Below are 45215 nucleotides of genomic sequence, written 5' to 3'. Positions count from 1 at the left end.
CGCGCCCGACACCGCCGCCATTACTGGCTTTAGCATCGAGCGTGTTCGATTGAATTTCTAACTTGTTACTTGAGGGTGATCGTTGCGCCAACTTCTTCAAGCTGAGCCTTGATCTTGTTTGCTTCGTCTTCGGTGATGTCTTCCTTGATAGCGGAAGGCGCAGCATCAACAAGACCCTTCGCATCCTTCAGGCCGAGACCAGTGATCTCACGAACGGCCTTGATGACCTTGACCTTTTCCTGGCCTGCTTCGGTCAGTTCAACGGTGTAGCTGTCTTTTTCAGCAGCGGCATCGCCGGCGCCAGCAGCTGCAGCTGCAACAGGGGCAGCAGCGGAGACACCAAATTCTTCTTCGATTGCTTTTACAAGATCATTCAGTTCAAGAATGGAAGCTTCTTTGAGCTGGCTGATGATTGCTTCATTATCTAAAGCCATGTTTGTTTCCTCCAATTAAAATGAAATTATGCCGCAATGCGGCGGGAATAGAAAACGTAACGCTTAGGCAGCAGGCTGTTCGTCCTTGCTTTCGGCAACCGCTTTGATCGCGTATGCGACATTGCGTACCGGAGCCTGCAGAACGGAGAGCAGCATGGAAAGCAGCCCATCGCGATCTGGCAAGCTGGCCAGTTCATTGATCTGGTCAAGCGTGGCAACCTTACCTTCGATGATGCCGCCTTTGATCTCCAATGCCTCGATTTTGTCCGCGAACTTCTTCATGATGCGGGCAGGAGCGACAACATCGTCGTTGGAAAAGGCAACGGCAGTCGGGCCAGTGAAAACCTCGTCGAGATCTTCGTAACCGTTGGCGTCAGCTGCACGACGCAGATAGGTATTCTTGATGACTTCCATCTTGACCCCTGCATCACGCAACTCCTTGCGCAGGTCGGTGACCTGAGCAACCGTCAAGCCGCGGTAGTTGACAACAACAACACTGGATGCGGCTTTGAACTGCTCGGAAACACCTTTGACGATCTCGGCTTTTTGTGCTTGAATCGCTTCACTCATTTGATTCACCTCCTGTTAGTTGATCGAAGTTCTTTTAAGTATAAAAAAACTCCATGTCTACCAAGACATAGAGGTATCTGTTGAACCGATACCACCTCGGCAGGATAATTAAGGCTTGCGCCACCTGAGTCTTAGGCAGAGTGAATTAACACAAAAACGAGTGTAACATTCCAAGTCAGACGCGTCAACCGGAGAAAATAAAAAAGCCGTCGCACGTGGCGACGACTTTTTTTGCAAACAACCTTAGAAGGCGTTGCTGTCGACTGTGACGCCAGGGCCAAAGGTCGAGGTCACGGTCAAGCTCTTGATGTACTGGCCCTTCGCAGAGGCAGGACGTGCACGGGTGATCACGTCGTTCATCGTCTTGAAGTTTTCCAGCAACTTTGCGGTGTCAAAGGAGACCTTGCCGATCGGGGCGTGAACGATACCAGCCTTGTCAGCACGGTATGCCACTTGGCCTGCCTTGACGTCGTTGACTGCCTTGGTGACATCCATGGTCACGGTGCCGGTCTTCGGGTTAGGCATCAAGCCTTTCGGGCCGAGAACACGGCCCAAACGACCAACCTTAGCCATCATTGGCGGGGTCGCAACGGCAACATCAAAGTCGAGCCAGCCGTCTTGGATCTTTTGAACCAAGTCGTCGCCGCCAACTTCATCAGCACCGGCATCCTTTGCCTGTTGTGCCTGCGGGCCTTCCGCAAACACGATGACCTTTTGAGTCTTACCGGTCCCGTTTGGCAGGACAACGGCGCCACGGATCTGCTGGTCCGCCTGCTTGACATCGATGTTCAGGTTGTAAGCAACTTCAACGGTTGCGTCGAACTTGGCAAAATCGATCTTCTTCACGAGATCAACTGCTTCTTCCGGCGTGTAAGTCTTAGTCGCGTCGACCTGTTTGGACGCTTCGAGATACTTCTTTGCTTTTTTAGCCATTCTGGATTTTCCTCCTTGCAAATGTGGTCAACGGGCCGGAGCCCTTCCACTTGATTCATTCAGCTTTCGCCGATGATCCGGACATTAGCCCTCGACTTCAAAGCCCATCGAGCGTGCAGTCCCTTCAACCATGCGCATCGCAGCTTCGACGTCTGCGGCGTTAAGGTCTTGCATCTTCGTTTCCGCGATCTGGCGAACCTGATCCTTGGTCACTTTGGCGACCTTCTTGGTGTTCGGTTCACCGGAGCCGTGTTCAACACCAGCGGCCTTCTTCAGCAGGGTTGCTGCAGGCGGTGTCTTGGTGATGAATTCGAAGGAACGATCTTCGTACACGGTGATCACAACAGGGATGATCATGCCGACCTGATCTGCGGTCCGCGCATTGAAGTCCTTGGTGAAGCCCATGATGTTGATCCCAGCCTGGCCCAGTGCTGGGCCAACTGGCGGGGCCGGAGTTGCCTTACCAGCAGGGATCTGGAGTTTAACGATGTTTGCTACTTTTTTAGCCACGAAACATAACCTCCTTAAGTCCGTGATGTGGTGATGATGGCCAAGTTGATTTTGACCTCCCACGCGTATGCAAAAACATACCTGAGTAGATTACCATGAAAGCCGCCAAACTTCAAGCGGATTCAAAGGCGGGGCACGCTCTGACGGAAAAATCGGTCAGCGCGTCTCTGCAGCAGGCTGCGCAGACCCCCAAAGAAAGGTGGTGATATCCTGATCCACCACCGGATTTTCATGCAATAAGCTGTGTGCCGCTCTGGGGCCGCGCACCACCGCCTCGCGGTAATCCGCCACCGTATTTTCAGCTAAAAAACGGACCGCAAAACTTGAATTCACGCCGACGACGCCATCATGGGCCAGGTTGCCAGTAAACAGGTCCCCTGCGATGTTCAGCCAGCGCAACTGCGCCGGCAGATCCGCGCGGTGGGCCTGGAAATAATCATACACCGGCGCCGTCTGCTCGGGGCCGGTACCAGTCAGATGCCAATCCAAGATCGGCGTGTTCTTTGCGACTTCCAGATCATTGTACGGCGCGGCGATCGACACCAGCGCCGCCACGGGCACGGCCGGCCGACTGATGGTGTAAAGCAGCGCCGTCACCCCGCCCATGGAATGCGCGACGAGATTGATCTCGGAAAAAGCTGCCTGCTTCTGCAAGGCGGCCACCACCCGCATCAAACCCTCGCGCTGCGCCCGGGGCCGGGTGCGCTTGTCGGCAAACAGCACCTGGACCCCGGCGTGCGGGCCGAGCTGAAGATGGCCGCGAAGCCGCACCCGCCCGCTGCGCGTCACGATCGCCACCACCTGTTTGTCGATCGGCAGGCGCCGCAGCATATGGCCAAACGACAAACGGTTGCCGAGATACCCTGGCACAAATATAGTTGGCGTGTGATCGCCGACCTCAGCGCCGCGCTGCTTTTGCGGCTGTCCAAGCATATAAAAATCGAGTGCCGCGCCGAACGCGAGACACCCGATCAGAATGAGCCAAGCCATTTTACAGTTTGTCCACTTGGTCGTAGTCGAGCTCGGCGGCGACTTCGCGATCAAACATATTGATGGTGACGCGCAGTTTTTGCTTGTCGGCGTCGTTGGCGGTGATTTTGCCGGTCATGCTGGAAAATGCGCCGGCGATGATTGTGACTGTTTCGCCCACTTCATAGGAAACATTGGTGCGGGCGGTGGCCATCCCCATGCTGTGCAGCACCGAGGAGACTTCTTCCGGCAACAGCGGGGCTGGCTTGGAGCCTGCCCCGTGAGAGCCAACAAACCCGGTGACGCCCGGCGTGTTTCGAACCACAAACCAGCTTTCGTCGGTCATGACCATTTCGACCAGCACATAGCCCGGGAACGTCTTTTCCATCTTGACGTTGTCCTTGCCATTTTTCATTTCGTGCTCTTCTTCTTCAGGCACGATCACACGGAAAATGTTGTTGTCCATGCCCATCGAAGTGGCGCGACTCTCGAGGTTCGTCTTGACCTTATTTTCGTAACCGGAATAGGTATGCAGCACATACCATTGTTTCTCTGCTGATTCAGCCATCGTTAAGCTCCTTTGTTTAGTTGCAAATAAAAAAACCGTTGCGCATGTGCAGCGGTTTTTTCGCTAAGGCAAGTATAGCAGACTCGCCCGATTTTTCAACTAAAAGACAAATGCGTTGAGCAAGGCCAAGATCGCCCAGTCGGCCAGCGCAAAATAGATTGCAAAAAGCAAGGACGTGATGACCACCGTCGTCGTATCGCGGCGGGTCTCACTTGCTGTCGGCCAGGTGACAGCTTTCATTTCAGCAACAACACTTTTAATAAACTTCATGATGACCCTCCGTTTACTTCGTTTCTTTATGTTCGGTCACTTTTCCGCAGTACTTGCAGAATTTATTCAAGGTTAGACGCTCGGTGCGTCGTTTGTTCTCCGGCACATAGTAATTACGCCGGCCGCAGACGCTGCACGCCATCGCTACTTTTTTTACAGACATGTTGAACCTCCATACTCGCACTTCAGCATATCAAAAAAAGGCGAGTGAAACAACTGTGAAGTCTTTGAAGGGTGCGAAGCGGGGCGCTTAGGTCTGAGCAGCTAGGCTAGCCTGGCGCTTGGGGCGTTCTTAGCCCCGAGTGACGGGCGAACCTAGCTGCCTCAGACCTGCCTCGCGTAGCCCAACTGCAGGGTGCGAAGCGGGGCGCTTAGGTCTGAGCAGCTAGGCTAGCCTGGCGCTTGGGGCGTTCTCAGCCCCGAGTGACGGGCGTACCTAGATGCCTCAGACCTGCCCCGCGTAGCCCAACTGCAGGGTGCGGAGGCCCGCGGGATGGTCGAGTAGCTAGTTTGGCTTGGATGCTTGAGGCGCACTTCGCCTCGAGCGTCCGAGCCAACTAGATACCTCGACCATGCGAGCCGAAGCCCAACTGAAGGGTGCGCAAGCCCGCGGGATAGCGGAGGCTCACAACCAAATGGCCACCACTATCAGCACCACTTCCCCGCTCGCCACCAACAATAGCGAGGAGATCGCGGTATTGAACGTTTCCTGCTTGCTCTGTTTTGCCAAGAAGCGCTGCGTATTGCGCCGCACCAGAGGCCACAGCAGCAATACGGCCAAAAGCGGCCACGGGAGAAGCCGAAGTAGCACAGCCAGCACCACACAGGCAAAAGCCAGGCGCGGCAACCATGGGTAAATGCGGAGTGCTTTTTCCTTGCTCAGGTAATAGGGCAAGGTGAAGCGCTGGTTGCGGATGTCCTGGTCGATGTCGCAGATATTGTCCGCAAACATCACCGTGCCATCCAGGATCACGATCGGCAGGGCGACCAGCAGCAGTTGCAGGATCACACTCAAGTCAGCGGACAAAGCGAAATGGCTCGCTGTGAAAGTCAGATCGACCGGTCGCGGCGTGATATTCACAAAGCACGCGATGAAGATCGTGCCAAAGCCTTCGCACAGCCCCGCCAGCAGCTCCCCGCAAGGAATCCGCGACAATGGCACTGGGCCAAAGGTGTAGAAGATCGCCACGAAGATCCCGGCGCCGCCGATCAAAAGCAGGCTCAAATTGGTTCGCCAGACGAGCGCCAAGCCCATCACCACCGCCAACGCGAGAAACGCCCCCATCAACGCGAGCATCCGCCGCGGGGACAGATGCTCGCGGCCAATGATATTCTGGGTCGCCCGGTACTGTAAGTCTTTTGCCTTGTAGTAATCCTGAACGTTGTTGAAGCCGGTGACAAACAGCGCGATGCTCATTTGCCCGACAAAATACAGAGAGGTGTTGACCCAATCCAGCTGGCCGAATGCGAGTTTTGCATATGCCACCCCGAGCAAAAATGGCAGCAGGCTCGCTGCTTTTGCAGGCAACCGAATCAACTCCAGAAAAAGTGGCCAGGTCAGTGGGCGATAGGTTTTTTCCGTGTCCATCAGCGCACCCCTCCCTTCACTAGCAGACTGAGCAAAAGACCGGCGATCAGCCCGCCATTTTCAAGGAGCAAGTTGTACAGCGAGGTCTTGAACGTCAGGCGCTTGTCCTGGCGATGGCGGAAGCGGTTGGTGTTGCGCATCGCCCAGGGCAGCGTCAGCAGTGCCACCAGCGTTGGCCACGGCAGCAGGCCAACTGCGACTGCCAGCACCACCGCCACATAGCCGCCATATGCCAGTAGCGTGTACAGCAGGCGACTGTGGGCCGGGCCCAGATACATCGGCAGGGTCATGCGCTTGTTGGCGGTGTCCTCTGCGAGATCGGACATGTTGTTGGCCAGCATCACATTGGCGATCGTGGCCATTGGCGTGACGCAGACGAAGGCTAAAGCGACCAGCGCCGGCCAATCCCCTGCCAGCGCCAGGTTTGGCCAGGCAAATGTCAACCGCAAAAATGGCGTTGTGCGCGCGGCCACATAGGCGGCTATACCGGGAATGCCAAGGCCCATCACCACCCCGGAAAACAGTTCGCCCAGCGGCATGCGAGACAACGGCAGCGGCCCAAATGTGTAGAAAATGCCGACCACAAAACACGCCCCGCCTGCCAGCAGCAACAGCCAGTCCGTGCGCCAGACCAACACCAGGCTCAGCGCGGTGGACACCGCCAACATCCCCCAGATGACGGCGCGCACCAAGGCAGTCGGCAACTGCCTGCGCCCGATCACGTTCACCGTTTGCCGATACTGGTCGTCTTTTGCCTTACGATAATCCATCCAGTTATTGATCGCGGTGGTGGTCATGTCAAACAACAGCATCGCCACGAAAAACAGGGTGCTGTTGACCCAATTGACCTGCCCTAACACCACGGCCGCAAACAAGGTCCCCACACAAAAAGGCAAGACACTTGCCAATTTCGTCGGTCCCTCGACTAACTCCCAAAATGCACGAATACTCATGTTGACCCCCAACTTGTTGTCGCGTTGCCTCCAGCATTTGCCGACCAAGCCGACAAATGATTTTCTTCTATATTATGTGCGTCAGAAAAATGACAGCCGATCAATTGCCCATCGTGTAGCCAAGGCCTGTGATCAGCTTGAACGTCTTTTTCAGGCCGCTACTGATATAAACTTTTTTGTCTTTGGTGATGAAAATTGCCTCGGTGTCCTTGCGTTTTTCAATGAAGGCCAAGCCATCCTTGAGCCCCTTGTCGAATGTGGCCGTCGAGAGCGCATCCCCGTCGACGGAGTGCTTGGTGATGATCGACACGCCCATCAAGTTGTTGTCGAACGGATAACCGGTCTTGGGGTTCATCAAATGCATGTAGATCTTGCCGTCGACCTTCAGATACCGTTCGTAGATGCCCGAAGTGACGATGGTCTTGTTGCTGGCCGGAATCGTGCCAAGCGAGCTGCCTCGAGTCTGCTTGGGATCTTGAATGCCGACCGTCCAATCTGCGTCTTTTGCTTTGGGACTGTGGCCGAGCACATAAATATTGCCGCCGAGGTCAACAATCGCGGTGGTCACCCCATTTTTCTTGAGGACCTTGACCACTTGATCGGTGATGTAGCCCTTGGCGATGCCGCCCAGGTCGATCGCCATCCCCTTTTTTTGCAGATAGACCGTGCGCTTTGCGGCGTTCAGGGTCACATCCTGGTAGTGCACCAGCGGCAGGCGGGCGTCGATCTCGCTTTGTGTCGGCTTCTTGGCATCGGCAAACCCAATGTGCCACAGGCTGGTGATTGGGCCGATTGCGAGGTCAAAGCTCCCGTTGGACTGTTCACTGTACGATTTGGCGTAAGTGATCAGGTCAAAAACGTCCTGATCGACTTTCACCGCGTGCTTGCCGGCTGCGGCGTTGACCGCATCGACCTGCGAGCCCTTTTGGTTGACGGTGATCGCATCGGCGAGTTCCTTGATGCGATCGAACGCTTTTTCAAGAACGGGCTGTTTGCCTTTGTCATAAATGCGTAAGGTCACCACGGTCCCCATCAGAAACTGGGTATCCTGATACGGGGTCTTCACCAACTCCGGTGCCTTGGTCGCCGGTTTTGCCTGGTTGCAGGCCGCCAGCGGTAAAATGACTAGCGCGATAAGCGCCAGTGCTGCTTGTTTGAGCCATCTTTTTTTCACTCGAGTGCGCCTCCCACGCGTGTTATCGATTTAAATATACCGGCGTTTGACCAAAAAGAAAAGGGTGCGAAGGTGCGCGTTTATGGTCGAGCGGCTAGGCTAGCCTGGCGCTTGGGGCGCTCTTAGCCCCGAGTGACGGGCGTACCTAGCTGTCTCGACCATGCGCACCGTAGCCCAACTGCAAAGGGTGCGAAGGTGCACGTTTATGGTCGATCAGGTAGGCTAGCCCGTCGCCCAACAGGCCCCGTTCGCCGCATCATTTTTTCCCTAGACATAGGAACAGGGACAAAACCGAGGTTTTGTCCCTGCTTCGTCAAACTATGAGTTGCGCGTTTCGACTGTTATTCGCCGTAAACGATGTTGTCGATCTCGATCGTGTTGGTGTTGCCAGCCTGAGCAGCGTTGATCAACTGCTGTGCATAAAGGATGAAGGAGTCAGAGGAGCTCGTCGCACCGGAAACAACTTCGACCTTGGCTGGTTCCTGGTTCTTGACCAAGGATTCGTTGAGGGCCTTGGTGTATTCCTTAGGACCGACGTTGTTGACCTTCTTCATTTGCTTTTCGTAAGCCGCATCATCGGTCTTGGACTTGCCATCCTTGTCGATGTTGTCGTACTTGCTTTCGGTGATCTTTCCGCCAGCAACCACAATCTCAAAGTGGACACGGTAGCCGTGAGAATAGTTCTTTTCCTCAAGCGTGTAGGTGCCGTCTTTCATCTTCGCGGTGTTGTCGATCTTGATCGTGTCCGTGCTCCCTGCTTGGGCAGCCTGGATCAGTTGCTGGACATAGTTCTTGAAGGTCAAGGATGAATCGGTCGCACCGGAAACAACGTCGATGGCGCCAACATTCGTGCCATTCTTGTCGAGGGATTCCTTGAGTTCAGGAATGTATTCCTTCGGGCCGACGTTGTTGACTTTCTTCATCTGCTTTTCGTAGTCGGCATCGTCTTGCTTGGACTTGCCATCTTTGTCGACATAGTCATAGGTCGAATCAGAGATCTTGCCGTCTGCGACAGTGATCGACATCTCCACTTTATAGCCGTGAGAGAAGTCAGCTTCTTCAAGCTTGTATGTTCCGTCCTTCAGCGCCCCGCCAGCAGTCTGCTTGGCTTCTGAGGATTCCTCGGTCTTGCTTGACGAGGACTTTTCAACTTTCGAGCTACTTGCTTTGGAGCTCGAGTCACTGGATGAGCTGCTCCCACATGCGGACAATGTCAAAACAGACACTGCGAGTACGGAGACAGTCGCGAATACTTTACTTAACTTCATGGTGTTTTCCCCTTTGCGCCTTTTTTGCAACACTTGTTGCCCCTTGTGTTACATTTCACACAAACCAAGTGTACTCACAGCATGTGCAAAAAGCAACAATGACCATTCGATTATGAGCGCTTTCTCATTTTTATGGCACCGTTTGCGGTTGCGATAAGCGCGCGCTTTTGACACGCTTACATCAATTTCACAGAAAACGGTATCAATCCTCGTGAAGGCGTGGACAATGAACGCAATTAGAGGGTATAATTTGTCATGCAATCAGCCATTATCTGGCATCATCTACACTAAGGAGTGTGTATCCATGGCGCAAAAAAATATCGTTGTTGTCGGCGCGGGGTTTGCCGGCGTTTACGCAACGAAGCGACTCGCAAAACATTTTAAGCGAGACCAAGATGTCACCATCACCTTGATCGACCGTCACTCGTATTTCACCTATATGACCGAGCTACATGAGATTGCAGCCGATCGAACACCTGAAGATGCGATTCAATACGATCTGCAGCGTCTCTTCTGCCGCCGTAAGAACGTCAACTTGGTCACCGACACGGTCACCAACATTGATCGCGAAAATAAGGTCGTCAAGACCAAACACGGTGCTTATCCCTACGACTATGTGATGCTCGGCATCGGCTCGGAGCCAAATGATTTTGGCACCCCTGGGGTCAAAGAGAACGGCTTCACATTGGGTTCCTGGGAACAGGCCATTCAGCTCAAGGCGCATATCGAAGATGTTGTTCGCCGCGGGGCGGTCGAACAAGATCCCGACAAGCGCAAGGCTCTGCTTTCCATCGTTGTCGTTGGCTCCGGGTTCACCGGGACCGAAACGATTGGCGAGCTTCGCGATTGGCGCGATGTGCTGGCCAAGGAAAATAAGATCGACCCCGAAGAGATCACCTTCTCTTTGATGGAAATGGCCCCAACGATCATGAACATGCTCGACCGCAGCGATGCTGATAAGGCCGAACGCTACATGATCAAGCGCGGCATCAAGGTCATGAAGAATACCGGCGTGATCGGCGTTCATGAAGACTATGTTGATCTCAAAGACGGCTCGACCTTCCCGACTTCGACTTTGATCTGGACCGCTGGCGTCAAGGCCACCGACCAAGCCAAGAATTTTGGCCTGACTCAGGGCCGCGCCGGCCGGATCGTGGTCAACTCTCACATGGAGAGCCAAGACGACCCGAACGTCTATGTTGTCGGTGACGTTTCCTTCTTCGCTGGCAATTCCGATCGCGGCGAACCTCAGATCGTTCAAGGCGCCGAAGCCAGTGCCCAGACCGCGTTGACCAACATCGAAAAGAAGATGGCTGGCCAAGCCGGTGACACGGATTACAAAGCATCCTACTCCGGCTTCATGGTCTCCCTCGGCTCCCGTTACGGCGTGGCCAACATCATGGGCTGGCTGCATCTGTCCGGGTTCTTCGCGATGTTGATGAAGCATCTTGTCAACATGCTTTACTTCATCCAGATCTTCTCTGGCTACTATCTGTTCCAATACTTCATGCACGAATTCTTCCGTACCCGCAACGATCGCAACCTGATGCGTGGCCACATTTCCCGTCAAGGCAATGTGCTGTGGGCAGTGCCCGCACGGATCTTCTTGGGTCTGATGTGGTTGGTGGATTGCTGGCCGAAGATCTTCAGCTCCAGCGAATCCTGGTTCGTTGATAAACTGCGCTTGCCATTTTCCTGGCTCCAGCCAGCGGCAACCAGTGGTGCGTCCGCAGCCGGTGCTGATGCCACAAGCGCGGCGTCTGGCGCAGCGGCGGATGCCACCAAGGAAGCGGCCAAGGCTGTCTTCTCCCTTTCCTATCAATATGGCAAGGATCCGATGATGGTTTTTGATCAAATGCCAAACTGGATGTACAGCATCACCAAGACACTGATTCCAAACCAACAAGTCGCCTTCTTCATGCAAAAGTCGATGACGGTCATCGAAGTGCTGATCGGCTTGGCACTTGTCGCCGGCCTCTTCACCTGGCTGAGCGGTGCCGTGTCCGTTGCCTTCACCGCGATCTTCTGCCTGAGTGGGATGTTCTACTGGGTCAACATTTGGATGATCCCAATGGCCATCGCCGTCATGAACGGTTCAGGCCGCAGCTTCGGGCTCGACAAATGGGTCGTGCCTTACCTGCAGAAGGTCTTTGGCAAGTGGCGGTATGGGAAACCTAAAGCACTTTATGGCAGCTCGGTCATGAAGTAAGTCAGCTGCCAGCAAGCAAGTGGCCTCGATGCCCCTTGCCCGCTAGAAAGGTCCTGAGGTAGACTGGCCTCAGGACTTTTTCATTGGCAAAAAAGGAGGGACGCAGGATGGACCGTGGCATTCGAAAATATTTGCACATGATCCGCCCCTTCGACGTGATCATTGTCGTCGCCCTCATGCTTGCCGCATTTATTCCCTATGTTGTGTTTGCCCGGCAGCAGGCGCAGGAAAAAGCGACCCGCACAGAACCCGCCGTTTACACCGCCGTGGTCACGCATGACGGCAAAGAAGTCTACCGGCTAAAGCTCACCGGCCACAAGGGCACGACGCGTTTTCGCTACAACGATGGCGACGAATGGAACGAGATCGTCGCGACCGGCTCGAAGATCGCGATCAAAGAGGCCAACTGCAAGGACCAGGTCTGCGTGCGCGAGGGGCAGATCAGTCGCCCGGGTCAAACCATCGTCTGCTTGCCGCATAAACTGCTGATCGAGATCAAGAGCACCACGGCCAGCAGCGGCAACAACACAGGCGGGATGGTGACAGAATGACACGTGAGTATCGGCCCGAACGCACCAGGCAGGTGATCTACATCGCCCTGCTGTGCGCGCAAGGCGTCATCATCGGCCTGCTCGAGCGCATGATTCCGTTTCCGTTTGCGTTTGCGCCTGGGGCAAAACTGGGCCTCGCCAATCTGATCACGATCGTCTCGCTGTTTACCATGTCGGTCCCGGACAGTTTTTTACTGATGGTGCTTCGCCTGGTCTTGACCACGCTACTTGGCGGCACGCTCTCGACCTTTTTATACAGCGGCGCTGGGGCCCTGCTGAGTTGGTGCGGAATGCTCCTGATCAAACAGCTCGGGCCAAAACGCGTCAGCATGATCGGCATCTCCACGGCCGGCGGGATCTTGCACAACGTCGGGCAGCTGACTGTGGCCAGTTGGATCGCTCAGAGCTGGACGGTCATGCTTTATCTGCCAGTGCTTTCCTTTATGGGCATCCTCGCTGGGCTGGCAGTCGGCGTTGCCGCAAACTTTTTATTCGAACATGTCGACACACTGCAGCGGCTGCGTTTTGATCGCGGCCGTCGCAAGAAGAAGGAGACTTAGTCATGCAGATTCACCCAATGTGGGCGGACTATCCAACCCTGGCACCGGAATTGGTCGCAACGCTCGACCTGATCGAGACCAAGATCGCCCCCGACAGCGTGCCGGTGAAAGAGGCATTGCTCCAAATGATCAATGCAGGCGGCAAGCTATTGCGGCCCGCCTACTGCCTGCTTTTTTCCCAGTTCAAGGAGACGGATCGCGAGAAAATGATCGCGCTGGCGGCTGCCGTTGAGACCTTACACACGGCAACGTTGGTGCATGACGATATCATCGACCGCGCCGCGACCCGCCGGAATCAAAAAACGGTCGCGGCCCAATTCGGCCCCGACGTCGCAGTTTACGCAGGTGATTATCTGTTTGTCGTGTGTTTCAAACTGCTGGCCCAATACGCCAGCTCGCTGCGCAGTGTCCAAAAGGATGGCACCAGCATGGAGCGCATCCTCAACGGTGAGCTCGCACAAATGGCCACACGCTATAACTACGACATCACGATCGATCAATACTTACATCAGGTCTCGGGCAAAACTGGGCAACTTTTTGCCTTGAGTTGCTTCATCGGGGCCTATGAAGGCGGCAATAGCCTAGCCTTCGCGAAACGCGCCGAGACGATCGGCCTAAACATCGGCATTGCCTTCCAGCTACGCGACGACATCCTCGATTACACCAGCGACGCCACCAGTTTTGGCAAACCGGTGCACGAGGACATCAAGCAGGGGGTCTACTCCGCCCCGCTGATTCTCGCCATGAACGACGACCGCGCCGCATTTCGACCGCTTCTTTCGAAAAAGCAGACGATGCAGCCTGAGGACATGCGTCAGATTGCCACATTAATGTCCGCCCATGACGGGGTGGCAAAGGCGCAGGCCATGGCGCAGACCTATACCGACAAGGCACTGGCCGGCCTCGCAAAATTGCCCGCCGGCGCCGCAAAAGACACCTTGGTGCAACTGACCCAGCAGCTGTTGAACCGCCAAAATTGATTATGTAAGGGGAGGCGACATGCTTCCCCTTTTTGTGTCCCACCGAATCAGTCACGGCGGCCCATCTTCTTGCAGATAGTTGCTCAGTTTCTCGCGCGTCCGGCGCAGTACACGATCTTTTTTCGCATCGCGCACGGAGATTGCGTCGAGTAATGCGCGCACCTCAGCTTCATTCAGTGTCAGCAAGAAGCCGTTCATTGTGACCCTGATCAGCATCCGGTCCTCGATCTGCCTTGGCGTCGGGCGCGCTGTGATCACATCAAGCGCCGGCGTGTCCCCGATCAGCACCGCATTGGCATCCGCCTTGCGCTTTTGGGCAAAATAATACCGGAGCTGCGAGCGAATGTCCGACACCAAGACGAGTTTGTAAAACGGGCCAAACTGCGAGCCCGCGCGCCCGTTAAAATGGCGAGCGGCTTTGAGCATCGCGATGCGTGCCTCCTGCAACCAGTCCTCTTGCGTCATCCCCTGCAAGCGATACCCCTTAAGCACTCCGAGCACCATCGGCTTGTATTGCTCGAACAATTCGCTGAATGCATCCGAGTCAGAAACGGCGCGTTGCACTAATTCGAGTTGCCTTTGATCCACTGCCTCACCCCCTTTCCTATTTGGTGCCCACAGTATAAACGAGGCAGGTGAAAATTGACTACCGAACATTTGTTTCGCCGGCTTGATGAGACGGCGTTCTCTGTGCAAATGTTGCGTAACAAATTTTACGGTTTGATGAAATCGGTTACATTTTCAAGACACTTTCACAAAAGGCGCGCCTCCTCATCCCCGTAGCGCGACCGTATTGAGATAGCCCAACCAGGTGCCGCCGCGTTTGGTGTACACCGAGTAATACTTGGCCACACCATTGTTGTACCGCGTGGCCACATAAACGGTGCGCCCATAATAACTCGCCGTAGACCCCAGCGCTTTGGTATAAAACAGATTCTGCCAGCGAGACGCGTTGCGGCTGACCACCACCATGGTCCGCGCGATCGTGGTCGGCGTGACCACCCGTATCGCGCCAGCGTTGACATAGCCGAGAAATTGCCCGGCGGCGGTATTAAGGCGATAATACGTCGCCCCATTTGGGTGAAGCGTCTGGCTGACCAGCCGAACGCGCAAACCGAGCGTTGTGACACGCACCTTCTTTGAAAATTTCAGGTCCTGCCAAATGGTCCAGCCAGCTTTGGTTGCGACGCCGGTCTTCCCCACGGCGGTACTTGCCAACGTGTTGCGCCAAGCCACCAGGGCCTTGTAAACGGCGGCCGTGATAACTACCCCTTGGTTATAGCCGACCCCGGCGGACGTGTGGACGATCACCACGCGATTTTGCGCCGTAAAAAGACCGCTCCCACTGGCACTAGGGCTGGTCGGCAACTGATATTGCGCCAGCGTCGGCGACCACATCGAGGCGATCGGCCCCGTGGCGACTCCCAGCTGACCTTTCAGATCCTGCGAATAGCCGGCCAAGGTGACGCGCTGACCCACGGACGCGCCGGTACCAAATGTCAGCGTCCCCGTCTGGTTCCCAATCTGCGTCGTCAATTTGACGAGGCCATAATCGCTGGCCCCATCATTTGGATTTGTCACATAAGCGGCCGGCACGAACAGCCGGCTACTTCGTGCAATGCCATAAGGGGCCTTGCCGCGGTCGTAGCCGGGAATCACCTCGACGCGCTGGGCCCAGCCGCCATAGCGGGCATCATACAGGACATGTCCGGCTGTCAGGACGGTCTCCGCGCCGATCAACGTACCCGTTCCTTGCACATACATCCCGCCACCTAATTTTGGAAAATACACTTTCAAAAACGCGATTGCCCGATACGGAAATTGCGTCGTATTGGCGACCACCGTGCGGGTATCCTTCCCGATCACACTTTCATTCACGATGGGCGCTGTGACAGCCGCTTGGGGCAACACCGCCCCACTGACAGGAGCGCCGGCCGCCGCGCTGACAGGCTGCATCCCCGCCAGCGGCCAGCTGCTCACAAGCAACCACGCCATAAACACTTGAAAAAGACGTCGATTCATCTCCGATTCCCCCAATCATCGATGACAAAACTACGAGACGATCACTTGCGCCCCGACCGGCCCAACCCGCTTTGGCTGGCCAGCTCCGCGCGGCGAGTGGCGCCGCCTGAGTCAGACGGCAAAAAAACAGACCCAACTTGCGTACTTAGCAAGTTAGGCCCTAAGTTAAGGATGCGCTCGGCGCTGATAAAATCATTGATAATGTGATTCGACGACACCTCTATATTCACTTTTACGCGTGGGCGGACGTTGCAGTTGATGTTGCGAGATAACTTCGCGTTGTTTGGTGGACCGGTTGCGCCACCCTATTTAGCCATCTAATGACGTTCTGCCGTTGCGCTTGGATCAATGAGCCTTGTTATTAGACTCACACCTCCAATTTGGTTAGATGAAACGGTTATGGCACTTGTTTCTTGGAACTCGGAGCTTTGAAACTAGAACTTTGTACTCAGAGCTACTGACGTGGATCTGTAACCCCAGATCTTGTAACTGATGCATGAGCAACATTCTTGGAACGAGGCGCTTACACTACGCCCGACCATCGCGGCTACTTCTCAGCAGGCGTTAAATGGTGCTTAGCTTTGAGGAGCCGCGGGCCAAGATCGTACCGTTGGCTACTGCGTGAGAACCATCCTCGGGTCATGTGGTACCGTGTTGAACGACTGTCGAGAATTCACGCGCTTGCTGTGGTTCTTACCGAGTATTGCTTCCTTAACTCTGACTTTAGTATAGCAGGCACCCACCGTTTTAGCAAGCGCTTACACGTTATTTTTTTGGTTGACCAGGTCAATCTTTTTCCAGCCCAACGCAATCCTCAAAGCCAACCGCCCACACAGGCTCCGCGTCGAACGCGCCCCCTCAATACCGGAAGCGCCGTGTTTTCGCGGCCGCCCCATAGCCAAAAATACTGAGCAGTCGCGCTTGATCATCGATGCTGACCACATACCCAGCGTACTCGCTTGGCGTGGCGATCACCCGGTTCTGGCGGCGGTTAAAGCGCGTCGTCAACGCGTGGTTACGGCCCATCAACGCCGACACATTTTGCAGACTGTAATGAATGCCGTTGACGGCAAAATCCTCTTCGGTGTGCCAGTGACCGGCAAGATACGCGATCACCTGGCCGCTAGTCTCGGCAAAATCAAACCGCACCTGCCCGCCAAAATCCGGATCACTCCCGCAGTTCAAACGGCCGCTCAATTTTTCGTTGTAGGCCCGCAGCAACTCATGCAGCTGCCGGGCGTTGAAGCGCAGCCCGACCTTGCCGCTACGGGTCATCGCCGGCGCATGCGCCATGATCAGCACATTGCGGCTCCCCGCCCCTGCCAGCGCATCGGCGAGCTCCTGCAACTGCCCGGCCGTGACGCCCAGCGTCTTCTTCAGGTCATAATTTTTCCGCCCGCCGACCCAGCGCACCGGAATATCGCTAGTGTTGAGGGTGATCACCCGCAGTGTGCCCTGATCGAACACGGATAGACCATGCAGGGACACGAACGGCCCGCCCACTTGCGCCTTCATCGGCAAAAAGACATTCTCGTTGAAGACCCACGGATGGAAGCTGCCGGAAAAACGGCGGTTCTTTTCCGCGTATTTATCATTATCATCATGGTTGCCCTTCGCGATCACAAACGGCAAACTATCCGCCTTGTAGTCATTCATGATATTCTTTAAGCGCCACAGGGTGAGAAAAGACGGCTCGGAGCCATCGACCAGATCACCGAGATGCACGCGCCAATCGATCGGCAGCTCGCCGGCAAGCCAGTGCTGCTCCTGCACATGCCAAAACCCGTTCGGCCCGTAAAACGTCCGGCTGAACTGGGTGCGGTCATGCGTGTCGGTGATCAGCGCCAGATTCAGCGTCGCGCCGGTGATCTGCGGGCGCACCCACTGTGCAAACGCGCCGAGGTCACGTTTGGCAAAGCGGCGAATCGTGATATTACGAGGATGAAGTGCCATCATTTTTCTCCTTAGATATTGACCCAAACGCCCAAGGCCATGGCGAGCACCTGTGCAAGCGTCGTAAGAAACAGATTTTTAACAGCCAGAATGAAGGTCTCTTTTTTGACCTGCTTTTGCCAAAAACGCGCGATATTGCGCCAGACCAGCGGCACGGTCAGCAGCGCCAACAGCGTCAGCCGTGGCAAGAGGCCCAGCACACTGGCCACCGTCAACATCGCAAAGCCGCCCACATACAGCAAGGTGAAAAAGCGCAGACTGTTTTGCTTGCCCAGATAAAAGACGATCGTGCGGCGCTGCAGCTCCCGGTCCTCGACCTCATCGCAAATGTTGTTTGCGAGCATCAAGGCCGCGATCGCCCCTTGCGCCAGTCCGCTGGCTAAAAAGACACGGCCGATCAGCGCCCAGTCGAAGGCCGCCACTGAAAACACGTTGACGTACACGGCGATCAAGAAGATGACAAACCCCATCGTGAAGCCGGAGAAAAATTCGCCCAGCGGGGTCGTCGAGATCGGTCGCGGCCCGCCGGCGTAGAAGTAGCCCACCGCAAAGCTGAACAGTCCCAGCCATAACAACGGCCACCCCGTCCGGCTAACCATCCACAGCCCCAGCGCCGCCGACACGGTCATCATGCCGATGATCAGCGCCAAGATGCGCCCGGGGTCCAGATGATTGGTCCCGATAATATTTGTCTTTTCCCGAAACTGATGGGCCTGCGTGCGCTGAGAACGCTTATAATCTTGATAGTTGTCGTTTGCATCGACCGCCATGTTGAAAAGAAGCATCGCAATGAAAAAAATCACCAACTCAGGCAGGTGTAACATGCGATAATGATACCATGCATAAAGGGTGCCCATCAAAAAAGGAAAGACCGAGGCGGTTTTTGCCTTGATCTCGACAAGCTCAAAAAAGAGTCTTGGTGTCACGTTGGTTCCTCCCTCACCTTGCCCGCGCCGTTACCCAATTCCTACGAAAGAGGTTCAGTCTGATGATTCATCGTCTTTGGTCCCGTTACCCAGACATTGCCCCGCATCTTGAAGCCGCCCAGCGCCTGCTTGCCGCGCGGGCGCATTTGCGTGTGCCGGCGGTCGAAACGATCGTTCAGACCCAGATCGCCGCTGGTGGAAAAATGTTGCGCAGCGGCCTTATGTTCATGCTAGCGCGTTTCCATGATGCTGACAATCCCGAGTTGGTCACGGCTGCGGCCGCGATCGAGGCGCTGCACCTGGCCACCTTGATTCACGATGATGTGCTGGACGGGGCCGCCACGCGCCGAGGCCAGGCCACCCTGCAGCCAACCGTGGGCGACCGCAACGCGATCTATGCCGGCGACCTGCTGTTTTCCGTTTACTTTGAACTCCTGGCCCAGGCCGCACCCGACGTTCGAACAGTGGGCGTGAATGCCCGTAGCATGCACCGCATTTTCCTTGGCGAGCTTGACCAAAATGCGCAACCGCCTGAACCGCTCAGGATGCCAACCGTCCACCGCTATTTGCGTCAGATCAGTGGCAAGACCGCGGCCCTGTTCGCCTTGGCCTGCTACGAAGGCGCCCTGCTTTCTGGGGCCACACGCGCCGAACAGCAAGCCGCAAAACGCTATGGCCGCCTGCTGGGCATGGCCTTTCAAATGACGGATGACCTGCTGGATCTGACTGGCGACGACCGCCTGCAAAAACCCAAGCGCGAGGACTTGCAAAATGGCGTGGCGACCTTGCCCGCGATTTATGCGCTGCAAGCCGACCCGAGCCTATTGCCCCTGTTGGTTCAGGCTCAGACAGATGCCCAGGCGCGAACCCAGGCCGCGGCACGCATCATTGAGACCGGCGTGCCGCAAGCCGCTGAGCTCGCCGCTCGGTATACGCAAAAAGCATTGGCCGCCCTCACCATTTTCCCAGACACAGCCGCCAAGCACGAGCTCCTGGTTTTGACCCAGGGCCTGCTCGCACGCCAGCAATAGGCCATTGCCCAATAAGCCAAAATAAGTCAGCCCCAAGCGTTGCACATCGCAAGCGACTCGGGGCTGGCTTTTGTTTGTGTTTGCTAGGCTTCCCCTGCATCCAGCGCATACAGCCGCCGGTAACGTGCATTGGTGGCCGCAAGCTCACGCGGCGCGCCGGTCATCGTCAGCGCGCCATCTTCAAGGAAGATCACCTGATCACAGCGCGAAACGCCCTGCAAATGATGTGTCACCCACAGCACTGTTTTATCCTGCAGCACCGTAAACATCGTCTCAAGCAGTGCCTGTTCAGTCAGCGGATCGAGGCCGACCGTGGGTTCGTCCAGCAGCACGATTGGCGCGTCCTGCAGCAGGATTCTGGCCAAGGCCATGCGCTGCCGCTCGCCGCCGGAAAAATCAAAGCCGCTTTCGGCCATCGGCGTGTTGACCCCTTGCGGCAGCCGGGCGATCAGGTCGGTCAGCTGAACGGCCTGCAATGCCGCCGCCACGTCTTCGTCGCTGGCCTGCTCATTGCCGAGCCGAATGTTGTTTAAGATCGAGGTATTAAATAGAAAAGGGCTTTGGTCGAGCACCGCAAACAACGAGCTGCGCTGATCCTGATAAGCCAGCACATTGACCCCGTCGAGCGCGACCTGGCCATGGGTGGGCGTGAGATCGCCGAGGACCAGTTGCAGCAAGGTCGTCTTACCCATCCCACTGGGACCCAGAATCGCCAATTTTTCCCCGCGGTGGATGGTCAACGAGAGATCCGTGATCAGGGGCTCACTGTCCTGGTCATAGCGAAAATTCAGATGCGCCAGCGTCAGCGTCCCCACCTCAGTCGGAGCCGGGAGCTGCTGTGGCAGCGGTCGGGTGACCGGCGTCAACGCGTTCAAGTGCGCCAGGGAATCGCGCGACGTCGGCCACTCACTGACGCCTTGCGCGACCCCGGAAAAAGCCTGGTTCAGCGGAAAGACCACGAGCACGAAACTGCCGACCCAATCGGCAATGAGCTTTCCGCCGGTCCAATACTTGCTGGTCCACACCAGAAACGACACCGCGATCAGGCCGAAAAATAGTTCGCCGATCAGGTCACGCACCCACTGGAATTGCTTTGAGCGCTGCATCGAGGCTGCCAGCTGTCGGGGTTTGGCAACCGCCCCGTCGACAAAAGCCGCCTGCCGATGCGTGATCACCCAGTCGCTCAGGCCCATCACGCTGTCCGTCAGTGCGACATAGGCTTCCTGATTGAGCCGTTTTTGAGCGGACTTGCGCCGTTTTTCCACCAGCAGGCTCCACCACGGCAACAAGAGAATCTGCACCAACAGAAGGAGCGCGATCCAGAGGGCAAACAGCCAGTCGAACCAGCCCAAGAGCAGCGTCGCAATCAGCGTCAGACCCCCGGCGACGACCGCGGGAAAAACGGTGCGCAGATACAGATTCTGGATGTGGCCAATATCATCCGCCAGCAGACTCAACAGGTCCCCGGTTTGATGATGCGCTTGCAAGAAGGCGGCATCCCCTTCCAGCACCTGGTACAATTTTCGCCGCATGTGGCTCGTCACCTTGAGCACCCAATTATGGCTGGTCAGGCGCTCCAGATATTGAAACACAGGCCGCCCGATGCCAAACGCCCGCGTCAGCACCACCGGCACATAGATCGCCGCAAACAACGGCATCCGCGCGGAAAAGTCGATCAGGTAGCCCGACGTGAACATCAACGCCCCGGCGGCCATGAACGTTAAAATGCCCAGCGCCAGGGACCAAAACAGGAGCCAGCGATAGCGCTTGAGATCTGGCTTGACCCAGTGATCATTTTTCAGCCAATGCATCGAAGTCACCTCGCATTTCATGGACCAATTGGTGATACGCGTCAGACGTTTGCGCCAAGTCGGCAGGCCGGCCTTGTGCGACCACCTGCCCCGCCTGCATCACGAGCACCCAGTCCATCTGATTCAGCCAGTGCAAGCGGTGCGTCGCGAAGATCACCAAGTGGCCGGCAAATAGCGGCACCATGGTATCTTTGAGCGCGGCCTCAGTCTCGATATCCAGATGCGCGGTCGGCTCATCGAACAGCCAGATCGAGCGGTCCGTATCAAGCAGCGTGCGGGCCAGGGCAATGCGCTGCGCCTGGCCGCCAGAGATTCCCCTGCCGCCTTCGCCGATACGCGTCGCAAAACCGGTCGGCAGCGTCTGGATCCACGTGAGGATCCCCGCCGCATCGGCCGCCTGCTGCACCGCTTCATCATCGGCATCCGGCCGATAAAAGCGGATGTTAGCCGCGATCGACGCCGCAAAAATATATGGATCTTGCGGGATATACGAAAGATGGGCCTGCCAGTTCTCCTGCGCCAAATGCGGCAAGGGTTGGCCGTTGATGGCAAACGGCATAGCGGTCGCGTCCTCGCCATTCACTTGGTCAGAGTCTGCGTTGCCAGGCTGCAAAAAACCGCCCAGCAGATTCAACAAAGTGGATTTGCCCGCCCCGCTTGCGCCGATGATGGCCACTTTCTCAAACCCTTGAAAACGGAAGGTCGCGCGCGTGACCCCTGCACGTTTGCCCGAATACTGAAACGACAGGTCCTGCGCGGAAATGGTGCTCGTGCTTGTCCATGCCGGCAGCGCTGTTAGGGCATCCGTTTGCGTCGGCAGCGGCGCCGCGAGCACCGCTAAGATCGCCGTCAATGCATTTTTCCCATTCAGGGTCGCGTGGTAGTCACTGCCGAATTCGCGAATCGGCATGAAGTATTCCGGCGCCAGGATCAACGCGACCATTGCTGGGTACAAGGCAAGCTTGCCGGCCAGCAAGTCGACCCCCATGAACACCGCGATCACCGCGATCGACAGCGTCGCAAAAAAGTCCATCGCAAAACTCGACAGCATCGCGATCTTCAAAACGCCCATGGTCTGCTTGCGATAACTTTCGGAGACCTGATAGACGTTATCGGCATATTGCCGGGAAATGCCCATCAGCTGCAGGGTCTTCAGCCCGCGCAGCGAATCGATGAAGTGGTTGCTCATCTGCTGAAAGCCGGCGTATTGAGTCTCGGACTTGTCGCGCGCGGCGTAACCGAGGATGATCATGAATAAAATAATCACAGGAAACATGAGCAGTAGCGCAATGCCCGCCACGGGATGTTGCACCCAGATGTACACTAAAAGCACGATTGGAATAATCATCATATTCAAGATCTTGATCAAGATCAGCTCTATATAATTTTGCGTTTCGGGAATGCCATCCAGCGCCATGGTGACCACATTGCCGGTGCCCGCATCCGCCACCGCCCGCGGGCCAAGCGCGAACAAATGCGCCATCAAGTCTTCCTGCAACTGGCCGGCCGTCTTCGCCGCAAAATGACCCGCCAGCCGATTTTTCAGCCAGGTCAGCCCCTGCCGCAGCGCATACGCCGCCGCAAACCAGCCGATCAAAGGCCACAGCCCAGCCAGTGTTTTCAACTGCCAAGAATGCACGATGCCAAGTGCCAAAAAGTGGCCTTGCCCTAAAATGACAAATGCTTGCACGAGCGTCAGCCCGGCAAGCATCATCATCACCGCGCGCATTCCCGGCAAACGCATCAAGCGTTTATCGATCATGCGACGCCTCCTATGAATTGAGCGGTGCGATGCGTTTATGGAACACGACATACGCCCAGATGAAGTAAGCCAGCGCGATCGGCAGCAGCACACAGGTCACCCCGGTCATGATCGACAGGGTGAGCGGACTGGCCGATGCGTTTTTGAGCAGGAGCGAATTCGCCGGATCCACGCCAATCAGTACCCGCGGGAACAGCCCATTGAAGATCAATCCGACCACCAGCGCCAAACTGAGCCCGCTGCCGATGAACGACAGGAGCTCCTTATTTTTCAAGGCCCCGACATGCATGACCACCGCAGCGCAGACGATCAGAATTACGATCAAGCTCGTGGACACCGGCCGTTTTTGGAAAAAGTCTGTGAAGACGAAGACCAACACCGCAAACACCGCCTCGCCGGCATACAGCACCCACGCGAGTTTCGCATTCAGCCGGCGCGCGCGGTCACGAAGCGGCCCAGTCGTTTTCAGCCGAATAAAATTCAGTCCGTGCATCAGGCACAGCAGGGTCACCGCCACGCCGCCGACCACCGTCAACAAGTTGACCTGGTCGCCAAACGTCGCATACACGTTGTAGGCCCCGTTGTCATTGGCGATCGGCAGCGGCTGCATGATCGCCGTGAAGATCATGCCCAGCACAAACGGCGGCACCACACTGCCGATAAACAGCGCCCAGCGCCAGATACTGCGGCCGCGCGGGGTTTCCGCATGCGCGGCAAATTCAAACGACACCCCGCGGACGATCAAGCCCAACAACACTAGGAAAAAGAGGATGTAAAAGCCGGAAAACAGGCTCGCGTACCACAGCGGATACGAGGCGAACATCGCCCCGCCAGCCGTGATCAGCCACACCTCGTTGCCATCCCAGTGCGGCCCGATCGTCGCCACCAGTTGCGTGCGCTCATTTTCATCGCGTGCAAGGACCCGCGTGGCCATACCGACGCCGAAGTCAAAGCCCTCCAGGAAGAAAAAGCCGATGAATAAAACAGCCAGCAGGATGAACCATAATAATTGTAATCCGCTCATTTGACGAACGCCTCCTTTGCAAAAGGATCCGCCGACACGCCGTAATTCGTGTCAAGATCGGCATCCGGCCCGTGGAACAGGACCCGCCGGCAGTAATAGATCATCACCCCGCCAAGCAGGCTGAAGATCAGGAAGTACGTGATGTCGGTGAACCACAGCTGGCCCGCCGTGGTCGTTGGCGAGATCGAATCGGCGATCGTGTACAGCCCATAGACCGTCCATGGATACCGGCCAAGCTCCGTGATCAGCCAGCCACATGTATTAATGATGAACGGCAGCCACAGCGTCAGCCCAAGCGTGACCAGGAGCCAGCGTTTGCGCGCCAGCGAATTATTTTTGGCTCGCGAGAAAAACAGGCCGAGCACGGCGACCAGCGCCAGCAGCATCCCGCCGCCTGCCATCACACGGAAGGACCAAAACAGCGTCTTGACCGGGACATAATAATTCTTATCCTTGCCGTATTTTGCCTCGAGCTCCTTATTCACCGTGTCCATCCCCTTCACCGAGCCATGAAGCTTGTGATAGGAGAGAATACTCAGCAAATACGGCACCTCGATGTCGGCCTTGGTGGTGTGATCTTCCGTATCGATCAACTCGACCAGACTCCACGCCGCCGGGTCACCGGTATCCTTGTAGATGCCTTCCGTCGCCGCAAACTTCATCGGCTGATCCTTGATGATGAAGCGCGTCTGCAGATCGCCCATCCCCATCGCCGCGACAACGGCGACCAGGCCGACCCACAGCCCAATGCGCAGCGACTTCGTGTAAAACACCGCGTCACGTTTTTTCCATAACTGCCAGGCGGCCATCCCCGCGACCGCAAATCCGGCCGTGGTGAACGCGCCAAAGATCACATGCGGGAACTCGACCCACAGCTGCGGATTGGTGATCACCGCCATAAAATCGACCAGCTTCACCCGGCCGGTCTCCGAATTGATGGCAAACCCAGTGGGATGCTGCATGAACGCGTTGGCCGCGAGAATCCAGATCGCCGACAGCGTTGTCCCGAGCCACACCAACCAGATCATCACCGCATGAAGCGCCGGCTTAAATCGATCCCAGGTGAACATCCACAACCCGATGAACGTCGATTCCAGGAAAAATGCCAGCAGCGCCTCAATCGCCAGAGGGGCCCCGAAGATATCGCCCATGAAGCGCGAATAATCAGACCAGTTCATTCCAAATTGAAATTCCTGGATGATCCCTGTGACGACGCCGACCGCAAAACTAAGTAGGAAGATCTTGCCCCAGAACTTGGCCATCTTCTTGTACATCTCGTCTTTTTTGAACACGAACAAGGTCTCCATGATCGCGGTGACCAAGGCCATGCCGATCGAGAACGGGACGAAAAAGAAGTGAAAGACAGTGGTCATGGCGAACTGGAAGCGTGCCAGATCAAGCACATCTATCGCAAATAGCATACCCTTTTCCTCCTTCTCCCAGGCTTTCTGCGAGCCGGGAAGTCATCTCACTTGCGCGAAAAGAATGAAAGCGGTTGACCAGACAAAAATGGCGCAAGCGTTCAACTTAATGATACACGCTTGCGCCATAAAAAGGGATTTGACCTCAGTAAAAATAAATAGCGGGAATTGAACTGAAGGGTGCGCAGGCCCGCGGGATGGTCGAGTAGCTAGTTTGGCTCGGGTGCTTGAGGCGGTCTTCGCCTCGAGTGCACGAGACAACTAGATACCTCGACCATGCGGGCCGGAGCCCAACTGCGGAAGGGTGCGGAGCGGGGCGCTTTGGTCTGAGCAGCTAGGCTAGCCTGGCGCTTGGGGCGGTCTTCGCCCCGAGTGACGGGCGACCTAGATGCCTCAGACCTGCCCCGCGGAGCCCAACTATGAAAAAGGGTGCGCAGGCCCGCGGGATGGTCGAGTAGCTAGTTTGCCTCGAGTGCACGAGACAACTAGATACCTCGATCATGCGGGCCGGAGCCGAGCGTTTAGGGGTGGGCAGGTAGTTCGGCCTGGGCGCTTGGTGGCGCACCTTGCCACCTAGTGACCAGGCCGACTACATGTCCCACCCCTGCTCGGCGGAGCCCAACTATGAAACAGGGGGCGCAGGCCCGCGGGATTGTGGAACAGCTCGGTCTGCTCAATCCGTTGACCTAAGCTTTCCAGCCTCGCCTTACGCTTCCGGCCGCACGACCTGCAGAATCAGTGGCGTCTTTTCCGGTGCGGCCTCGCCAATCACAAAGGCCTGACGCACCGCATCAAGCAGCGCTTCCTGAGGCTCGCTGTCGGCGTGGACCATTGCCAGCGTGTCACCTTCATGGACGGGCGTGCCGACTTTTTTGTGAAGCACCAGCCCCACAGCAAGATCCAGCACATCGTCCTGCTTGGCGCGACCGCCGCCCAGTTGCATCACCGCCGTGCCCAATGCCTCGGCGTCGATGCCGGTGATGTACCCACTGGTTGTTGCTTTGACTGGCACCTTCAGTTTTGCTTGCGGCAGTGTTTGCGGCTGATCCACGATCGAGGCATCGCCGCCTTGTGCGGTGATCAGCTGTTTGAACTTGCGCAGCGCGCGCCCATCACGCAACGCGTCCTCAGCGAGGTTTGTCGCAACTTCTAGACTGTCTGTTTTGCCTGCCAGAACCAGCATCTGAGCGGCCAGCGCGATCGTCAGCTGCCGCACATCGGCCGGCCCTTGGTTACGCATAATTGCCACGGATTCGGCGATCTCCAGACTGTTGCCGATCGTCACGCCCAGCGGCTGATCCATCGCAGTCAAAAGCGCGACGCTGGCCACCCCGGCTGCCTTGGCGATCGCCACCAGGGCCTTGGCCAATTTTTCCGCCTGGGCGCGGGTCTTCATGAAGGCCCCTTCCCCAACTTTGACATCAAAGACTAAGGCGTTGGTGCCACTGGCGATTTTTTTGCTCATGATCGAACTGGCAATCAGCGGAATCGACTCCACGGTGCCGGTCACATCGCGCAGGGCGTAAATGCGCCGGTCGGCCGGGGCAAGATCCCCGCTGGCCGAGACGATCGCCGCGCCCACGTCTTGAACCTGGTCGATGAACTGGTTCTCCGTCAAGTCGACCTTGAAGCCGTGAATACTCTCCAGTTTGTCCAGCGTCCCGCCTGTGTGACCCAAGCCGCGGCCCGAGATCATCGGTACCGATACGCCCAGCGCCGCCACGAGTGGCGTGAGCGGAATGCTGATCTTGTCGCCGACACCACCCGTGCTATGTTTATCGACCTTGATGCCCGGAATACTGGACAGATCCAAGCGGTCGCCGGAATCAAGCATCGCAAACGCGAGCTGGGACTGCTCCTCGTCGGTCATCCCCTGAAAATAAGTGGCCATCAAAAAAGCGCTCATTTGATAATCCGGAACTTCCCCTGCCACATACTGGCCAATGAGCCAGGTGATCTCTTCTTTGGTGAGTGTTTTGCCATCGCGTTTCTTGGTGATCAGATCGACCATCCGCATGAAATCGCCGCCTTTCTTCTTAATTGTATTGTACCGCATTGACCCGCGCGGTTGGGGCAAATCCGAATATGGTAAACTACTAACAGGAGGCGACATTATGTTGAGTGAAAAGGCGTTGCACCAACTGGGAAAAGTCGAGTTGCATTGTCATCTGGATGGGTCGCTGTCACTGCCGCTGGTGCGGCGATTGGCCCAAATGGCGGCCATCACCGTTCCCTCATCGGACGAGGCACTTCGCCAGCTGGTCCAGGCGCCCGCCGATGCAAAGACCCTGATGGATTATCTGCGGCCCTTTGATTTTGTGCGTCCATTATTGCAGACAAAAGAAGCGTTGCGCCTGGCCGCGTATGACGTCTTGGCCCAAGCAGCCGCTGAAAATGTGCGCTATATCGAGGTCCGCTTCGCCCCGGAGCTTTCGATGGATCAGGGTCTGACTGCCACCGACACGATCTTGGCGGTGATTGCCGGCCTTCAAGATGGCATGGCCGCGTTTGATATTCAGGCCCAGGCCCTGATCTGCGGCATGCGCCAAAGTCGCCCCGAACTTTCCGCCGCAATTTTTCAGGTAGCCGGCCCATTTCGCGGCCAAGGCGTGGCAGGGGCAGACTTCGCTGGGAACGAAGCGGATTTTCCGCCTGATGTGTTGACCATCGCCAGTGAGGCCGCCAAAAAAGCCGGTTTGCCACTGACCTTTCACGCTGGCGAATGTCACTGCGCGGCAAACGTCTACCAAGCGATCTCGGCAGGCGCCACCCGCATTGGCCACGGCACCGCACTGTTTGACGAGCCCGCCATGGTCCAGCAACTTGCCAGCGAAAATGTCGCCGTTGAGCTCTGCCTGACCTCTAATCTGCAGACCAAGGCCGCCGCCTCTTATGCCGAATTTCCATATCCCGCACTTGCTCAGGCAGGCGTGTCGCTATCCATCAACACCGACAATCGCACCGTCTCCAATACCACGTTGACGCGCGAGTACGCGTTGTTCCAGGAACACTTCGGCTTGACCGCCGCGGATTTCGCCCGCATCAACCATCAGGCCGCTGATGCCGCATTTTTGGCTGACGAGGAAAAAGCACAACTGCAAGCCCGCCTGACTGAGGATTACCGGCCACTGCTTGCAGACTGAGCCACTGAGTCGAGGCAAAACAGGGCCATCAGCGCGGCCACGAAAAAAGTTCAAAAAAGATGTAAGCGCATCCTTGACAAAAATTGCGAACCGGATCTATACTTCACTTACTAAAAGTTTAGAAGCTCAAACTTGGCGGCAGGCATGTCATTGATCTGCCAGGCAAAAGCGACGAACGGCCGGCTCCTTTGCGGCTCGCAACCATTGATGGTGTTCTAGATCAGACATTAGGGAGCATGGGCTGCCTCCTACCATCAATGCACGTGAGTCGGGAAGTCCGGAGTACTAAGCCAGCGGCCGGGGTACATACCGCGCGATGGTAATTGAATAGTGATGAGACGGGGTTCTTTCCTGTACCCAAGGGGAAGGGGGAGAACCGCGCCGCACCAGCACCAAACAAGCTGGCGAAAAATTTGGACCTCGGCGGCCTGTTTGCTTTGCCATTCACGCCAACGCGTCACCAAAAAATCGGGATCTGTACGTGCAGGGTCAACTACCCCTGCCGCTCAGATCCCGATTTTTTTGTCTTGACGCTTTTCTTCTATTAAAAGTAATCGTACAGTTGCCCCTGCTTCTGCATGAACACGTCAGACAGATTGGCCGCGGCGAATGCATCGCCATCCACCAAGCCGAGCTGATACGCCTCGCGCAGCGGGCGAACGCCGAAACTGGCTTTGACGAGCTGTTGTTCCGTCATCACCACAGCCGGCTGTTGATCAGTTTTCGCCAAATGGACACGGCCATCATCGATCGCCAACTCCCAACTGGCATTATTTTCCGGCACGTAATCATCCTTGATGCCAATCACGACTGGCGCGAGGTCAGATACTTGGTATGGGTAGCGCTGCAAGAAATCCGCCACGTCGACGATGCGCGCCATCATGAACGGCACCAGCTGCGTCGTCAACACGCCAGGCTCCGGCAACAGGTCGTGCAACCCAGCCGCATCCCCTGCCTCATACTCGAAATGGGAAAACGCGCTGCGGTGCGCGGTCACGAACCGGCCCAGTGCCAACAGCGCGTCCAGGTCGTCGTAAAACAGTTCGTGAACGCGGAAAGTCGTCCCCATTTTCTCAAAGACGACATAGCCGACCGGATGATCGCCCAACGCCGCCACGGCCACCTGCCGCGTCGGATAATGGCTGGCCACATTCAGCCACCACCAGTCCTCACGCCGCAAGCCTCCGCGCGTGGCATTGCGGTTGCGGCTGTATACCTCGGCCATGGCCGGAATCGCCGCACCATAAGACAGCCGTGTCACGGTCGTCTCGCTTTCGCGCACTGGTACCTTGGGTAGGTCGCGGGCCGCGATCGAATGAATGGCGTGTTCGAACGCATTTTCATACCCGAAGCGCCGGTAGAATGTTGCGGAAAACGGCGCCAGGTAGGACAGTGTCTCGCCGTTTTCCCGCATGTCGGCAAACGCTTGCCGCATGATTGCGCCGATACCACCGTGGCCGCTGGCTTCCGGATAGCTGGCGACATAGCCCACGCCGCTCATCTTGAAGGCAGTCCCCGCCAGGTCAACGGTAAAATGCGTCCCCAGCAGGCCGGAGCTCAGCGGCTCCCCTGTCGCCCAGCCGCTGCTATGGGCAAATAAGTTTTTGAAGGTCGCATCGCGCTCTGGACTTTGCGGCTTGTTGAAGGCATACCGCGCCAACGCGTAAAAAGCGGGCAGGTCCTGTTCCTGCATCTGATACACATCTGCCATATCGGCTCATCGACTCCTTTGTCTTAATAAAAATGTAAGCGCTATTCACAAAATCATCACAAACTCATCGGCCGCCGACCACATTCAACTGCGATGATAGAGACAGTCGAAAGGAATGATGCTTATGTTACGCGACCAACAAGATGTATACACCGCCAAGCTCGATCAGATCTCCTACCCGAACATCACGGGCCACATGGAAAATGGCCAGGCGATTCTCATCGAGACGAACAAAAAACAGCGCGACGACCCTGCATTTTGGCAGGCCATCAGCGCCATCTTGAAAGCCCAACTGTGGGTGCCGGTCTCCAAACGTCTCCATCAATTGCTCGACACAGATTGGCTGGCCGCGCCGCAACTCAGCTGAGCACCGACCCGCGCGCAAATTCATGAGGTTGGGCCGCGCCAGTCAGACTAGGCTTTTTGCCAATCCGCAAATGCCTGCGCCGCCACGATGAACGTCACCAAGGCGTCGTGCGACAGCACATCGGCCAGCGTGTCGTCATCGCCCGTGCTTGCGGCCGCGCCGACGACTTCCAGGCCAAACTTCACGATGTTGAGGTCTTTTTTCGGGGAATAGGTCCCGTCGAAAACAGGCTCGTGGTTATACGTGAAGTTCAGCGTGTCTTCCGTGAGCGAGCCATCCACATGGTTGACCATGATGCGGTCTTCCAAGGCAGAAAGCGGCTGGTCATCCGCCAGCAAGTTTAATTTATGATCGGATTCATTTTGAAAATATTGACCTTGCCGCACACTGAGATAGTGTGCCGCTGGCTGCTGCAAAACACCGAGCTGATCGACAGCGGCAAAAACGCGGTCGACCGGCATCGCCTCTTTCTTTTCCAAAAGCGCGGTGCTGTGTGCTTCAAGCCAGTCTGCTAAGTCACTGATACCGAATTGATCCATGGGGTTCGTCCTCCCTTGAGCGTCAAAATCATTTTCATTGTATCATTTATTGCGCGGCACGCCTATGATAAGCGCCGCAAAGGGTGTCGAGCGGGGTGTTTTAGGGTGGGCAGCTAAGTCGACCCAGCCGCTCGATGGCCAAGTGCGCTATCAATCGTCTGGGCCGAACTACCTGCTCATACCTAAACGCCCCGCTACGCACCCTCACCAAAAATCGCTATAATAGACGTGAGGAGGCGAGCATCATGCCAGCACGTCAAACTGTTTTGCCAGTCGTCGATGCAGAAGGCAACCCGCTGCGGCTCCAATCGCACATCACGTACAAGTTGCGCGTTAAAAACGGCTATATCTTAGCCCTGCGAGCCGACCAGCACCAGGTCCGGCTGCCAAATCTGATGACCGTTCACGCGCATTGCCAGAAACGCTAATATAATAGAAGAAACGCATCGCGCGACGAAAAGGCGTCGCAAGGCCGGGCTTTTGTAGCCGGTTTTGCAACGCCTTTTGCGTGCTTAATTTTCTTTCAGTTGCGGCGCTTTTGGTGTCGTGATCACCATCAGCGAAACGGTCGCAATGATGATCGCCCCGCCTGCCAACTCAGCCGGGCCCATGTGCAAATGCAGCAGCGTCACCGCCACCACCGTTGCCCCAAGTGGCTCAAACGCGTCGAGCAAGCTGGCCGCCTCGGCGGAAATATATTGCAGGCTGGCCAAATACACCAGATACGCCACGATCGTCCCGAATACCACGATGAACGCGTAGCTCCACCAGCCATCCGCCGGCATGTGCGGAATCCCGACCCAAAACGGATGGTAGACCGTCATGCCAATACCGCCCAGCAATTGCGCCCAGGCCGTTACCGTCAGCGGGGAATGCCGCGCCAGCAGGCCTTCCGGTAACATGTTGTATGCCACCGCGGCCCACGCAGCCATGATTCCCCAGAAAAAGGCGCGCGGGGAGATCGCCAGCTGCGTAAAGTGGCCCTTGGTGACCACGAGTGCCGTACCGAAAAGCGCCATCGCGATGACGACCACATCGATGCGCCTAGGCAATGACCGGGACCGGATCGCCATGATCACCATGATCAAGACCGGCGCCAGGTACTGCAAGATCGTCGCCGTCGCCGCATTGGCCACCTCGACCGCCTTGAAGTAAATGTACTGCATCGTGACCATGCCGAAGATGATGAAAATGATCATCTGAATCGCATCTTTTTTGGTCCGCCACGGATCCAGCACATGCCGTTTATCGATCAAAAGGGCCAAGATCATCGTGACGACCCCTGCCATCAGCATTTTTGAACTGATCAGCCAAGAGACCGATACCCCATACCCAAAAATATGTTCACTGGCTGGGCCGGAAACGCCCCACAGCAATGAGCCAAATGTCGCAAGGCCAATGCCCAGCTCGCGTTGATGCTTCATGTCCCTACTCCTTACCGCGCGCCTCCCCCCGAAGATGGTCATCGATCAGCCCTGCCCCCTGCATATAACTGTAGGCGGTGACTGGCCCGATGAACGAAAAGCCGCGCTGTTTCATATCTTTGGCCAACGCCCGCGATTCATCGCTGGCACTTGGCACATCCGCCTGCGTCGCCGGCGCATGAACAAGCGGTTGGTGATTCACAAAGCCCCACAGATAAGTGTCGAGGCTGCCAAATTCCTGTTGGATACGCAAAGTTGCCTGCGCATTTTGGACGATTGCATTCAATTTTCGCCGATTGCGGATCAGCGCCGGATCTTGCATCGCCGCATCGAGCTCAGCTTCCGTCATGACGGCCACTGCACTTGGGTCGAAGCGGTGGAAAGTCGCATTGAACGCCGCCCGCTTTTTCAGCACCAACTGCCAGTTTAACCCAGCTTGCAGAATCTCTAAAGACATTAATTCAAACAATCCCTGATCCTCATGGTGCGGCTTGCCCCACTCATTGTCGTGATACGCGCGCAAAACAGGATCGCGGTCATACCAATATTGTGCCATGCCGATTCCTCCTTGTTGAAAAATGCGAGTCGTTTGCCGTTTTGACTCAGCTTACTATCAATTACGCGAATTGGCGAAAAAAAAAACCGCGGGTCGCCCCACGGCTCAACAATTGCCTAGTCGTTCGTCTTCGTCTTGACGATCACCACATCGCAAGGCGCTGTGCGATTGACATACTCGGTGACAGATCCGACCAGCACGCGCTCCACGGCATTCAAACCAGTGGCGCCGATCATGATCAAGTCGGTGTGATGGTCATGCGGAAAATCTGTCGCGATGACCGTCTTCGGATTGCCGAAACGAATATGGATCGCAACATCGTCCAACCCGGCTTTTTTCGCCCGCTCCGCCAGCCCATCCAGGTACTTTTCAGCATCCTGCGTCAGCTGGTAGATCGCGTCACCGGAGATCATGCCGCCATAGCCACCGACAAACTGCTTGGTGTCCAGGACGTTCAGAATATCGAGATGCGCGTGATTCGTCGTTGCGACCTTGACCGCTTTATGGAAAGCCAGATCTGACTCATCAGAGCCATCAACGGGAACCAAGATCGTGGTATACTCCTGATCCATATGATCACTTCCTTGTCTTCTATACCAATAAGCCTACGCCAGCCAGCCGGGAAAAACAAGAAAAAGACAGGGTGCGAAGGCCCGCGAGATGGTGGAACAGCTAGGTCGGCTCAAGCGATTGATGGCGCGCTTGGCCATCGAGCGCTTGAGGTGCCTAGATGTTTCCACCATGCAGGCCTGAGCCCTACTAGGGTGCGAAGCGGGGCACTCAGCGGTGAGCAGGTAGGGCGGCCGGGACGATTGATGGCGCACTTGGCCATCGAGTGGCCGGGACGACTACCTGCCTCACCTCTGCCCCGCGTAGCCCAACTACGGTGCGAAGGCCCGCGGGATGGTGGAACAGCTAACTTGGCCCTGGCGCTTGAAGCAAATTTATGCTCCGAAAAGCCTCCTCCAGCCGCCACGCCTTCAGCCGTAAAAAATAATTGCCATTCTTGCCGTTTCCGTCGCAATTCCATCCACCGGTTCCCGGTATCAGCTACGTCCGAGAGGCAAAGCAAACGATTGCACGCGTGTTAATAACAAGTGTCAAGATACGTAAATAAAAAAAGTGATAACAACGAGCGTTTTCGTTGCATTTTCCATTAAATACAGTTACATTAATCAATGATGCGGGGCGCCTGTCCGTCCCCTCTAACTTATAGAAACGTGGTGAGACACATGACAGAAACAGTAGGAAGCACCCTCCGCCGGATTCGCAAGAATCGCGGCGAGTCGATCGTCACCGTCGCAAAGGCAACGCACACCTCTCCAGCAAGCTTTACCAAGTGGGAAAACGATCAAACGGTGCCAAGTGAACGCAGTATTCGCAAACTTGCAGAATATTACAACACGGAACCGCTTGAGATCTTGGCCGTTGCTTTTCCAGACAAGTACGCACCTGCCGAAGAAAAGAAGGTCGTTCTTGAAGGCAGCACCGTCATTCGCGTCGAGGATCTGCTCAGCGATACCACCGTGTTGACCTATAACGATCAGCCGTTGACGCCTTCTAAGAAGAACTTGATCGCGTCCTTTACTGCGGGCTTGATCATCGCTTCAGCCGACAAAGACTGAGCGCTTAAGCCGCCTCGAGCGGCTTTTTTGATTCCGGTAGGCCATCGCCCCTTCCACAGTTGGGCTCCGCCGAGCAGGGGTGGAACATCTAGTTGTCCACCCCTAAGCGCTCGGCGTCACACCCTTCCAAGCATTCTCGGCCCACATCTTGGCCGCATGCGGTATACTGATAGGTAATAGAAAGAAGGGATCGCACGATGAAACTGTATCAAGGATTGACTCAGGTCCAGGTCAACGACGTGTTGGCTGACGACGCCCCTGCATTCACCATTACCACCGACCTGCAAAAGCCATTGAATTTTTCACCCGATGACTTGTACCACTACATCGATAGTGTGCTCAAGCCCGGTAGCCGCCATGATGAAAATAATCTCAAGTTCGTCACCGACCCGGCATTCATCGGCGAGAACTACGATTTTGCCAGCATTCCGCTGACTGCTGGCCTCAAAGATTTCGAAAGCAAAATGACCTTTGCCCGCAAGCTGGTGGCTGATCTGAACCGCCACATCTCGATCAACATCGACATCACCAAGCACGAGTTCCAGCTGCTCTTTGTCGATTGATCACCGGTTGCCTGCCTAGAAAGAAGTGTCCGCATGGATAAGGATTACCCGAATATGGCCCCGAGCCCCGAGAAGCTGCCCACCACGACTGGTAATAAGCAGCCGCTGTGGCAGGCGCTCGCGCAAAAAATGCCCAAGCTCGCCGGCCTGCGCGTTCTTGTGATTCATGCAGGCGATGGCTGGTTTTGTCGCTATGCGATCAACCACGGGGCGATCGAGGTCCTCGGCATTTCCAATGATGGTGCGGCGATGAGTGAGGCGCGTGAAACGGCCAGCTCCGATCGCCTGCGCTATCGCATCATGCCAGATGGGTATCTGAAATTGCTCAGCGGGCCGTTTGACCTGATCGTCGGGACCTTTGATCTGCGCCAAGATGACCTGCACGCCGCCAGTCACCAGCTGAGTCGGTTGCTCAAGCCAAGCGGTCGCCTGATTGCCGCGGTAGCCACCCCGCTTGACCCCAAGCCGGCCGATGGGCTCCAGATTCGCGAGTTATTCACCTCGCGTCTGGCCATCGATCAATGGTACCAAGTTTCCGATCAGCGCCTGCCGCTCAAGGAGACGGTTCAATTCATCTTGTCGAGTCGAACGAAAAAAACAAAATAGGTCGTTCAAAAGGGCCAACCAAGATCTGTGCGAACTGCGCAGGATTTGGGCTGGCCCTTTTGTACTGGTTTTCGTTTCTCGAATGAGGAATGCAGCAGGCCTAAACGCGCCGCTTCGCACACTGTCTTTGTCGGGCGCCGGGCCGCATGGCGGAAACATCTAACTGTGCCTGTCACTCGGGGCTAAAGACAGCCCCAAGCGCCAGGCCCAAGTTAGCTGTTCCACCATCCCGCGGCCCTTCGCACCCTTTTTAAAATGCAAAGCAGGCGTCCAGTTCATCGAAGAGTAATTGCTTGCTGGCGGCCACTTCCGCCTCCGTCAAGACCGGGGCCGATGCAAATCCTTCTTCATTGGCGATGGTCTGAAACGCCGCAACGTCCAGCTCCGGGTGAAATTGGACCGCCGCCAAATGTCGATGATACTTGAAGCCCTGCACCGCGCCGAGCTCGTCTGAATACGTTTGCGTCATCCCCGGAAAAGCGGTGATACCTTCTGTGTGCGCCTCAAAAACCGGCAACGTCGCGCCAGTCGCCGCATTCGTGACCATGGTGCGGCCATATTGCGGGTACGTCAGCGGGCCAACTCCCGCCGCAAACGCCCGGGCGATCTGCTGGGCACCAAGGCAGATGCCAAACACCGGCCGATTGCGCTGATCCAGGCTCCGCACCAAAATTCGCTCAGACGACAGCCACGGCAGATCATCATTGACGCTTTGCGGTCCGCCCAGGATGATTAGACCGTTCAACTCGCTGGCCCGCAGCGGCATCAGATTTTCACCTTGATCCGGCCTAAGCAGCTTGAGCGTCACGTCATGCGCCGCCGCCCAATCCGCGACAAAGCCCGGTCCACAATTATCCGCATGTTGTAAAACAACAACTTCTACCATTTATATTGTTTCCTCCTTCAGATCACGGCCGAGTCCCGCCACAAACAGAGGCAAAACCGTGCCACGCCGGTCATAAACTGCGAACCAGATCGTCTCAAACACGCCGGCAAATTCCGGCCGGGCCAATTGCTGCGCAAACAGGCGGCCGACTTCCCGCGGGGGATTACCGAACACCCCACTGCCAAACGCGCCCAAGATGGGGGTGGTCACGCCATGTTTTTTCATCGCGCGCAAGGTCTGGCTGATTTTGAATTCGATATCCGCCAGGGCCTCGGCATCGCTCAGGTGCCCGCGCCGCCGATCCGGAGCCGCCACGGTCACGATATCAACTTGGTGGTCGGCTACAGGCGCGCCGGTTCCGGAAAACACCTGCCGCACCCCCGCCGAATAGATCAGCCACGGCGAAAAGAGGCCGCGGTTGGGATGAGCGCGGTTGACTTCATAATACGTTGCGCAAAATTGTTCCAACGCCGGCACAAGGTAGGTGCCCTTTGCGATTGCCTCTTCCTGCGCCTGTGCGCCCAGCTCCACCCCGCCACCTGGCCGTGTGGGACTGGCAAAATTCATCACGCCGACGCGGCCGGGGAGCTTGGCCATCACCGTCAGTACATCCGCGTTCACCAGCCGCCACGGGGTTTCGTCTACCGGCCGGCCAAGCGTTTCGTCATCAGCCGTGAAAGGCGTTTTGCCCTCGCCCGTGCGGCGTCGTTGACCTTCAGCCCTGCCAGACGTTGCGGGCAGCGGTTCCGTGATCAATTCGCTGATCGGCCACTCCGGTTTTTTCGCGAAGCGGCGCATCGTTTCGCGGTACATCGTCACTTGATCCATCTGCGTCTCCTTCATTTCGGCAATTACCGTCTCTATTCTACACCACCGCCCGCCGGCTTGGGGAAACGCGATGCCGCGCGGGTCCCCGTGTACACCGCGAGTAAAAATGTTAAAATAGAGCCACATATGCATGAAATGAGGAATGAATGAATGGATAGTGGCCAAGTTGCCTCTAATCTAGGAATACTAGTCATCACGTTCGTCTTCGCCACTTTTTTTGTTGCGGCGGAGTTTGCGTTGGTGCAAAGCCGGCCAAGTGCACTTGAGGAAATGCTGGACCAGGGCCAAGGCAACCGCAAGAAATTGCAGCGCGCCTTGCGCATGGTCCACCGGCTGAATGAATATTTATCAACCACACAGGTCGGCACCTCGGTCTGCGGGATCATCCTCGGCTGGATCGGCGAGGATTTCATGGAATTTATTCTGATCGATCTGATGCAGCTGGTGCATCTCCAGTTGCCAAACGGTGGGCTCCATGCAGTGGGGGCCGTGCTCGGGGTCATTGTGTTGACCTATCTGGAAGTCGTCATCACGGAGATCGTGCCGAAAAACATCGCGATCGACATTCCGATCAAGGTCCTGATGCTGGTCGTCACACCGCTGCACTATTTTCACCTGGTCTTCTACCCCTTCGTTTGGCTGCTCAATGTGTCCGCGAACGGACTGGTGCGCCTGCTTGGCATGAAGCCTGCCGACGAAGGCAACGAGGCCTTTAGCCAGGCGGAGATTCTCAATCTCTCCAAGGCAGCCGTGACCACCGGCGAAATGGACCAAAACGATGTGGTGTACATGCAGCGCGCCTTTGACCTCAACGACAAAGAGGCGCATGACATCATGGTCGACCGCACCAGCTTGGTCGTCATCGATATCACCGCGACGGTCAAAGAGGTCCTGCGCAAATATCTGCAAGAAGGCTACAGCCGCTTCCCGGTCGTCGCAAATGGCGACAAAGACAAGGTGCTCGGCTATGTTTACATCTACGACCTCGTCAAACAGGCCCAGGTCGATGACAGCGTGCATGTTTCCAAGCTTCTGCGCGCGATCATCACCGTCCCGGAAGTCACCCCGATCTCAACGATTCTGACGCAGATGATTCAAAAACAGGCACCGATCGTGGTCGTCGTGGATGAATATGGCGGCACCTCGGGCATCGTCACTGACAAAGATATTTATGAAGAGTTATTCGGAACTGTCAAAGACGAGATCGATGACGTCTCCGATGAATACATCATCAAAACAGAGGACCCAGATGTCTACAAGGTCAGCGGGAAAACCACGCTGTATGATTTCGAACGGTTCTTCCACACCAAGCTCCGCGAGTTCCAGGATTCAGAGATCATCACCGTCGCCGGCTTTTTGATGGAAGATCATCCTGAGCTCAAGCTGCACGACAGCGTTCAAGTCGACCGCTACACCTTCACCGTCGCCGATTTCTCGCGCGGCTTTGCCAACTGGTTCAACGTCACGGTTGGCCCAGAGATCATCCCCGATGACGACGAAGACGCCACGGATGACGACGAGTAAGACCTTGAAAATCAAGTTGTAAAAATTGAGTCAGGACGCCGAGATGCGTGCTGACTTATTTTTTTGAATGACGGTTCGGCGCAACAGCAACAAGGACTCTCGCATTTTCCGCCGAGTCGTTTTAATATACAGATTTGCAAAAAAGTGCTATCATTATTAATTGCAATTTTCATTAAAAATGAGTGCGGGAATGAAAATAGAACTCGGGTGAGCCTCGCTGGGTGTTGGGGTCGAAGTTGAGGCCCGTCTAATTGGTCCAGTGTCCCGCGGGTCTCCGCACCCTCACAGTTGGGCTTCGCGGGCTAGGGCTAGAGCGTCTAACTGTCACGTGCACTCGAGGCGAAATGCGCCATACGCACTGGGCCAAACTAGCCGCCCGGACATCCCGCGAGCTTCCGCACCCTTTTCAAATAGAAAGGATCTGATTCACGTGAATTCTCCCGTTGATGTTAACGGTAAGCCGTATCATCGTGGGCTGATGGTCGCCACGCTTTTGATCGGCACGTTCACGACCTTCCTGACGCAAACGATCTTGACCACCGCGTTTCCGACGCTGATGAAGGATTTTCACATCAACGCCTCTGCGGTGCAGTGGCTGACCACCGGCTTCATGCTGGTGATGGGCATCATGATTCCGGTGTCCGCCTGGCTCCTGAGCAAATTCAATGTTAAGTATCTCTACATGACTGCCATGTCCATTTTCTTTTTGGGCACGCTACTGTCGCGGTTCGCGCCGAGTTTTCAAGCGCTACTTGCCGGGCGTTTGATTCAAGCAATGGGCGTCGGCATGTCCGCCCCCACGTTCCAAACCGTCATGTACTCCATTTTTCCGCCGAACAAGCGCGGCTCGGCGATGGGACTGGCCGGCATCGTCATCGGCCTGGCGCCTGCGATCGGTCCTACCTTGTCTGGTTGGGTCCTGCTCAACCATTCCTGGCGCTCGCTATTTTCCGTCATTCTGCCGATCGCCGCGCTGGTCTTGATCTTGGCCAGCTATAGCATGCGCAAAGTTCTGCCGACGACGAATCCGAAGATCGATGTGCTGTCGGTCATCGAATCGACGCTTGGGTTTGGCTCCCTGCTGTACGGCTTTTCAACGGTCGGCGATGAAGGCTGGGGTAGCCCGATCGTCATCGCGGCCCTGCTCATCGGCGTGCTATTCGTCGGCCTCTTCGTTTGGCGCCAGCTGCACATGGAAACGCCACTGCTGGAGCTGCGCGTCTTCAAGAGTCCGCTGTTCACGCTGTCCGTCATTTTGACCGCGGTGGCTTTCATGTCCATGGTCGGCGTCGAAATGGTCCTGCCGATGTACATTCAGACGATTCGCGGCCAAAGCGCCTTCAACTCCGGCCTGATTCTGTTGCCCGGCGCCATCATGATGGGCATCATGAGTCCCATCACCGGCAACATCTTTGACCGCATCGGCGCGCGCCGGCTGGCCAACACCGGGTTGTTCCTCCTGCTGGTCGGGACAGTACCACTGATGACGCTGACGGCTGAGACACCGATCATTTTCGTCACCGTTTTGTACACGGTCCGGATGTTTGGCATCACCATGGTTACGATGCCTGTCACCACAGCCGGGATGAACGCGCTGCCCGCCAACCTGATCAACCACGGCACCGCCGTCAACAACACCGTTCGCCAGGTGGCCGCCTCAATTGGCACCGCCATCCTGGTCTCCGTCTTGTCGACCGTCACCAAGGGCCAGATGCCGACCGGCGCGCTGAAGCTCGCTGAGCCGATGCGATACGCGCTGGGCGCGCAAAACGCAACCGTTGCCGGCTACCGCGCGGCCTTCATCGTTTCCGTGATCTTGGCGACACTCGGCTTTGCCCTCAGTTTCTTCTTGAAAAAAGATCCAGCCGATAAAGGAGGTGCCGCGCGATGATCTTAGCCATTCTTTCCGTTTCGGCGCTGTGCTTCTTCCTTTTCGCCGTGCTTTCCCAGCGTGGGGCCTTGCGCCGCATCATGACACTGCTGTTCGGCGCCTTGATCATTTTGTCCGCCGCGGGTATCGCCGCCAATGACGTCAATCATTTCGGCATGGTGCAGAAAACAACCTTGACCACCGCCCCACTGGTTGGCGCGAAGCAGGAGAAAGTGTTGCTGGCCCAACCACTCGGCACAGCCGGCAAGGAAAATGCGTATCTGTATCGCACCAATCCGCTGAGCACCAAAGTCCTAGTCGCAAAACCGGGCCTGCACGCCACCACCGCCGTTGTCGATGGGCAAAAGGCGCAGGTCCGCAGTTCAGTCACCCGCTGGCGCTACAGCGGCACCTGGTCCGCATTCCTATTTTGCTGGTCCGGCCAGGAAAATTCGATTGCATCGACTGATGTGACCTTCGTTGTGCCCAGCGATTGGCAAGTCGTCAACGCAAAATAAGCGCGACTGCGCAACAGAACAGCAAAACCCCGCCACGACTTTCTTCAGTCGTGGCGGGGTTTTTCGAATCCTTTGAAAAATCTGCTTAATCCACCATCGCCGGAACAGGGGGCTGTTTTTGCCAAGTCAGCTCGCGGTGCTTCAAGCGCAAGACCGCGTCGCATTTGGCCGCGCCGGCCGCATCATGGGTGACGATGATCACGCATTTGCCCTGATCATGCGCCAGCTGATTGAACAGCGCCATCACCTCATCGGAATTGGCCTCATCGAGGTTCCCGGTCGGCTCATCCGCGACGACCAGCGGGGCATCGCAAACCATGGCGCGCGCGATCGCGACACGCTGCTGCTGGCCGCCGGATAAACGCTGGACGTTTTGCTTCATCTGCTCCTCGGTCAAACCGAGCTTGCTCAGCATCTGCATCGCGTATTGGCGATCACCATTGTGGCTGGAGTGGGTGATGGACAGCGCCGTCATCAGATTTTCCAAGGCGGACATATAGGTGAATAGGTTGTAGGCTTGGAAAACAATGCTGACATGGTGGCGGCGGAAGTTGCTGAGGCCGCTTGCCTGAATATCTTCGCCGCGGAACAAGATCTTGCCTGCCCGAGGTTTGTCGAGGCCGGCAAGCAGCGAGATCAGCGTGGTCTTCCCCGTCCCGCTTTCGCCGACGATCGCATAGCTGATGCCAGCGTCAAACGTCAAATCGAGGTCCTTGAACAAATAATCCTCTTTGTTTGTGTACCAATAGGATAGATCTTTTGTCTCTAACATGAGGGGGCTCCTTTCAGCTACCGATCAGCACTTTTTTCGGCTGCAGACGCAAGATGCCAGCGGCGCCCGCTGTGATCGCGATCAAGATGATGGCAAGGCCCAAGACGGTGAGCAAGCCGACATCCTTGAGCGTGATGCGCGTGGAGAGTTTCGCCTGTTTTTGCATTGCTGCTTGATTTGCAGACGCGCGCCCGCCCATATTACCAGGCATTTGGCCGCTCGGGGCGCCTTGGCCTTGATCGCCGCTCGGGGCCTGGCCGCCGCCTCGGGTGAAGCCGCCTTGCGCGTTGTTCGTGGTCGACGTTTGCGCCGAAGCGACGACTTGCTCGCCGAGTTTATCCCCGACGAACTGACCGCCGGCACTCGCCAGGCCGATCGCAACGAGCAACACCACCAGCAGTTCGCAGAAGAATTGCGCGATGATCTTGCCGCGCCGTTCGCCAAGCGCCAGAAGAACGCCGATCTCAAAGCGCCGCTCGCGAATCATCAAGATGACGATCAAGGCGAGAATGATCGTGCCGGCGATCGCGACCAGCCAGACGATCTTATCCGCAAAGCTTGTGACCGACGACATCGAGGCCTTCACCATTTGGTAGCTGGCATCATTGCTGTCGATGGAGAATTTGCTGGTGTTGATCAGCTTCTTCGCCGCTTTTTGCACACTATCGACCTTGCTTGGCGTGGACACGGTGAAAATAACGGAGTCTGCCGTGTTTTTCGCATCGCTCCCCTTCAAGGTGTTGGCAAACGAGTAGCTGGTGAAAATTGTGTTGGCGGGGTCGCTTGCGCCAGGTCCCATTTGGGCGGTGCTGCTGGACTTGGCCTTGTAAATGCCAACGATCGTGACCGTGTAGCTCTTGGCCGCCGCATCATCCGTCTTCAGGGACTTCAGCTTGATGGTATCGCCGACCGCCAGATCATTTTGCTTGGCAAGCTCGGTCTCTACCACGACATTTTTCGTCCCGATATCATCCGACGTCAGGCCGCGACCCTTTGTGATCGTGTTCGTTCCATCGGAAAAAGCGGTGGCGCCGGCCGTACTGGAAACGCCACTGATCGTGATGTCGCCGGAATTGTCCTCAAAGCCGCCCCGGCCGCCAAAACCGCCGCCGCCCTGCATGATGCTGGTGCCGGTCGACGTTTCGATCACGTCAAACCCGCTGGCATTGGCAGACGTCGACACCGACACATTGTAACTTTCGATGCCGCTGAGCTTCGCGATCTTCTCGGCATCGCTGAGCTTGACCGGCGTCATCGTTAGACTTGGCCGTGTCGGCGTGGTGTCGCTATCCGAATCGCTATCTTGGCTCTGGTCTTCCATCTGCTCGCGCATCTTCTTGAACGCGGCTTCCCGGTTGGCACTGAGCGTGAGCGTAGCGCCGACGCTACTTTTCGCGTTGGCGACTGCGGTGTTGGCCGCTGAGCGCAACAAAAGGCCGGCCAGCACGAAAAGCATAATGGCTGCGGTAACAAGAATAAGTAGGGCAGACCGACCCTTTCTCGCCCACAAGTTGAGCCAGGCGCGTTTGACAAAATTCATATTGAGACTCCCTTCTCTGTCCGTCTGGGGACTAGTTTTAAAATAGCGAAGAGAGTTGGCTAACTCATGCACAAAATAGGATTAATCTGTGAATGCTGTGAAGAATATGAGAATTTTCCCAAGACCGCGGCAGCGCTTGCACCCCACCGCCTGAAACGTTAAGATTGATGCGGAAAAATAAATAATAAAGGATGTCTCGTCATGTCTCCCTATCTGATCTTCATGGACGTCGACAACACATTGATCGGCCCCAGTTTGAAACCATCCCCTGCCAACCTCGACGCGATCCACCGCCTGAGCCAAGCCGGCCACCGCTTTTTTATCGCTAGCGGCCGCGCCCTGTTTTCCGCCCAGCAGATCGCGAACATGGTGGGCCCCGACTTGAACGTCATCGCTTCCAACGGTTCCGTCACCAAAGTCGATGGCAAGGTGACCAGCGTACACTTTGACGCCCAGACCCTGACCGACATCTACAACATCACCCATGACCTCCACCTGCCGACCTTTTTCTTCTCCAAGGACCGCGTGCTGTACCTCGATCAGCTGCCCGCGGATTACACCGAGGACGGTAAGCGGCGCGTCGCCGGCGAAGCCCCCGACCGCTACATCCGCATCGACTCCGCCGAGCACCTGCGCGCCCACCAGCAGGAGATCACCAACGGCATCGTGATCGAGCCCCACGACGCCGCCTTGCTTGAAGCCGGGCGCGCCCGGCTAAAAAATGTGGCGGGCCTCGATACCTCCAGCTCCTTCATCGACAATATCGAATTGACCAAACATGGCGTGAATAAGGCAGACGCCATCCGCCGTGTGTGCGCGCAACTCGACCATCCCCTGGACCGCACCATGGCGTTCGGTGATGGCAACAATGATCTGGAAATGCTGATGTATGTCAAATACGGCGTCGCAATGGGCAACGCCGCTCCAAACGTCTTGGAAAAGGCACCATACCGCACCACCGACGTTGCGCATGACGGCGTGGCAAGTTATCTGAATGCGTTCTTTAAGTAATACTGCTTGTGTGTTGGCCGCGGGGTGTGTCCGCGGCTTTTTTTGTTGTGCGGGGCCGTGCGGGTCGGCTGGGTAGCTGGGTGGCTGGGTGTGATGCCGTCACATTAGTTCCTGCGGGCCCCCCGCGCAAATAATGTGACACCATCACACCAATCCGCACGCCCACCGGGGCGTGCGGACAAAAAGTTGGACTTCAGGTATGATATTAAATGTACTCACTAAAAGAGAAGCAGAGGGCCGTCGAG

General features: G+C 56.4%; 45 protein-coding genes and 1 other annotated feature. Of the genes, 15 read left to right on the top strand and 30 right to left on the bottom strand.

The genetic code is table 11. From position 1 onward, the window contains the following. Positions 1-65: 65 nt before the first annotated feature. The 12 genes from rplL to pplA form a co-directional block, all read right to left on the bottom strand. Complete coding sequence (rplL, locus tag EKM95_RS07485; RefSeq protein WP_125697226.1) at positions 66-434, bottom strand: 50S ribosomal protein L7/L12; 369 nt, start codon at positions 432-434, stop codon at positions 66-68. Between the two features lie 63 nt (positions 435-497). Next, complete coding sequence (rplJ, locus tag EKM95_RS07480) at positions 498-1004, bottom strand: 50S ribosomal protein L10 (protein ID WP_125697225.1); 507 nt, start codon at positions 1002-1004, stop codon at positions 498-500. Positions 1005-1038: 34 nt separating this feature from the next. Beyond that, positions 1039-1158, bottom strand: a sequence feature (ribosomal protein L10 leader region). Between the two features lie 89 nt (positions 1159-1247). Continuing rightward, a complete protein-coding gene (rplA, locus tag EKM95_RS07475; RefSeq protein ID WP_125697224.1) occupies positions 1248-1937 on the bottom strand; it encodes a 50S ribosomal protein L1 in 690 nt (229 codons plus the stop codon). 84 nt (positions 1938-2021) lie between these two features. Further along, entirely contained in the window at positions 2022-2447 is a 426-nt protein-coding gene (gene rplK, locus EKM95_RS07470; RefSeq protein WP_125697223.1) for a 50S ribosomal protein L11, read from the bottom strand. A gap of 156 nt (positions 2448-2603) precedes the next feature. Then, the gene (locus EKM95_RS07465) at positions 2604-3437 is read right to left on the bottom strand and encodes an alpha/beta hydrolase (protein ID WP_125697222.1); all 834 of its coding nucleotides are present in this window, start codon (positions 3435-3437) and stop codon (positions 2604-2606) included. Between the two features lies 1 nt (position 3438). Beyond that, complete coding sequence (gene nusG / locus EKM95_RS07460; protein ID WP_125697221.1) at positions 3439-3984, bottom strand: transcription termination/antitermination protein NusG; 546 nt, start codon at positions 3982-3984, stop codon at positions 3439-3441. Positions 3985-4083: 99 nt separating this feature from the next. Further along, a complete protein-coding gene (secE, locus tag EKM95_RS07455) occupies positions 4084-4254 on the bottom strand; it encodes a preprotein translocase subunit SecE (protein WP_125697220.1) in 171 nt (56 codons plus the stop codon). 13 nt (positions 4255-4267) lie between these two features. Further along, entirely contained in the window at positions 4268-4417 is a 150-nt protein-coding gene (gene rpmG / locus EKM95_RS07450; protein ID WP_125697219.1) for a 50S ribosomal protein L33, read from the bottom strand. Between the two features lie 462 nt (positions 4418-4879). Beyond that, positions 4880-5842: a UbiA family prenyltransferase gene (locus tag EKM95_RS07445; RefSeq protein WP_125697218.1), complete on the bottom strand. Its 963-nt coding sequence runs from the start codon at positions 5840-5842 to the stop codon at positions 4880-4882. Next, on the bottom strand, positions 5842-6795 hold the full coding sequence (locus EKM95_RS07440) for a UbiA family prenyltransferase (protein WP_125697217.1): 954 nt from the start codon (positions 6793-6795) through the stop codon (positions 5842-5844). Before EKM95_RS07440 ends, EKM95_RS07445 begins: the two co-directional genes overlap by 1 nt. 100 nt (positions 6796-6895) lie before the next feature. After that, on the bottom strand, positions 6896-7909 hold the full coding sequence (locus EKM95_RS07435) for an FAD:protein FMN transferase (RefSeq protein WP_379897148.1): 1014 nt from the start codon (positions 7907-7909) through the stop codon (positions 6896-6898). A 401-nt stretch (positions 7910-8310) separates the two neighbouring features. Beyond that, a complete protein-coding gene (gene pplA, locus EKM95_RS07430; protein WP_125697215.1) occupies positions 8311-9237 on the bottom strand; it encodes an extracellular electron transfer flavoprotein PplA in 927 nt (308 codons plus the stop codon). Positions 9238-9541: 304 nt separating this feature from the next. On the opposite strand from pplA, the gene EKM95_RS07425 reads away from it, so the two are divergent. From EKM95_RS07425 to EKM95_RS07410, 4 genes are all read left to right on the top strand, one after another. After that, positions 9542-11446: an NAD(P)/FAD-dependent oxidoreductase gene (locus EKM95_RS07425; RefSeq protein WP_125697214.1), complete on the top strand. Its 1905-nt coding sequence runs from the start codon at positions 9542-9544 to the stop codon at positions 11444-11446. A gap of 107 nt (positions 11447-11553) precedes the next feature. Further along, the gene (locus tag EKM95_RS07420) at positions 11554-11997 is read left to right on the top strand and encodes a NusG domain II-containing protein (RefSeq protein WP_125697213.1); all 444 of its coding nucleotides are present in this window, start codon (positions 11554-11556) and stop codon (positions 11995-11997) included. Next, on the top strand, positions 11994-12557 hold the full coding sequence (locus EKM95_RS07415; RefSeq protein ID WP_125697212.1) for a Gx transporter family protein: 564 nt from the start codon (positions 11994-11996) through the stop codon (positions 12555-12557). Before EKM95_RS07420 ends, EKM95_RS07415 begins: the two co-directional genes overlap by 4 nt. Before the next feature lie 2 nt (positions 12558-12559). Beyond that, complete coding sequence (locus EKM95_RS07410; RefSeq protein WP_125697211.1) at positions 12560-13537, top strand: polyprenyl synthetase family protein; 978 nt, start codon at positions 12560-12562, stop codon at positions 13535-13537. A 51-nt stretch (positions 13538-13588) separates the two neighbouring features. On the opposite strand, the gene EKM95_RS07405 is transcribed toward EKM95_RS07410, so the two are convergent. The 4 genes from EKM95_RS07405 to EKM95_RS07390 all read right to left on the bottom strand — a co-directional run bounded on the left by EKM95_RS07405 (position 13589) and on the right by EKM95_RS07390 (position 18438). Further along, positions 13589-14125, bottom strand: a complete 537-nt coding sequence (locus tag EKM95_RS07405; RefSeq protein ID WP_164510122.1) for a sigma factor — start codon at positions 14123-14125, stop codon at positions 13589-13591. Positions 14126-14308: 183 nt separating this feature from the next. Continuing rightward, entirely contained in the window at positions 14309-15559 is a 1251-nt protein-coding gene (locus EKM95_RS07400) for a trypsin-like serine peptidase (RefSeq protein ID WP_125697209.1), read from the bottom strand. Positions 15560-16417: 858 nt separating this feature from the next. Then, positions 16418-17512, bottom strand: coding sequence for a metallophosphoesterase family protein (locus EKM95_RS07395; protein WP_164510121.1), 1095 nt, complete (start codon positions 17510-17512; stop codon positions 16418-16420). Between the two features lie 11 nt (positions 17513-17523). After that, entirely contained in the window at positions 17524-18438 is a 915-nt protein-coding gene (locus tag EKM95_RS07390) for a 1,4-dihydroxy-2-naphthoate polyprenyltransferase (protein WP_125697208.1), read from the bottom strand. 62 nt (positions 18439-18500) lie between these two features. Between EKM95_RS07390 and EKM95_RS07385 the strand changes: the two genes are divergently transcribed. Next, positions 18501-19469 (top strand): polyprenyl synthetase family protein, encoded by a 969-nt coding sequence (locus tag EKM95_RS07385; RefSeq protein ID WP_125697207.1) that lies wholly within the window; start codon positions 18501-18503, stop codon positions 19467-19469. Positions 19470-19552: 83 nt separating this feature from the next. Here the strand turns inward: EKM95_RS07385 and cydC are convergent, their stop codons facing one another. The 5 genes from cydC to EKM95_RS07360 form a co-directional block, all read right to left on the bottom strand. Beyond that, a complete protein-coding gene (gene cydC, locus EKM95_RS07380; protein WP_125697206.1) occupies positions 19553-21280 on the bottom strand; it encodes a thiol reductant ABC exporter subunit CydC in 1728 nt (575 codons plus the stop codon). Then, positions 21261-23042: a thiol reductant ABC exporter subunit CydD gene (gene cydD, locus EKM95_RS07375; protein ID WP_125697205.1), complete on the bottom strand. Its 1782-nt coding sequence runs from the start codon at positions 23040-23042 to the stop codon at positions 21261-21263. The genes cydC and cydD overlap by 20 nt, the downstream gene beginning before the upstream one ends. A 10-nt stretch (positions 23043-23052) precedes the next feature. After that, positions 23053-24066: a cytochrome d ubiquinol oxidase subunit II gene (cydB, locus tag EKM95_RS07370; RefSeq protein ID WP_125697204.1), complete on the bottom strand. Its 1014-nt coding sequence runs from the start codon at positions 24064-24066 to the stop codon at positions 23053-23055. Next, complete coding sequence (locus EKM95_RS07365) at positions 24063-25487, bottom strand: cytochrome ubiquinol oxidase subunit I (RefSeq protein ID WP_125697203.1); 1425 nt, start codon at positions 25485-25487, stop codon at positions 24063-24065. The genes cydB and EKM95_RS07365 overlap by 4 nt, the downstream gene beginning before the upstream one ends. Positions 25488-26193: 706 nt before the next feature. Beyond that, positions 26194-27504: a pyrimidine-nucleoside phosphorylase gene (locus tag EKM95_RS07360; RefSeq protein ID WP_125697202.1), complete on the bottom strand. Its 1311-nt coding sequence runs from the start codon at positions 27502-27504 to the stop codon at positions 26194-26196. Between the two features lie 97 nt (positions 27505-27601). Between EKM95_RS07360 and add the strand changes: the two genes are divergently transcribed. Next, entirely contained in the window at positions 27602-28630 is a 1029-nt protein-coding gene (gene add, locus EKM95_RS07355; RefSeq protein WP_125697201.1) for an adenosine deaminase, read from the top strand. 544 nt (positions 28631-29174) lie between these two features. Here add and EKM95_RS07350 read toward each other — a convergent pair. After that, positions 29175-30341, bottom strand: coding sequence for a GNAT family N-acetyltransferase (locus EKM95_RS07350; protein WP_125697200.1), 1167 nt, complete (start codon positions 30339-30341; stop codon positions 29175-29177). A gap of 124 nt (positions 30342-30465) precedes the next feature. Between EKM95_RS07350 and EKM95_RS07345 the strand changes: the two genes are divergently transcribed. Next, a complete protein-coding gene (locus EKM95_RS07345) occupies positions 30466-30708 on the top strand; it encodes a hypothetical protein (RefSeq protein ID WP_125697199.1) in 243 nt (80 codons plus the stop codon). Positions 30709-30755: 47 nt separating this feature from the next. Here the strand turns inward: EKM95_RS07345 and EKM95_RS07340 are convergent, their stop codons facing one another. After that, positions 30756-31247 (bottom strand): hypothetical protein, encoded by a 492-nt coding sequence (locus EKM95_RS07340; protein ID WP_125697198.1) that lies wholly within the window; start codon positions 31245-31247, stop codon positions 30756-30758. 245 nt (positions 31248-31492) lie between these two features. On the opposite strand from EKM95_RS07340, the gene EKM95_RS07335 reads away from it, so the two are divergent. Beyond that, the gene (locus EKM95_RS07335; RefSeq protein ID WP_125697197.1) at positions 31493-31675 is read left to right on the top strand and encodes a hypothetical protein; all 183 of its coding nucleotides are present in this window, start codon (positions 31493-31495) and stop codon (positions 31673-31675) included. Between the two features lie 84 nt (positions 31676-31759). Here the strand turns inward: EKM95_RS07335 and EKM95_RS07330 are convergent, their stop codons facing one another. The 3 genes from EKM95_RS07330 to EKM95_RS07320 all read right to left on the bottom strand — a co-directional run bounded on the left by EKM95_RS07330 (position 31760) and on the right by EKM95_RS07320 (position 33799). Next, a complete protein-coding gene (locus EKM95_RS07330) occupies positions 31760-32671 on the bottom strand; it encodes a DMT family transporter (protein WP_125697196.1) in 912 nt (303 codons plus the stop codon). 4 nt (positions 32672-32675) lie between these two features. Next, positions 32676-33227: a DNA-3-methyladenine glycosylase I gene (locus EKM95_RS07325; protein ID WP_125697195.1), complete on the bottom strand. Its 552-nt coding sequence runs from the start codon at positions 33225-33227 to the stop codon at positions 32676-32678. Positions 33228-33343: 116 nt separating this feature from the next. Then, on the bottom strand, positions 33344-33799 hold the full coding sequence (locus tag EKM95_RS07320; RefSeq protein ID WP_125697194.1) for a universal stress protein: 456 nt from the start codon (positions 33797-33799) through the stop codon (positions 33344-33346). 660 nt (positions 33800-34459) lie between these two features. Here EKM95_RS07320 and EKM95_RS07315 point away from each other — a divergent pair. The 3 genes from EKM95_RS07315 to EKM95_RS07305 all read left to right on the top strand — a co-directional run bounded on the left by EKM95_RS07315 (position 34460) and on the right by EKM95_RS07305 (position 36021). After that, positions 34460-34852, top strand: coding sequence for a helix-turn-helix domain-containing protein (locus EKM95_RS07315; protein ID WP_125697193.1), 393 nt, complete (start codon positions 34460-34462; stop codon positions 34850-34852). 197 nt (positions 34853-35049) lie between these two features. Further along, positions 35050-35415, top strand: coding sequence for a hypothetical protein (locus tag EKM95_RS07310; RefSeq protein ID WP_125697192.1), 366 nt, complete (start codon positions 35050-35052; stop codon positions 35413-35415). Between the two features lie 33 nt (positions 35416-35448). Then, positions 35449-36021, top strand: coding sequence for a class I SAM-dependent methyltransferase (locus EKM95_RS07305; RefSeq protein WP_125697191.1), 573 nt, complete (start codon positions 35449-35451; stop codon positions 36019-36021). Between the two features lie 250 nt (positions 36022-36271). Here the strand turns inward: EKM95_RS07305 and EKM95_RS07300 are convergent, their stop codons facing one another. Both EKM95_RS07300 and EKM95_RS07295 read right to left on the bottom strand, forming a co-directional pair. Further along, a complete protein-coding gene (locus tag EKM95_RS07300) occupies positions 36272-36907 on the bottom strand; it encodes a type 1 glutamine amidotransferase (RefSeq protein ID WP_125697190.1) in 636 nt (211 codons plus the stop codon). After that, the gene (locus EKM95_RS07295) at positions 36908-37735 is read right to left on the bottom strand and encodes a TIGR02452 family protein (protein ID WP_125697189.1); all 828 of its coding nucleotides are present in this window, start codon (positions 37733-37735) and stop codon (positions 36908-36910) included. It abuts the gene before it with no gap. 150 nt (positions 37736-37885) lie between these two features. Between EKM95_RS07295 and EKM95_RS07290 the strand changes: the two genes are divergently transcribed. The 3 genes from EKM95_RS07290 (at position 37886) to EKM95_RS07280 (ending at position 41647) form a co-directional block, all read left to right on the top strand. After that, a complete protein-coding gene (locus EKM95_RS07290; protein ID WP_125697188.1) occupies positions 37886-39259 on the top strand; it encodes a hemolysin family protein in 1374 nt (457 codons plus the stop codon). Between the two features lie 478 nt (positions 39260-39737). Continuing rightward, complete coding sequence (locus tag EKM95_RS07285; RefSeq protein ID WP_379897147.1) at positions 39738-41150, top strand: MDR family MFS transporter; 1413 nt, start codon at positions 39738-39740, stop codon at positions 41148-41150. Then, positions 41147-41647 carry a DUF4811 domain-containing protein gene (locus tag EKM95_RS07280; RefSeq protein ID WP_125697186.1) on the top strand — a complete coding sequence of 167 codons (501 nt, stop codon included), beginning with the start codon at positions 41147-41149 and terminating at the stop codon, positions 41645-41647. The genes EKM95_RS07285 and EKM95_RS07280 overlap by 4 nt, the downstream gene beginning before the upstream one ends. 85 nt (positions 41648-41732) lie before the next feature. Here the strand turns inward: EKM95_RS07280 and EKM95_RS07275 are convergent, their stop codons facing one another. Continuing rightward, positions 41733-42419, bottom strand: coding sequence for an ABC transporter ATP-binding protein (locus tag EKM95_RS07275; RefSeq protein WP_125697185.1), 687 nt, complete (start codon positions 42417-42419; stop codon positions 41733-41735). Between the two features lie 13 nt (positions 42420-42432). Continuing rightward, a complete protein-coding gene (locus tag EKM95_RS07270) occupies positions 42433-43959 on the bottom strand; it encodes an ABC transporter permease (RefSeq protein WP_125697184.1) in 1527 nt (508 codons plus the stop codon). Between the two features lie 201 nt (positions 43960-44160). Between EKM95_RS07270 and EKM95_RS07265 the strand changes: the two genes are divergently transcribed. Continuing rightward, positions 44161-44970 carry an HAD family hydrolase gene (locus tag EKM95_RS07265; protein WP_125697183.1) on the top strand — a complete coding sequence of 270 codons (810 nt, stop codon included), beginning with the start codon at positions 44161-44163 and terminating at the stop codon, positions 44968-44970. Positions 44971-45215: the final 245 nt, after the last annotated feature.

This window comes from Lacticaseibacillus yichunensis (assembly GCF_003946405.1).
GTDB lineage: Bacteria > Bacillota > Bacilli > Lactobacillales > Lactobacillaceae > Lacticaseibacillus > Lacticaseibacillus yichunensis.
The sequence above is the reverse complement of the archived record's forward strand: the minus strand, read 5'-3'. Positions and strand labels throughout refer to the sequence as shown.

What these genes read in the sequence shown, in the direction of transcription:
- cydC (WP_125697206.1), bottom strand. Translation starts at nt 21,280, where the DNA reads ATGCATTGGCTGAAAAATGATCACTGGGTCAAGCCAGATCTCAAGCGC.
- rplJ (WP_125697225.1), bottom strand. Translation starts at nt 1,004, where the DNA reads ATGAGTGAAGCGATTCAAGCACAAAAAGCCGAGATCGTCAAAGGTGTT.
- EKM95_RS07385 (WP_125697207.1), top strand. Translation starts at nt 18,501, where the DNA reads ATGATTCATCGTCTTTGGTCCCGTTACCCAGACATTGCCCCGCATCTT.
- EKM95_RS07440 (WP_125697217.1), bottom strand. Translation starts at nt 6,795, where the DNA reads ATGAGTATTCGTGCATTTTGGGAGTTAGTCGAGGGACCGACGAAATTG.
- EKM95_RS07425 (WP_125697214.1), top strand. Translation starts at nt 9,542, where the DNA reads ATGGCGCAAAAAAATATCGTTGTTGTCGGCGCGGGGTTTGCCGGCGTT.
- EKM95_RS07365 (WP_125697203.1), bottom strand. Translation starts at nt 25,487, where the DNA reads ATGCTATTTGCGATAGATGTGCTTGATCTGGCACGCTTCCAGTTCGCC.
- EKM95_RS07360 (WP_125697202.1), bottom strand. Translation starts at nt 27,504, where the DNA reads ATGCGGATGGTCGATCTGATCACCAAGAAACGCGATGGCAAAACACTC.
- rplA (WP_125697224.1), bottom strand. Translation starts at nt 1,937, where the DNA reads ATGGCTAAAAAAGCAAAGAAGTATCTCGAAGCGTCCAAACAGGTCGAC.
- EKM95_RS07400 (WP_125697209.1), bottom strand. Translation starts at nt 15,559, where the DNA reads ATGAATCGACGTCTTTTTCAAGTGTTTATGGCGTGGTTGCTTGTGAGC.
- EKM95_RS07345 (WP_125697199.1), top strand. Translation starts at nt 30,466, where the DNA reads ATGTTACGCGACCAACAAGATGTATACACCGCCAAGCTCGATCAGATC.
- secE (WP_125697220.1), bottom strand. Translation starts at nt 4,254, where the DNA reads ATGAAGTTTATTAAAAGTGTTGTTGCTGAAATGAAAGCTGTCACCTGG.
- EKM95_RS07395 (WP_164510121.1), bottom strand. Translation starts at nt 17,512, where the DNA reads ATGGCACTTCATCCTCGTAATATCACGATTCGCCGCTTTGCCAAACGT.
- EKM95_RS07280 (WP_125697186.1), top strand. Translation starts at nt 41,147, where the DNA reads ATGATCTTAGCCATTCTTTCCGTTTCGGCGCTGTGCTTCTTCCTTTTC.
- EKM95_RS07415 (WP_125697212.1), top strand. Translation starts at nt 11,994, where the DNA reads ATGACACGTGAGTATCGGCCCGAACGCACCAGGCAGGTGATCTACATC.
- EKM95_RS07445 (WP_125697218.1), bottom strand. Translation starts at nt 5,842, where the DNA reads ATGGACACGGAAAAAACCTATCGCCCACTGACCTGGCCACTTTTTCTG.
- EKM95_RS07335 (WP_125697197.1), top strand. Translation starts at nt 31,493, where the DNA reads ATGCCAGCACGTCAAACTGTTTTGCCAGTCGTCGATGCAGAAGGCAAC.
- EKM95_RS07340 (WP_125697198.1), bottom strand. Translation starts at nt 31,247, where the DNA reads ATGGATCAATTCGGTATCAGTGACTTAGCAGACTGGCTTGAAGCACAC.
- EKM95_RS07265 (WP_125697183.1), top strand. Translation starts at nt 44,161, where the DNA reads ATGTCTCCCTATCTGATCTTCATGGACGTCGACAACACATTGATCGGC.
- cydB (WP_125697204.1), bottom strand. Translation starts at nt 24,066, where the DNA reads ATGAGCGGATTACAATTATTATGGTTCATCCTGCTGGCTGTTTTATTC.
- rplL (WP_125697226.1), bottom strand. Translation starts at nt 434, where the DNA reads ATGGCTTTAGATAATGAAGCAATCATCAGCCAGCTCAAAGAAGCTTCC.
- EKM95_RS07290 (WP_125697188.1), top strand. Translation starts at nt 37,886, where the DNA reads ATGGATAGTGGCCAAGTTGCCTCTAATCTAGGAATACTAGTCATCACG.
- EKM95_RS07315 (WP_125697193.1), top strand. Translation starts at nt 34,460, where the DNA reads ATGACAGAAACAGTAGGAAGCACCCTCCGCCGGATTCGCAAGAATCGC.
- EKM95_RS07300 (WP_125697190.1), bottom strand. Translation starts at nt 36,907, where the DNA reads ATGGTAGAAGTTGTTGTTTTACAACATGCGGATAATTGTGGACCGGGC.
- pplA (WP_125697215.1), bottom strand. Translation starts at nt 9,237, where the DNA reads ATGAAGTTAAGTAAAGTATTCGCGACTGTCTCCGTACTCGCAGTGTCT.
- EKM95_RS07320 (WP_125697194.1), bottom strand. Translation starts at nt 33,799, where the DNA reads ATGGATCAGGAGTATACCACGATCTTGGTTCCCGTTGATGGCTCTGAT.
- EKM95_RS07330 (WP_125697196.1), bottom strand. Translation starts at nt 32,671, where the DNA reads ATGAAGCATCAACGCGAGCTGGGCATTGGCCTTGCGACATTTGGCTCA.
- rpmG (WP_125697219.1), bottom strand. Translation starts at nt 4,417, where the DNA reads ATGTCTGTAAAAAAAGTAGCGATGGCGTGCAGCGTCTGCGGCCGGCGT.
- EKM95_RS07410 (WP_125697211.1), top strand. Translation starts at nt 12,560, where the DNA reads ATGCAGATTCACCCAATGTGGGCGGACTATCCAACCCTGGCACCGGAA.
- EKM95_RS07350 (WP_125697200.1), bottom strand. Translation starts at nt 30,341, where the DNA reads ATGGCAGATGTGTATCAGATGCAGGAACAGGACCTGCCCGCTTTTTAC.
- EKM95_RS07305 (WP_125697191.1), top strand. Translation starts at nt 35,449, where the DNA reads ATGGATAAGGATTACCCGAATATGGCCCCGAGCCCCGAGAAGCTGCCC.
- EKM95_RS07285 (WP_379897147.1), top strand. Translation starts at nt 39,738, where the DNA reads ATGGTCGCCACGCTTTTGATCGGCACGTTCACGACCTTCCTGACGCAA.
- EKM95_RS07325 (WP_125697195.1), bottom strand. Translation starts at nt 33,227, where the DNA reads ATGGCACAATATTGGTATGACCGCGATCCTGTTTTGCGCGCGTATCAC.
- EKM95_RS07420 (WP_125697213.1), top strand. Translation starts at nt 11,554, where the DNA reads ATGGACCGTGGCATTCGAAAATATTTGCACATGATCCGCCCCTTCGAC.
- EKM95_RS07270 (WP_125697184.1), bottom strand. Translation starts at nt 43,959, where the DNA reads ATGAATTTTGTCAAACGCGCCTGGCTCAACTTGTGGGCGAGAAAGGGT.
- EKM95_RS07275 (WP_125697185.1), bottom strand. Translation starts at nt 42,419, where the DNA reads ATGTTAGAGACAAAAGATCTATCCTATTGGTACACAAACAAAGAGGAT.
- cydD (WP_125697205.1), bottom strand. Translation starts at nt 23,042, where the DNA reads ATGATCGATAAACGCTTGATGCGTTTGCCGGGAATGCGCGCGGTGATG.
- EKM95_RS07310 (WP_125697192.1), top strand. Translation starts at nt 35,050, where the DNA reads ATGAAACTGTATCAAGGATTGACTCAGGTCCAGGTCAACGACGTGTTG.
- EKM95_RS07465 (WP_125697222.1), bottom strand. Translation starts at nt 3,437, where the DNA reads ATGGCTTGGCTCATTCTGATCGGGTGTCTCGCGTTCGGCGCGGCACTC.
- EKM95_RS07295 (WP_125697189.1), bottom strand. Translation starts at nt 37,735, where the DNA reads ATGGATCAAGTGACGATGTACCGCGAAACGATGCGCCGCTTCGCGAAA.
- nusG (WP_125697221.1), bottom strand. Translation starts at nt 3,984, where the DNA reads ATGGCTGAATCAGCAGAGAAACAATGGTATGTGCTGCATACCTATTCC.
- add (WP_125697201.1), top strand. Translation starts at nt 27,602, where the DNA reads ATGTTGAGTGAAAAGGCGTTGCACCAACTGGGAAAAGTCGAGTTGCAT.